This window comes from Micromonospora sp. WMMD1120 (assembly GCF_029626235.1).
In the GTDB taxonomy this organism is placed as follows: Bacteria; Actinomycetota; Actinomycetes; order Mycobacteriales; family Micromonosporaceae; genus Micromonospora.
Genome location: NZ_JARUBO010000005.1, coordinates 1,051,501 through 1,107,923 on the forward strand (window position 1 = coordinate 1,051,501; position 56,423 = coordinate 1,107,923).

The following is a 56,423-nucleotide window of genomic DNA, read 5'->3' on the forward strand; positions in this document are numbered from 1 at the left end:
ACAGCGCGCAACTTGACGACCGCCATCGTGCGGGCGGCGGGCCGCAGACGCCCGGACCCGTCGGTGATCTCCTGGCCCCGCCACAGCCCGAAGGTGATGTCGGACCGGTACGCCTTGATCAGGCAGACCGGACGACGGCCGGGCCGGTCACCCAGACCCCATACCGGGTGCCCGTGCCACATCGCCCCCGTCGCCTCGGGCAGGGCGGCGGCGATGATCGGTGTCAGCCTCTCCCCGATCTCGCGTAGCGGGTCGGGCAGACCGACCAGGTAGTCGTCAACGCGCATCTCGCGTCCTCTCGGTCGAGCGGTGTTTCTGTCGACCTCACGATTCCCTGACCGGAGACGCCGACCAAGATCTCATGACGCTACGATCGTTGCGCAGCGGTCAACGATGGGGGTCGTGGTGCTGGAACGGTACGAGATCGAGGCGTTCCTGACCCTCGCCGAGGAGTCGCACTTCGGCCGGACCGGCGAGCGACTCGGGATCAGCACCGGTCGGGTCAGCCACATCATCAAGAAGCTGGAACGGCAGATCGGCGCGGCGCTGTTCGCCCGTACCAGTCGGGTCGTCCGGCTCACGCCGATCGGCCGGCAGCTCGCCGACGACCTCGCCCCGCTGGTGGCCGAGATGGAGGAGGCGCTTCGCCGCGCCGTCGACGCCGGTCGTGGCGTCACCGGGACGCTGCGGGTGGCCTTCCTCGGTGAGTGGACCGCGCCGGTGCTGCTGCGGGCGGTGGCCCTGTTCAATGAACGGCACCCCGACTGCCGGGTGGAGGTGCGTGAGGCACAGCTGTCCAACACCCGGTCAGGGCTGCTCGACGGCTCGACTGACGTGTTGATCGCCGCGTACCCCTTCGACGGGATGGCGACCGGGCCGGCGCTGCTCACCGAGAAGCGGGAGCTGGCGGTGGCGGCGGGTCACCCGCTCGCCCGGGAACGCTCGGTGTCGCTGGAGGTGCTCGCCGACCATCCGGTGGTGCAGTACCCCGCGGTGACCTCGACGGAGTTCAAGCGGGACCGCACCCCGGAGCGCACCCCGGCCGGTCGGCCGGTCCCGAAGGGCCCGGCCGGGAACACCTTCTCCGAGATGCTCTCGCTGGTCGCGCTGGGCCGGGGCATCCTGCCGGTGGGCGAGCACACGCGGCACTACTACCCCCGCCCCGACGTGGCGTACGTGCCCATCCACGACGCACCACCGATCGAACGTGGACCGGTCTGGCTGCCCAGCAACACCACCAATCGGGTACGCGAGTTCGTCCGCGCCGCGACCGACAGCGCCCAGACCTGAGGGTGGCGCCGGTTTCCTAACCTGATACGCATGGCGAACATCGCGTACGACCGCAAGGAGCAGGTCCAGCAGATCCAGAGCGGCCTCCTCGACGGTGAGCAGATCATCGCCGTCTACGACGCCGTCGGCACCGGCACCGGGTTCATCGGGTTGACCGACCGCCGCGTGATCATCCAGGACCGCTCCTTCGTCGGAAAGCGGTTCGCGATCACCAGCATCCCGTACTCGAAGGTCACCAGCGTGAGCGTGGTCAGCAACAAGTCCTGGGGTGGGTCGTTCTTCTCGACCGGCGCCATCGCCATCCACGTCGGCACGCACACCTACGAGGTGGAGTTCCGCGGCGCGCAGAAGAGCCACCACGTACACAACGTGATCCTGCACCACATCTCCTGACCGCACCGTCCGCTGCGGGCCCGGCCGGCGTAATTGCCTTGCCGGGCCCGCGGCGTTTCTGGTGTCCTCGGCCGACAGCCGAGCCGACAGCCGACAGCCGACGTCAGCGGTCGGCGGCCGCCCGAGAGAGGAGCGCCGCCATGCCCAACTCGACGAAGTCCCCCGAACCCCACGTCATCCGACCCGAGGAATCGAGGCTTCGTGAGCAGGACCATTCCCCCGGCGCTGCCGAGCGCCACTGATCCCCGTCCCGGAGGCCGCTGATGTCGGTCTTCGACGATCCCGGCCTCTTCGGCCGGCTCTGGGCCGCCGAGTACGACGACGGCGACACCAATCCCGACCCGGCCCCGGCCGTGGACTTCCTGGCCGACCTGGCCGCCGGCGGTCCCGTCCTCGAACTGGCGATCGGCACCGGCCGGGTCGCGCTACCGCTGGCCGAACGCGGCCTCGCCGTGCACGGCGTCGAGGCGTCCGAGGAGATGCTCGCGCACCTGCGGGCCAAGCCCGGCGGTGACCAGATCCCGGTGGTCGTCGCCGACATGGCGGACGTGCCGGTGTCCGGTGAGTTCCGACTCGCGTACCTGGTCTTCAACACGCTGTTCAACCTGGTCCACGCCGAGCGGCAGGCGGACTGCTTCCGCAACGTCGCCCGGGTGCTGTCGCCGGGCGGCGCGTTCGTCATCGAGACGTTCGTGCCCGACCCGCGCAGCTTCGACAGGGACGAGCAGGTGCAGGTGCGTGCCGTCACGGAGGACTCCGCGACGATCCGGCTGCATCAGTACGACCGGCCGGCGCAGCGGTTCATCCGGCAGACCATCACCTTCGACAGTGCTGGTGTGCACCTGAAGCCGTTCGCCATGCGGTACGCCTGGCCACACCAGATCGACGAGATGGCGCGGCAGGCCGGGCTCCGGCTCACCGAGCGGTACGCCGACTGGCACCGGCGACCGTTCCAGGCCGACAGCCCGTCGCACATCTCCGTCTACCGTAAGGAGTAGCCGCGGTTGATCGACTCCGGCTCCCGGGAACCGGGGCTATCAGGTGGCCCTGACACCCCACCTTCACGGAGCCGGAGTCGATCACCCTCCGTCGTCGAGGTCAGTGCGCGACTCAGGCGTCGGTAGCTGTCATTCTCCTTCCGTGTTGTGGCGGCTGCGTTCGATCGCCTCGGCGATGCGCTTGATCCGGCGGAGGCGGGCGTCCCAGGTGGCGCCGACCGCCGACAGCTGCGCGACGGCTCGGGCGAGCTGCGCCTCGTCGACCTGGTAGTGGCGCTCGCGACCGGCCGGCGACCCGTGGATCAGGCCGACCCGGTCCAGCACAGCCAGGTGCTTCGAGACGGCCTGCCTGGTGACGGGCAACCGCTTGCTCAGCGACGTCGCGGTGCCCGGCCCGTCGGACAGGAGAAGGTCGATCATCGTACGCCGGGTGGGGTCGCCGATCGCCGACCACAGCTCGTCGTCGACGGCCGTACTCATGCGGTGGCGAGCAGTCGTGCGACGTACGCGCCCAGCCGGGGGATGTAGAGGTCCCAGCCGTTCTGGTGGTCGCGGTACTGCTCCTCCAGCACGGCGATCTCCCAGCCCATCTCCCGGAACCCGGTTTCGGTCATCCGGACCCGCGTTCCCGCGCCGCTCGGGGTCAGGTCGAAGGTGACGAGCAGCGCCTGTCCAGCACGGTCCGCCTCGGTGAAACACCAGCGGAAGGAGAAACGCCTCGGCGGGTCGACATCGACGACAGCGAGGTCGACGGTGCTCGTCTCGCCGGTGTCGGCGTTGCGCCACACCAGCTCCCCGGGCGCGCCCGGGATCGACTCGAACCGCGCGTCGTCGGGCCACCACTCCCGCATGTGCTCCGGCTGGCTGACCACCTCGAAGACGACCTCGGGCGACGCGTCGACGTGGATGTCCCGCTCGATGATTCCCTGTTCCATGACCCAACCTTTCGCAACATTTGGTTGCACAAACCGTACGCCACCACGGACGTGTGATGCAACCTTTGGTTGCACTTCATGACATCGCGATGGTTGATCAACTCCGGTTCCTTGAACTCGGGCTATCGATGAGCTGCGGACACCCCGAGTTCAAGGAAGTCGGGGTGTCACCAGAGTCGGGGTGTCATCAGAGTTGGGGTGTCACCAGAGTCGGGATGTCACCGCCGCCGGGCGCGTAGCACGCCGGTCAACATCGGTAGCTCGAACTCGCCGTCGGCGGTCTCCGGCACCTTCTCGGCGCTACCGGCCAGGGCGCGGACGGCCGGCAGCGCGCCGCGCAACTCGGCCAGCATCGCCGGGTCGGGTTCGACAGCGACGACGTCCAGACCCAGCCCGACAAGCGTGGCGGACAGCTTGCCGGTGCCAGCGCCCAGGTCCAGCGCGCGCATGCCGGGCGCGACCTCGATCGCCCAGCGCACCGCGTCCCGCGCGTAGTCCGGACGGTGCTCGGCGTACGCGGCAGCCGCCGCCCCGAACGACGAGCGGAGCAGTTTCTCCGTCATCCGGTCAACCTACCGCCGCGCAACGCGACGGAGCGTCGGCGAAATCAGTGGACTACAGGCAGACCCAGCAGTACAACCGGTGGCCCCGATCCTGCGCATGGCGGGCGAGCAGCGCCAGCTCACCCAGGAAGTCGGCCAGCACCGCCGGGTCACACTGGCCCCGGAACTCCTCGGTCCGCGACCACGGCACGGCAACCTCGGCCAGCCGCTCGGGCTCCCGTTCGACGAGCGCCTGCGTCAACTCGTCGGTGAGCGACAGGACCAGCCCTTCGCCTCCGTCCCGCACCGCCACGTCCAGCCCGCAGCGAGGGCGATCGACGATGACATCGGCGCTGACACCGGTGAGCAACTCTTCGAGAGCCACCAGCTCTGCCGTCGGGTCGACGCCCTTGGCGGACAACACCGGCAGATCCTGCTCGGCGAATCGGACGCGTGGCCGCATGAGTCGACCCAGCGCCGTGCGATCACCGGCACAGGACGGCCGCGAACAGCTCGGGTGACACGGGTTCGGCGCCGGCCGGGCCACCCGGCACGTCGACGGTTGCGGCGGCCTCGTCATCCGATGCGGCCGAGAAGTACTGGTAGAGGACGCCCACCCGAGCACCATCCCCTAAGCGGTCGGTCTCGCCGAGCACACTTCCAAATGTTGCACGGAGCGTCCGACTACACCTCACACCTCAGGCAGCCGCGAATATCGTTGCAGGGGAAAGGGGACCCGACGACTGGCCCAGGAGCTTTGTTGGCCGGCGCACTACCCCGAAGTGCTGGAGCTGCGAGCGGTGGGCGAATCGATTCGCGGAGCCGCACGGTAGTCTCATCGAGACTCACGAGGAGGCTTCAATGTCGCACGAAAAATCGCGCCCACCGCAAGCGAGCCTCGATCCGAAAGATCCGCAGCTTCCTGGCGGCACCCTCAGTGAACGGCAGGCAGTCACCGTTCTGTCTCCAGCCGACGCGCACCCCAGAGATGACGACGGTGACGATGCGGAAAAATCGAACACGAAGGACCAGCGCACTCGCCCAGCCCTCGCACCCAACTCCAGGGGCGCAAGGCTCGCCCAGTCGACAGGATCCTTCACCCTAGGGCTATTCGCCAACCAGTTAGCCAACGACCTGGAATGGCCGCCGGCTTTTACCGTCATTTTGGTAAGTGCGTTCTTCGGTGCGGCGTACCTAATTCAGCGCCCTATCCAGAGAATGTCAGACAGCCTGGCGGGCGCTCACACCGGTTCCAGGCATAGCAAATTCAACCGCTTCGTCGAGCGCATTTTCGGTAGCGTAGCCGCCGCCACTCTTGCTGCAATGGCGCTCGGTTTCCTTAGCGCTGCGATCGCCGTCCTGCCAGTATTCCCCTCACGCATCATCGGCCCGAGCGCACATATTGCCGAGCAATATCTCGGAGGGTACACAGGGTTCTACAACTATGAGCTACTGGCCTTTGCCATGTGCACAGTAATACAACTCTTGGTCTTTCGAGTGAAGACCGACGTATCCATCAGGATCGCACAGTCCTTGGGCCTCGGCACGGGTGGCGGGCTGACCATAGTGCTACTACGACCGGAAAACCCGCTAATCCTAACCGTCGGCAGCTGGACGGCCGGCGCACTTCTCTCAGCGTGTGTGATTCACCTTCTCGACAATACCGTCCCGACCAATGCTCTTCGCGCGGCCCGGCGGTTCTTCCTCAGCCCACGTGACTAGCATTTCGCATTCGTACACCGGAACAGGCCGGACTCAGACGTTGAAGCGGAACTCCACGACGTCACCGTCCTGCATGACGTACTCCTTGCCCTCGATGCGGACCTTGCCCGCCGCCTTGGCCGCCGCCACCGATCCGGCCGCGACCAGGTCGTGGTAGGAGACCACCTCGGCCTTGATGAAGCCGCGCTGGAAGTCGCTGTGGATGACCCCCGCGGCCTCCGGCGCGGTGGCGCCGATCGGGACGGTCCAGGCGCGCGCTTCCTTCGGGCCGGCGGTGAGGTACGTCTGGAGGCCGAGGGTGCGGAAGCCGACCCGGACGAGCTGGTCGAGGCCCGGCTCGTTCTGGCCGATCGACTCCAGCAGCTCGCGGGCCTCCTCCTCGGGCAGGTCCACCAGCTCAGATTCGATCTTGGCATCCATGAAGACGGCCTCGGCGGGGGCGACCAGGGCGCGCAGTTCGTCGAGGAACGCCTCGTTGGCGAGTTCGGCCTCGTCGACGTTGAAGACGTACAGGAAGGGCTTGGTGGTGAGCAGGTGCAGCTCGCGCAGGTGCTCCAGCTCGATCTTGGCGGCGGCGGCGCCGGAGTAGAGGGTGGTGCCGCCGTCGAGCACCTCGATCGCGGCCTTCGCGGCGGCCACCGCGGCGGCCCGGTCCTTGCGGAGCTTGGCTTCCTTCTCCAACCGGGGCAGCGCCTTGTCCAGGGTCTGCAGGTCGGCGAGGATCAGCTCGGTGTTGATCGTCTCGATGTCGTCGGCCGGGGAGACCTTGCCGTCGACGTGCACCACGTTCGGGTCGGAGAAGGCCCGGACCACCTGGCAGATCGCCGAGGCGTCGCGGATGTTGGCCAGGAAGGCGTTGCCCCGGCCCTGCCCCTTGGACGCGCCGCGCACCAGGCCGGCGATGTCGACGAACGACACCGGGGCCGGCAGCACCTTCTGCGAGGAGAAGATCTCGGCCAGCTTGTCCAGCCGCTCGTCGGGCAGCCCGACCACGCCGACGTTGGGCTCGATGGTGGCGAACGGGTAGTTCGCCGCCAGCACGTCGTTCTTGGTCAACGCGTTGAACAGCGTGCTCTTGCCGACGTTGGGCAGGCCGACGATGCCGATGGTGAGACTCACGACGGGCCAGCTTACGCCGATCCCGGGCGGGCCGTCTCAGCGAGCCCCGGACGGGCCGTCTCGGCCGAGCAGACGGGGAGCAATGACCGCTTCCCGGACACTGCCGTCCGCCGCGCGGGTCACCTCGTACGCCGAGACGCCCTCGCGGTCCGCGACGGCCTCGACCAGCTCGGTGCCCCGGTAGACCAGGCCCACCCCGTCGTCGGTGCAGTGGCTGGTCGGCAGCGTCCCGTCGGCCACCAGCTCGTGCATGAGCGGCCGGCGCTGGCCCTCGCTGTCGTAGTGCACCCCGTTGCCGTACGGCAGCCACCCCAACCCGTTGGTGAAGCCGCGCAGCCGGGGCCCGAAGCTGTCGGTGGCGCCGCCGACGTGCCAGCAGATCGAGCCGGCCGAGACGCCCGCCAGCACCACGCCGGCCTGCCAGCACTCGTGCAGGATCTCGTCGAGCCCGTGCACCCGCCAGACGGCGACGAGGTTGGCCACGCTGCCGCCGCCGACCCAGATCACGTCCTGGTCGAGCAGGTGGGCGCGGATGTCCTCGATGTTGGGCATGGGGAACAGGGCGAGGTGCGACAGCCGGAACCGGGTGTCGGCGAACGCTCCGTAGACAGCGGTCAGCGAGGTGGGCTGGTCACCGACCGCCTGACCGAGGTAGCACACCCGCGGCTGCGGACCGGCCTCGGCCAACTCCGCCGCCAGCTCGAAGACCGGGCTGGGGCGCATGTCGTAGGGTCCCCGGTCGCCCCGGAAGAAGCCCATGCTGGTGGCGAGGATCGTCGGGTCGCTGGCGGGCATCGGGGCGTCCTTCCATCGGACCGGGTGGGGCGATGTCCATCCTGCCGCAGCCGGCCCCCCGACGATCATTGGGAGGCGTGCGCCGCTTATTCGGGGCGGCGTTGGCGGGGCACCTCGACCTCGGGCCAGTCGGCCAGCGCCGGCCGGTCGGCCGGGGGCAGTTGCGCGGCGGCGGCGCGGGGCAGCGTGAACCGGTCGGCCGCGGCCGGGCCGGCGGCGACCGTCTCGCGCAGCATCCACCGCACCTCGTCGGCGGTCCAGCCGAGGCCCTGGCGGGTGGCGATCTCGCGGATCAACCGTCGCCCGACAGTGGTGTCGTCGTCGTAGAAGCGCATGCACCAGTGGTGCGTCCACATGCCGAGCGCCCGCACTGCCGCGTCGTCGAGCGAACGGACCAGCCGCCCACAGGCGGTGTCCGGGAAGGGCGACTCGGCGCCGCCCGCCCGGTCCCGTTCGATGGCGCCCACGGCGGCCGGCGCGACGGCCCGCATCCGGCGGTAGAAGGACTGCACCACCGCCCGGGGCAACGGCGGGTAGGCGCCCGATGTCGATGCCGCCGCCCAATTCGCCACGCTCGTCATCCCGCCCCACCCCTTCTTCAGTTGGTGGCCGGACGGTACCCGGCAGGACCGACACTTCCGGAACGACTGACGCCGACGGCCAGGTCCGATTCCCGCCAGCCGCCGCCCGACGTCGCGGGGCATCATCGGTGGCATGGACCTGGACTTCGAGCGGTGCTACCGGGCCGTGGACAGCCGTGACCAGCGGTTCGACGGCTGGTTCTACACCGGCGTGACGTCCACCGGCATCTACTGCCGGCCGTCCTGTCCGGCGATCACCCCGAAGCGGAAGAACGTCCGGTTCTTTCCGTCCGCCGCCGCCGCCCAGGGTGCCGGGCTGCGCGCCTGCCGCCGCTGCCGGCCGGACGCCGCGCCCGGCTCCCCGCTGTGGGACGTCCGCGCGGACGTGGTCGGCCGGGCGATGCGGCTGATCGCCGACGGGGTGGTCGACCGGGGCGGCGTACCGGGCCTGGCCGCCCGCCTGGGCTACACCGAGCGACACCTGCACCGGATGCTGAGCGCGGAAATGGGCGCGGGGCCACTGGCGCTGGCCCGGGCCCAGCGGGCGCAGACCGCCCGGATTCTGATCGAGACCACCGACCTGGCGATGGCCGAGATCGCGTTCGCCGCCGGCTTCGGCAGCGTGCGGCAGTTCAACGACACGCTCCGCGAGGTGTACGCGAGCGCGCCGTCGGAGTTGCGCGCGGCCCGGGTTCGCCGGCGGGCTCCGGCCGGGGCGGGGACCATCGCGCTCCGGTTGGCGTACCGGCCGCCGTTGCACGCACGGGCGCTGCTGGACTTCCTCGCGCTGCGGGCGTTGCCGGGCGTCGAGGAGGTCCGCGACGGGACGTACCGTCGGGGTCTGCGGTTGCCGCACGGCGTCGGCCAGGTGGCGCTGACCCCTGCGGACGGGCATGTGGCGGCGACGCTGCGCCTGGCCGACCTGCGCGACCTGGCGCCCGCGGTGGCCCGCTGCCGCCGCCTGCTCGACCTGGACGCGGACCCGGCGGCCATCGACGGCACGCTCGCCGCCGATCCGGCGCTCGCCCCGGCGGTCGCCGCCGAGCCCGGCATCCGGGTCCCCCGCGCGGTGGACGGCTTCGAGCTGGCCGTCCGCGCGGTGATCGGTCAACAGGTCTCAATCCGTTCGGCCAAGACAACCCTGACGCGCCTGCTGACCACCGCCCACCCTCCGGTTGATCATGAAGTTATGACCATCGACGCCGGCGTGTCGAGGTCACAACTTCATGATCAACCGGAGAGGGCGGGGGTGTTGCGGGGGTTTCTGACTCCGGAGGAGGTCTTGGGGGTGCCGGACTCTGGTTTCGGGATGCCGTCGGCGCGGCGGGAATCCTTGCGCCATCTCGCGGCGGCCGTGTCGGACAGGTTTGTGGATCTCGCGCCGGGCGGGGATCGGGCGGAGACCGTCCGGCGGCTGGTCACGCTGCCCGGCATCGGCCCGTGGACCGCCAACTACCTGGCCATGCGCGCCCTGGGCGACCCGGACGTGCTGCTCGGCACCGACCTCGCTGTCCGGCGCGGCGCCGCCGCGCTCGGCCTCCCCGACAACCCCAGGACCCTTCAGGAGTACGCCGAACGGTGGCGGCCCTGGCGGTCCTACGCCACGATCAGACTCTGGAGAGCGGCATGAGCATCGACAGCACCGTGCTGAGCACACCGACCGGCCCACTGAGCATCCTCGCCGGCCCCGACGGTGCCGTACGGGCGGCCGGCTTCACGCCGGACCCGGCGGCGCTGCTGCCCCTGATCCACCCGACGCTACGGGCGCCGGTGCGCCAACGCGCCGACCTCGGGCCGGTCAGCGCGGCGGTCCGCTCCTACCTGGACGGAGACCTCGCCGCCATCGACACGGTGCCGGTCCGGCAACACACCGGTGGAGAGTTCATGGCGTACGCCTGGCAGGTGCTGCGCGAGGTGCCACCGGGCGCCCCGGTCACCTACACCGGGTACGCGACGCTGGCCGGCCGGCCACCCGCGGTACGGGCGGCCGCGGCCGCCTGCGCCCGCAACGCGGCGGCGTTGTTCGTGCCCTGTCACCGGGTCCTGCGCACCGACGGCACGCTCGGCGGCTACCGCTGGGGCCTGGACGTGAAGAAGTGGCTTCTCGGTCATGAGCGACGGTTGACAACAAGCTGACATAAGCATCAAGACGCATTGACGCTACCGTCTGGTAGTGCCTGTGGAGAGCGACGGCGACCCGGCCGCCCGGGCCGCCACGGGCCGTCACCCCGTGCACAACCTCTGGCGGCTGCGCTCCTACCTGCGCCCGTACGCCGCCGAGTTCACCTGGCTGCTCGTCGCGGGGCTCGCCGGCACCGCGGCCGGGATCGCCGTACCCCTCGTGGTGCAGCGGGTGGTCGACGGGCCGGTGGCCCGGCACGAGCCGGCCGGGCTGCTCCAGCTCGGCGGCCTGGCGCTGCTGCTCGGCGTGGTCGAGGCGGTGCTCATCTTCATCCGACGCTGGGTGCAGTCGTCCTCGGCGGTGGGCATGGAGGCGGCGCTGCGCGCCGACGTCTACGCCCACCTGCAACGGCTGCCGACGAGCTTCCACGACCGCTGGCAGTCCGGGCAACTGCTCTCCCGGATCACCAGCGACCTGTCGGTGATCCGCCGGTTCCTCTCCTTCGGCGTGTTCTTCCTGGTGCTCAACCTGACCACGTACGTCGTCGTGGTCGTCCTGCTGATCAGGCTGCACCCGGCGCTCGGCGTGCTGGTCGCGGCCAGCGCGGTGCCGCTGCTGCTGATCAGCCGCCGGTTCGGCCGCCACTACCACGCCGCGTCCCGGCGCATGCAGGACCAGCAGGGCGACGTGGCGACGCTGGTCGAGGAGACCGCGCAGGGCCTGCGGACCATGAAGGCGTACGGCCGGGGGCCCGAGCTGGCCGCGCGCTTCGCCGGCGCGGCGAGGCGGCTGCACGAGACGGGCGTCGGCAAGGGGCGGCTGCTGGCGAACACCGCCGCGCTGCTCGACCTGGTGCCGAACGTGACGCTGGGTGTGGTGCTGGTGGCGGGCGCGGCCGCCGCCGCGGCCGGCGCGCTCACCATCGGCGAGTTGGTCGCCTTCGTCAGCCTGCAACTGATGCTCATCTGGCCGGTGCAGTCGCTGGGCTGGATCATCGCCAACGGTCAGGAGGCCGCGACCGCCGCCGACCGCATCCAGGAGGTGTTGGACACTCCGCCGCAGATCGAGGACGCGCCGGGCGCCCTCGCGCTGCCCCGGGACGCGGTGCACGGGCGGCTCCGCTTCGAGCGGGTCGCGTTCCGCTACCCGGGCGCCGCCGCCCCGGTGCTGTGCGAGATCGACCTGTGTGTCGAGCCGGGCGAGACGCTGGCCCTGGTCGGCGCCACCGGCTGCGGCAAGAGCACGCTGCTCTCCCTGGTGCCCCGGCTGCACGACGTCACCGCCGGCCGGATCACCCTGGACGGGCACGACCTGCGGGACCTGCGGCTGGCCGCGCTGCGCCGGCTGGTCGGGGTGGCGTTCGAGGAGCCGACCCTGTTCTCGATGTCGGTGCGGGAGAACCTCACGCTGGGACGCCCCGACGCCGGTGAGGACGAGGTACGCGCGGCGCTCGCGCTGGCCCAGGCCGACTTCGCGTACGACCTGCCCTGGGGGTTGGCCACCCGGGTGGGCGAGCAGGGGCTGTCCCTGTCCGGCGGGCAACGGCAGCGGCTCGCGTTGGCGCGGGCGGTGCTCGGCCGCCCGGCCGTGCTGGTGTTGGACGATCCGCTGTCCGCGCTCGACGTGCACACCGAGGCGTTGGTCGAGGCCGCCCTGCGCCAGGTGCTGCGGGACAGCACCGCGCTGCTGGTGGTGCACCGGCCGTCGACGATCGCGCTGGCCGACCGGGTCGCCCTGCTCCAGGACGGGCGGATCACCGCGGCCGGGCGGCACTCCGACCTGCTGGCCACGGTGCCCGCGTACCGGGCGCTGCTCGCCGCCGAGCCGCCAACCGGACATCCACCGGCGGCCGGAGCCGGCGGGTCGAGGCCGTCCCCTTCGGACGGGTGGGGGTTGGTGCACTCGTGACAGTGCCGCAGCAGGCCGATCCGCCACCGGATGACGAGCCGGAGCTGGCCCGCTGGCGCGGCACCGCCACCGACCCGGAGGCCGACCGCAGTCACGCCGAGGACACCAGTCCCGAGGCGGTGGCCCGGCTGCGTCGGCTCAGCCGGGCCCTGCTCGCCGACCTGCTCCGCCCGCACCGGGGGCGGCTCACCGTCGCCGTCGGCCTGCTGCTGGCCCAGAACGCCGCAGCGATGGCCGGCCCGTACCTGGTGATGATCGGCATCGACCGGGCGATCACGCCGCTGCGCGCGGGCGACCCCGGCCCGCTGATCGCCGTCGCCGGGGCGTTCGCCGGGGCCTCGGTGACCGAGTACGCGGCCCGCCGCGGGTTCCTCACCCTCTCCGCCCGGATCGGCCAGGCCGTCCTGCTCGACCTGCGGCAGCGGGTGTTCGGGCACTTCCTGCGGCTGTCGGTGGGCTTCCACGAGCGGTACACGTCCGGGCGGATGGTCTCCCGGCTCACCAGCGACCTGGACTCGATCGCCGAACTCGTCGACGGCGGGATCGACAGCCTGGTGCTGGCCGGGCTGAGCATCCTGTCGGTGGCCGCCATCCTGCTCTGGCTGGACCTGCCCCTGGCCGCCGTGACGCTGTTCGCCTTCCCCTTCCTGTTCTGGCTCTCCCGGTGGTTCGCCAGGGCGTCGGCCAGCGCGTACCGGCGCACCCGGGACGCCGTCGCGCTGGTCATCGTGCACTTCGTCGAGTCGATGCGGGGCATCCGGGCGGTGCAGGCGTTCCGCCGGGAGCCACGCAACCAGCGGATCTTCGTGGCGCTCGGCGACGACTACCGGCGGTCGAGCCTGCACGCGTTCCGGCTGATCGCCACCTACTCCCCCGCGATCAAGCTGATCGGCAACGTCACGGTGGCGGCGGTGCTCTGCTACGGCGGGTGGCGGGTGCTCGGTGGGCAGACCGAGATCGGGGTGCTCGCCGCGTTCCTGCTCTACCTGCGCCGCTTCTTCGAGCCGATGCAGGAGTTGAGCCAGTTCTACAACTCGTTGCAGTCGGCGACCGCCGCGCTGGAAAAGTTGGCCGGGGTGCTCGACGAGCGGCCGGGCGTCGCCGAACCGGCCCGGCCCACACCGCTGCCGACCGGGCCCGGCCGCGGCGCGCTGGCCTTCCGGGCGGTCACCTTCGGCTACCGGACGGGCACCCCGATCCTCGGCGGACTGGACCTGACGGTTCCGGCCGGGCAGACGGTGGCGCTGATCGGGCCGACCGGGGCGGGCAAGTCGACGATCGCCAAGCTTGTCGCGCGGTTCCACGACCCGGACGCCGGCACGGTCCGGCTGGACGGCGTCGACCTGCGCGAGATCGCCGACGCCGACCTCCGCCGCGCGGTGGTGCTGGTGACACAGGAGAACCACCTGTTCAGCGGGACCATCGCGGAGAACATCCGGTTCGGCCGCCCGGGGGCGGACGACGCCGCCGTCCAGGCCGCCGCGCGGGCGATCGGCGCGCACGACTTCATCGCCGCCCTACCCGAGGGGTACGCCACCCAGGTGCACCGACGCGGCGGCCGTCTCTCCGCCGGACAGCGGCAACTCGTCGCGTTCGCCCGGGCGTTCCTGGCCGACCCGGCCGTGCTGATCCTGGACGAGGCGACGTCGTCGCTGGACGTGCCGACCGAACGGCTGGTGCAACGGGCGCTCGGCACCATCCTGCGCGACCGTACCGCCCTGGTGATCGCGCACCGGCTCTCCACCGTGGAGACCGCCGACCGGGTGCTCGTCCTGGACGGCGGGACCGTCGTCGAGGACGGCCCACCCGCCGTGCTGGCCGAGGCCGGCGGCCGGTACGCGGCGCTGCACCGGCAGTGGCGCGACTCGCTGGTCTAGCGCCCGGGGCGGGTGCGGCCGGCGGTGTGTTCGGCGGCCAACCACGTCGCCCGGCACCCCGCGGGTGCCTACGATCGCAGGATGACCGATACGGCGAGGACCGCCCGCGCCGGCGTCCCCGAGCGTCCGACACTGGACGGGCTCGAGGAGAGCTGGGCGCGCCGCTGGCAGGAGGAGGGCACGTACGCGTTCGACCGCTCCAAGGAGCGCAAGGACGTGTACTCCATCGACACCCCGCCGCCGACCGTATCGGGCGAGCTGCACATGGGGCACGTCTTCTCGTACACGCACACCGACACCGTCGCCCGCTACCAGCGGATGCGTGGCAGGGCGGTCTTCTACCCGATGGGCTGGGACGACAACGGCCTGCCCACCGAGCGGCGGGCGCAGAACGTGTACGGGGTGCGCTGCGACCCGGCGCTGCCGTACGACCCGGTGTGGCGGCCACCGGCGGGGCCGGTCGACGACGCGGCCCGTCGCGACCCCACCCCGATCTCCCGACGCAACTTCATCGAGCTGTGCGAACGGCTGACGGTCACCGACGAGCAGGCGTTCGAGGCGCTGTGGCGACGCCTCGGCCTCTCCGTCGACTGGTCGCTGACCTACACCACGATCGGCCGGATGGCTCGGGCCACCAGTCAGCGGGCGTTCCTGCGCAACCTGCTGCGCGGCGAGGCGTACCAGTCGGAGGCGCCGACCCTCTGGGACGTCGGCTTCGCCACCGCCGTGGCGCAGGCGGAGCTGGAGGACCGGGAGCGGCAGGGCGCCTACCACCGGTTGCGGTTCGTCGCGTCCGACGGACGGGAGCTGCTCATCGACACCACCCGCCCCGAGCTGTTGCCGGCCTGCGTGGCGCTGGTCTGCCACCCCGACGACGAGCGGTACGCGGACCTGGTGGGCGGGACGGCGCGCAGCCCGTTGTTCGACGTCGAGGTCCCGGTGCACGCCCACCCGCTCGCCGACCCGGGCAAGGGCACCGGGCTCGTGATGGTCTGCACCTTCGGTGACCTCACCGATGTGACCTGGTGGCGTGAGCTGGGGCTGGCCACCCGGGTGGTGATCGGGCGGGACGGCCGGCTGCTCCCCGAGCCACCGGCCGACGTGCCGGCGCAGCCGTACGCGGCGCTGGCCGGGCAGACCGTCAACGCCGCCCGCCGGGAGATCGTCGCGCTGCTGGCCGACGCCGGTGACCTGGTCGGCGAGCCGCGCCCGATCACCCACCCGGTCAAGTTCTACGAGCGTGGCGACCGGCCACTGGAGATCGTCTCCACCCGACAGTGGTATCTGCGCAACGGTGGGCGGGACCCGGAGCTGCGGGCGACGCTGCTGGCCCGGGGTGGGGACCTGCACTGGGTGCCGGCGCACATGAAGCACCGCTACGACAACTGGGTGGGCGGCCTCAACGGCGACTGGCTGGTCAGTCGCCAGCGCTTCTTCGGGGTGCCGGTGCCGGTGTGGTACCGGCTCGACGACACTGGCGAGCCGGACTGGTCCCACCCTCTCACGCCGGACGAGTCGGCGCTGCCGGTCGACCCGTCCAGCGATCCGGCGCCCGGCTACGACGAGTCGCAGCGCGGCTATCCGGGCGGTTTCATCGGCGACCCGGACGTGCTGGACACCTGGGCCACCTCGTCGTTGACCCCGCAGATCGTCGGCGGCTGGGAGACGGACGTCGACCTGTTCGCCAAGGTCTTTCCGATGGACCTCCGCCCGCAGGGGCAGGAGATCATCCGGACCTGGCTCTTCGACACCGTGGTCCGTTCGCACTTCGAGCACGGCGTGCTGCCCTGGAGGGACACCGTGCTCTCGGGTTGGATCCTCGACCCCGACCACAAGAAGATGGCCAAGTCCAAGGGGAACGTGGTCACCCCGCTGGCGCTGCTGGAGCAGCACGGCTCGGACGCGGTGCGCTACTGGGCGGCCAGCGGCAAACCCGGCATGGACCTGGCCTTCGATCCGGCACAGATCAAGGTCGGCCGACGGCTGGCCACCAAACTGCTCAACGCGTCCAAGTTCGTCCTCGGTCTCGGTGCGGCGGACGCGCTGCGCGCCCCGGCCACTTCGCCACTGGACCGGGCCATGCTGGCCGAGCTGGCCACCGTGGTCACCGCCGCGAGCGCCGCCTTCGACGCGTACGACCACACGGCGGCGTTGCAGGCGACTGAGGCGTTCTTCTGGCGGTTCTGCGACGACTACATCGAGCTGGTCAAGGAGCGCGCCTACGGCACCGACGCGGCGGCCGACTCGGCGCGGGCCGCGCTCGCCTCGGCACTCTCGGTGCAGCTGCGGTTGTTCGCCCCGGTGCTGCCGTACGTGACCGAGGAAATCTGGTCGTGGTGGCGGTACGGCTCGGTGCACCGCGCGCCGTGGCCGACCACCTACGAGGTGGCCCGGACCATCGAGGGGTCGGGGGATCCGGCGTTGCTGCGTCTCGCGGCTGACGCGTTGAGCCAGGTCCGCCGGGCCAAGTCGGAGCGGAAACTGTCGATGAGGGCGGAGGTTCCGTTGGCCGAGGCGCTCGGCCCGGCGGCGCTGCTGGAACAGCTCACACTGGTCGCCGACGACCTACGGGCGGCCGGGCGGATCGGCAAACTCGACCTGCTGCCCGACCGCACCCCGGAACTCGTCATCGCCTGCGCCTTCTGACCCCGGTCCGCCGCCGTCCCCCCGGGCGGCGGCGGACCGGCGTCACCAGCCGCGCAGGAAGCGAAGCCCGAGCAGGAACGCGACAACGGCCGGCCCCACCAGCAGGGTGATCGCCTGGAGCCGGTACGGCATCCGGTGCCGGGTCAGCTCGCCCGCGTTGCCGAGGACGATGACCCCGGCGAGCATCAGGAACGCACCCCACCAGCCGGTCTTCAGGTGGATCAGGTCGAGCCGGAGCAGTTGCAGGGTGAGGCCGAGCAGCGCGCCGGTCAACGCCAGCAGCGCCACCGCCCGGTGCAGCCCCCGGGCCAGCGGGTGGGCCGCCCGCCAGGCGTACGTGCCGGCGACCGCCAGGCAGGGCAGCACCACCATCAGCGGCCAGCCCCGCCCCATGACACCGAACATCAGCAGCGCGCCCACCGCGAACCCCAGCGCGCCGACGCAGGCGAGCAGGTACCCGGCGAAGGCCCGACCGCCGCCCCGGGCCAGCAACGGCCCCCCGCTGGCCGCGAGCAACGCGGTCGGGATCAGGATGAACACGGCCCACCAGTGGAACCGGCCGCTTCCCTGCGCCGCCGTGGCGACCGAGGCGCAGGCCAGCCCGGCGACCGCCAGGCTGGTCAGCCACGGCCGGCTGCTCCGGGAGTACGGTTCAGCCAACGACGTCCGCTCCACTTCGACGCTCACGCCCACCAGCCTGGCCCGACCGGGCCCACCGGTCCATCCGGCCAGCCCTACCGTGGGGCGGGGGCTGGCCGGACCACCGACGGAACCGCTCTCAGCTCGTCTCCCCGGCCACGCTGAACGACCGCAGGCGGTCGATGGCCAGCACCGTGAAGCCGACGCTGACCAGCGCGGTCATCACCGACGCCACCGGCACCGAGACGCTGGCCTCCAACAGCCCGGTGGGGGCCAGCCGGTCGGCGAGGGCGATCACGTACTGCTGGATGGAGAGCACCTTGGTGCCGTCGACGAAGTTGCCCAGCAGCCCCTCCCAGATCAGCACGTACACCAGCCCGAGCAGCACCGGCCGCCGGGTGACCAGGCTGAGCGCGAGGAACAGCGCCGAGTACGCCAGCGCGCCGAGCGCCGCCGCGACCGCCAGCGCCAGACCGAGGCGTACCGAATCGGCGAGCACGCCCGCGACGTAGATCGGCAGAGCGACGGTGGCCGCGGTGACCCCGGTGGCCACCGCGAGCTTCGGCAGCACGATCTGCCAACGCGGCAACGGCTTGGTCAGGATGTGCACAACGGTGCCGTCGTCGATCTCCGCGCCCAGCACGCCGGTGCCGATGATCAACGCGACGACCGGCAGCACCACGGCCAGCCCGAGACCGACGAGCACCGGCGGGCCCCACTGGCGCGGGTCCACCCCCAGCGACCGGCACAGCACGGCCAGCCCCAGCAGCACCAACGGCAGCGGAAGCAGCAGCAGGAACCGGCGGCGGCCGAACAACCCCCGCGCGGTGATCCAGGTGATTGTCGACATGTCAGGCCTCCACCAGGTAGGAGAAGACGCTCTCCAGGGACTCGTCGGACGGCACCAGCTGGCGTACCCGGATGCCCTTGCTCAGCGCGATCCGCGGTAGCGCGCGGGTGAAGGCGCCGTAGTCGCCGGCGCGCACGGTCAGGCCCGTCGGGTCCAACTCGACGCCGCTCACCGACGCCTCGCCGATCAGCGCGACGGCCAGCGCGCGGTCGTCGGTGGAGCGCACCGCGAAGACGTGCGGGCGGTTGGTCATCAACCGGCGGATGGTCCGGAAATCGCCGGAGGCGGCCAGCCGGCCGGCCACCATCACCTGCACCGTCCCGGAGACCTGCTCGACCTCCTCGAGGATGTGCGAGCTGAACAGGATCGTCCGGCCGGCGTCACCCAGGGTGTGCAGGAGTTGCATCATGTGCAGCCGCTGGCGCGGGTCCATCCCGTTGAACGGCTCGTCGAGCAGGAGCACCTGCGGGTCGTGCACCAACGCGGCGGCCACCCGGGCCCGCTGACGCATGCCCTTCGAGTACGTGCTGATCCGGCGGTCCTGCGCCGACTCCAGCTCCACCAGGTCGATCGCCCGTCGGGTTGCCGCCGCCGGATCGGGCAGCCGGTGCAGTTTCGCGCTGGCCAGCACGAACTCGTACGCGGTGAGGAAACCCTGCACCGCCTCCCGCTCACTGACCAGACCCAGCCGCCGGTAGACCTCCGGGTTGCGCCAGGTCGGCTGCTCGTCGAGGGTGACGGTGCCCCGCGACGGGGCGAGGAACCCGGCCATCATGTGCAGCAGCGTGGTCTTGCCGGCGCCGTTCGGGCCGAGCAGCCCGGTGACGCCCGACCCCAGCGCCATGCTGATGTCGTTGACCGCGACCACGTTGCCGTACCACCGGGACACCCCGGTCAGGCTCAGCGTGCTCATCAGGAGGCGACCTTCCGGTAGCGGGCCAGCAGGAGGGCGGTCGCGCCGGCGACCAGCAGCACCGCGACCAGGGCGTAGACCGGGCCGAACCGGCCAATCGTCATCTCGCCCGGATCGCCCTCGACCAGCAGGTCGCCCAACGACCAGATGCCGACCCCCTGCACGAGGGTGGACGGCGAGGCGAGCCCGGCCAGTTCGTTGGCGGTCCGCGACGGCAGGATGCTCAGCACCCCCACGATCGGGGTGGTCATCAGGAAGACCGCCACCACGCCGCCGGCGGCGAAGGCCCGCTTGCCGGTCAGCGACGCGATCAGCAGCCCGATCGAGGCGAAGACCACCGCCCACAGCCCGGCGTAGAGCAGGCCGGGCAACAGGTCGAGCAGTTCGTTCCAGACCCCGCGCATGCCGTCCTTGGTGGTGAACGCGGCGCCGAGGAACATCACCAGTTGCGGGGCGCCGAGCAGCAACCAGAGCGCGGTGGCCAGCGCCAGCAGCTTGGCCACCGCGTAGTCGGCGCGCGGCAGCGGGCGGGAGAAGTACAGCGGCAGGACGCCGCTGCGCAGGTCCCGGGAGACCAGCTCGGGCGCGGCCACGGCGACGAAGAAGAGCACCAGCCAGCTCATCGAGTCGGCGAACTGGGCGTAGGTGGCGACCGCCTCGCCGATCTGGCTGCGGATCGCGGCCAGGCCCGCCGCGACAAGGGTGACCAGGCTGACCACGAGCCACGGGAAGATCTTGGCCTTGGCGCTGCGCCCGAACCCGAAGGTGGTCCGCAGCCCGTGCAGGTACAGCGCGCCGAAGACGTGCCGTCGACCCAGCCTCGGGCCTTCGTAGCGCTGGTAGCCGATGTCGTGGATGACGCCGGTCGGCGCGGTACGCACGGCGGCGGAAGACGGCTCAGGCATGGGTGAGCTCCCTCGTGGCGAAGAGTTCGGCCACCCGGTGCCGGCGCTGGTCCAGTCGGTGCAGTGGCAGGTCCAGGTCGGCCACCGCGCCGAGAATCAGATCGTAGGTGGCGTCGTCGGCGAGCGGGACGAGGAGCAGTCGACCGTCCCGCGCCACCGGCAGCTTCAGCTCGGCGAGCCGGGCGGCCAGCTCCTCGGTGCCCTCGCTCACCTCCACGGCGAGCACGTCGGTCGCCGAGGTCATCGCGGAGATGTTGTCGGCGCGCAGCAGCCGGCCGCCGTCGATGGCGATCAGCGTGTCGCAGATCCGCTCCACCTCGCCGAGCAGGTGCGAGCAGACCAGCACCGAGATGCCGAACTCGGTGCCGATCCGGTGCACGAGGGCGAGCATGGCGTCCCGGCCGGCCGGGTCCAGGCCGTTGGTCGGCTCGTCGAGCAGCAGCAGGTCGGGGTCGTGCACCAACGCCTGGGCCAGCTTGACGCGCTGCTTCATGCCCGTCGAGTAGCCGCCGACCGGGCGGTAGCGCTCCTCGTAGAGCCCGACGTGCCGCAGCGCCTCCGACGCCCGTTCCCGGGCGGCGGTGCGCGGCAGGCCGCTCATCCGGCCGAGGTGGGTGACCAGCTCGGCGGCGGACAGGTCGGGCGGGAGGCAGTCGTGCTCGGGCATGTAGCCGACCCGGGCGCGGACGGCCGCCGGGTCCGCGGCCGGGTCGATGCCGAGCACCGACACCTGACCGCTGGTCGGTGGGATCAGGCCGAGCAGAATCTTGATCAACGTGGATTTACCGGCGCCGTTCGCGCCCACCAGGCCGATGATCCCGGGCTCGACGGCGACGGTGAGGTCGGCCAGCGCGGTGACCCGACCTCCGTACGTCTTGGTGAGCGACTGGGTCGCGATCAGTGTCACGCGCCCAGCGTAGGGAGCCGACGCCCGCAGGGACACCGGCCACGCCCCCGGCGCTCCCCTGATCCTGCGCGCGACGGACCCCTAAGGCTCACCTGGCGGGGGTCGTGGGGCGTTTCCGCCGGTCCCGGCGTCGGCGCGACCCCGCCTCGGGAAAGCCGTATCGAAGGTGACACCATTCACCTCCCGTTCACCGGGCATCGACCGTCCGGTGATCGACAGACGACGCGGGAGGGATCCTGATGGCCGAGGTGGGCATCCTGAAGGTCAGCGTCGTGGTGCCGGCGTACAACTCCGGCCCGCACATCGAGAAGCTGGCCGAGTCGCTGTTACGCCAGTCGATGCCGACCGACGAGTTCGAGGCGATCTTCGTCGACGACGGGTCGACCGACGACACCGGCAGGCGTCTGGACCGGCTGGCCGCCGAGCACCCGCACATCCGGGTGCTGCACATCGAGAACTCCGGCTGGCCGTCGCGCCCGCGCAACCTCGGTATCGAACACGCCCGCGGGGAGTACGTCTTCTTCGCCGACGATGACGACTGGTTCGCCGACGAGGCGCTGGAGCGGCTGCACGCCTGCGCGAAGGCGAACGACGCGGACATCGTCGTCGGCAAGATGGCCGGGTACGGACGCCCGGTGCCGCGGGAGCTGTTCCGCAAGAACCGCTTCGACGCGACCCTGGAGAACTCCCCGCTGATCGACAGCCTGACCTGCCACAAGCTGTTTCGGCGGGCGTTCCTCAACGAGCACGACCTGCGGTTCCCGGAGGGCGGCAAACGCCGGCTGGAGGACCACTCGGTGGTGGTTCGGGCCTACTTCCTGTCCCGGCGCACCTCGGTGCTGTCCGACTACACCTGCTACCACCACGTGCAGCGGCGGGACGCGCGCAACGTGACAGCGACCCGGTTCGAGCCGTCGAGCTACTTCGCCAGCGTGCGGGACGCGTTGGACATCGTCGACGCCAACACCGAGCCGGGTCCGCTGCGCGACCGGCTGCACCGGCGTTGGCTGCGCAACGAGATGCTCAGCCGGCTGCGGGGCAAGCGGCTGCTGAACGCCCCGGCGGACTGGCTGGACCAGCTGGCGCTGGAGACCCAGAAGATCATTCAGGACCGGTTCGCCCCCGGGGTCGCCGGCGGGCTGCCGCCCCTGCTGCGGGCCGTGGCGTACCTGGCGGAGCGGGGTCGGGTCGAGGATCTGCGCCGACTCGCCCGATGGGAGGCGGGCATCGCCGCCCACGGCGCCCTCGACCACCTCCGCAGATCCGGCCACACGGTGACGGTGGCCGTCTGCGCCGAGTTGCGCTCCGGAGACCAGCCGGTCGCCTTCCGGGTCGACGACGGCCGGGACGTGTTGGTGCTGCCGATGGAGGACATCGCGCCCGAGGTGCTCGACTCCACCGCGCAGGTCCGCAAGGCCCGCCTGGACCTGGTCGCCCGACGCCGGGAGACCGGCGACGAGATATTCCTCCCGGTCGCCTTCGAGACCGAGCGGGTTTCCGAAGGGGCCGCGGCGGACACCGTCCACCTGGTGCACCGGGGCACCGCCACCATCGACTTCGCGACGCTCAACGGGGGCCTGACCCGGGGCAGCTGGCTGCTCAAGGCTCGGATCAGCAACGTGGGGTGGACCGAGGACGGACGGCTGCCACTGGTGTTCGTCTGCCCGACCGACGGCGCCGCGCCGCGGATCCGCGACGAGCGCAAGGTGTGGAACCGGGTGCGGGCGGCGATCGGCCGTCGGGTCAAGCGCTGACCGACCCGCGCGGGTCGTGGAGTGGCGCCCTCGACCGATCGGCGGTCGGCTGCGAAACTGTGTGCCGGTCAGCGAGTGGGGGGTGTGGATGAGCAACGGCTGGGTGCTGCCCGACGAGGTGCTGCGGGACGCGCCGGCGTACACGCCGCGGCCCGGTGAGCTCGCCGATCTGGAGCTGCTGCTGACCGGCGCGTACGCGCCGCTGACCGGCTTCATGACCCGCGCCGACCTGGTCTCGGTCAGCCGACGTGGCCGGCTGGCCGACGGCTCGCCGTGGCAGGTCGCCGTCACCCTCCAGGTGCCGGCCGCGCTGGCCCAGAGCTTCGACCCGCGCGACCCGGCCCGCCGGGCGTTGGTGTTGACCGATGGTGAGGGCGCGCCGGCGGCGGCCCTGGACGTGGTCGACGTCTGGCCGGTACGCGAGGGCGTGGCCGGCGTCGGTGGCCAGGTCCGGCGGCTCGGCGACGGCGGGCACGGTCCGTTCCAGCGGCTGCGCCGCAGCCCGGAGGAGATCCGGGCGCTGCTGCCGCCGGGCCGGGTGCTCGGTGTGATCGCCGACCGGCCGCTGCACCGTCCACAGCTCGCGCAGATCGCGCACGCCGCTCGCACCCTGGCCGCGCACCTGCTGGTGATGATCCCGGTCGGTGAGGGCGGCGCCGACGGGCTACCGCCGGAGGCGCTGGTCCGCGCCATCTTCGCCGCGCGGGACCGGATGCCGCCCGCGACGCTCGTCGCGGTGCCGCTCTCGCACCGCCGCGAGGAGATCAGCGACGCGCTGCTGCGCGCCCGCGTCTCCGCCGCGTACGGGGTGACCCACCTGCTCTCCACCGGAGAGATGCTGTCCGGCGCCGGGCTGCGGGTACTGGTGCCCCGTGAGCTCGCGTACGACAACCGGGACGGGCAGTGGCGCTGGCGGGAGGACATCCCACCGCGCAACCGGCGGCTCGCGTTGACCCAGCCCGAGATCGAGGACCTGCTCGACAGGGGTTTCCCGCTGCCGGAGTGGCACACCCCGCCGGCCGTGGCGCGGGAGCTGACCCGGGCCCGGCCACCGCGTCGGCACCGGGGTCTGGTGGTCTTCCTGACCGGCCTCTCCGGCTCCGGCAAGTCGACGATCGCCCGAGGGCTGGCCGACGCCCTGCGGGAGAGCGGTGACCGCACCGTGACGCTGCTCGACGGCGACGTGGTGCGCCGGGAGCTCTCCGCCGGGCTGGGCTTCAGCAAGGCCGACCGGGACCTCAACGTCCGGCGGATCGGCTGGGTGGCCGCCGAGATCGCCCGGCACCGTGGGGTGGGGATCTGCTGCCCGATCGCCCCGTACGCGGCGGCTCGCGCCACCGCGCGGGAGATGGCTCTCGCCGCCGGGGCAGGTTTCGTGCTGGTCCACGTGGCCACCCCGCTAGAGGTGTGCGAGCAGCGGGACCGCAAGGGCCTGTACGCGCGGGCGCGCGCCGGGCTGCTCACCGGGATGACCGGCATCGACGACCCGTACGAGGAGCCGACCGACGCCGACCTGGTGCTCGACACCACCGATCTCAGCGTGGCGGACGCGGTGCAGGCGGTGCTGCACCACCTGACCGAGACCGGCTGGGTGGAGCTGAAGATCGCGACGGCCTGAGGGACGCCGCCCCTTCCTATCGCCACCGCCCCCTTCGCGCTAGTGTTCATCTTTGTTGGAACACGTTTGACCGCGTGAGGGTGCGCGGATCCCCGGGAGGCACGGCGAATGCTCGCTCCGCAGCGGCAGGCGGCCATCCTGGAGCGGGTCCGGTCCACCGGCGGCGTCCGGGTCACCGAGTTGGCCGGCGAGTTCGGCGTCTCCGACATGACCATCCGGCGCGACCTGGAGGCGCTGCACGAGCGCGGCCTGCTGGCCAAGGTGCACGGCGGCGCCACGACGGCCGGGCCGGGTTCGACGGACGAGCCGGGCTTCCACGCCAAGTCGGTCCGGCAACTGCCGGAGAAGGCCGCCATCGCCGACCGGGCGGCCCAACTGGTCCGGCCCGGCGCGGCGGTCGCGCTCTCCGCCGGCACCACCACCGCCGAGCTGGCCCGCAGGCTCGTCGACGTGCCCGGCCTGACAGTGGTGACCAACTCGCTGCCGGTGGCCGAGATCCTGCACGCCGGCGGCCGACCGGACCAGACGGTGGTGCTCACCGGCGGCGTCCGCACCCCGTCGGACGCGCTGGTCGGCCCCCTCGCGGTGGGCGCCGTCCGGTCGCTGCACCTGGATCTGCTCTTCCTCGGCGTGCACGGCATCACCGAGCGGGCCGGTTTCACCACGCCGAACCTGATGGAGGCGGAGACCGATCGCGCGCTCGTGGCGGCGGCCGACCGGCTGGTGGTGCTCGCCGACCACACCAAGTGGGGCACCGTGGGCATCTCCTCGATCGTCGGGCTGGCGGCGGCGCACGTACTGGTGAGTGACGACCGGTTGCCTCCGCCCGCCCGACGGGTACTCGGTGAGCGGGTGGGCGAATTGATCATGGTTGGGGCGACAGGGGGCGGGCCGCGTGACGCGCACGCCGAAGACTGAGGGGACGGCGACGTGAAGCGCACCGCGATCAACCTGGCCGACGGCCGGGAGCTGATCTACTTCGACGAGCGCGACGACGCCGTCCGTGACCAGCCGGACCGCCGCGACCTGCCCCCGCCTCCCCCCGCGTCGCAGCTGCGCTACGACCCGCTGACCGACGAGTGGGTGGCCGTCGCGGTGCACCGGCAGACCCGCACCTTCCTCCCGCCGGCGAACGAGTGCCCGCTCGACCCCTCGGTGGGTGACCGGCTGACCGAGATCCCCGCGCCCGACTACGACGTGGTCGTCTTCGAGAACCGGTTCCCGTCACTGAGCGGCCGGGTGGCCGACGAGCCCGCGGAGATCACCCCGTTCACTGCGGTCCGGCCCGGTCTCGGCCGATGTGAGGTGGTCTGCTTCACCTCCGACCACAACGCCTCCTTCACCAGCCTGCCCCCGCGCCGGGTGCGCACCGTGCTGGACGCGCTCGCCGACCGCACCGAGGTGCTGAGCGAGCTTCCCGGCGTCGAGCAGATCTTCTGCTTCGAGAACCGGGGTGTCGAGATCGGCGTCACGCTGCACCACCCGCACGGGCAGATCTACGCGTACCCCTTCGTGACGCCGCGCACCCGCGCGCTGCTCGCCGCGGCGCGCCGGCACGCCGAGCGGACCGGCGGCGGCAACCTGTACGCGGACGTGCTGGCCGCCGAGCGCGCCACCGGCGACCGGGTGGTCGCCGAGAACGAACACTGGACGGCCTTCGTCCCGGCGGCTGCCCGCTGGCCGTTCGAGGTGCACCTCGCGCCGCACCGCGTGGTGCCGGACATCCCGGCGCTCACCGACGACGAGCGGGACGCCTTCGGGCCGCTCTACCTGGATCTGCTGCGTCGCTTCGACGGCCTGTTCGACATGCCGATGCCGTACATCTCGGCCTGGCACCAGGCGCCGGTACGCGTCGACCGCGAACTGGGTCACCTGCACCTGCAGCTGTTCAGCATCCGGCGGGCCGCCGACAAGCTGAAATATCTGGCGGGCTCCGAGTCCGGCATGGGGGTGTTCATCAACGACATCGCCCCGGAACACGCGGCCGACCTGCTGCGCGCCGCCTGAACGGGCGGAACGACGTCCCGCGGCGGCCCTGAGCGGGCGGGGAACAGGGCGCGGGGGGCCCGGGACAGGGCCCCCCGCAGGGAAGGGACGGCTGGCTGTGCCCGGCACAGCCGGGAAGGCTGGCTGATCGGCGCACGGATGCCGCAGGTCGACCGTGGTCAACCTTCCTGGACTCGACTGGCATCTTGTCCGCCCTGGTCAACGAGGCGCGCCGGCCGGAGTGACGCCGGGCGGCGTGGCGGCCGCGGACACGCCGAAGCCCGCCGGCGACGTGCCGACGGGCTTCGAACTGACGCGGTACGCCCGGATCAGGCGGCGAGGCGGCGGGCCAGGTTCTCGTCGAGCGCGTTCATGAACTCGTCGGTGGTCAGCCACGGGGCGTCGCGCGAGATCAGCAGCGCGAGGTCCTTGGTCATCTGGCCGCCCTCGACGGTGTCGACGATGACCTGCTCCAGGGTGTTGGCGAACTCGGTGACCGCCGGGGTGCCGTCCAGCTTGCCCCGGTGGGCGAGACCACGGGTCCAGGCGTAGATCGACGCGATCGGGTTGGTCGAGGTCTTCTCACCCTTCTGGTACTGCCGGTAGTGCCGGGTGACGGTGCCGTGGGCGGCCTCCGCCTCGACGGTGCGGCCGTCCGGGGAGAGCAGGACGGAGGTCATCAGACCCAGCGAGCCGAAGCCCTGCGCGACGGTGTCGGACTGCACGTCACCGTCGTAGTTCTTGCAGGCCCAGACGTAGCCGCCCTCCCACTTGAGCGCGGCGGCGACCATGTCGTCGATCAGCCGGTGCTCGTAGGTGAGGCCGGCGGCGTCGAACTCGGCCTTGAACTCGGTCTCGAACACCTCGGCGAAGATGTCCTTGAACCGGCCGTCGTACGCCTTGAGGATGGTGTTCTTGGTCGACATGTAGACCGGGTAGTTGCGGTCCAGGCCGTAGCGGAACGAGGCGCGGGCGAAGTCCCGGATCGACTCGTCGTAGTTGTACATGCCCATGGCGATGCCGCCGCCGGGGAAGTTGGCGACCTCCATCTCCATCGGCGCGCCGCCGTCGGCCGGCGTGTAGGTGATGGTCACCGTGCCCGGGCCGGGAACGACGAAGTCGGTGGCCTTGTACTGGTCACCGTGGGCGTGCCGGCCGATGATGATCGGCTTGGTCCAGCCGGGCACCAGCCGCGGCACGTTGGACATGATGATCGGCTCGCGGAAGACGACACCGCCGAGGATGTTGCGGATGGTGCCGTTCGGCGACCGCCACATCTTCTTCAGGCCGAACTCCTCCACCCGGGCCTCGTCCGGGGTGATGGTCGCGCACTTGACGCCGACGCCGTGCTCCTTGATGGCGTTGGCGGCGTCGATGGTGACCTGGTCGTCGGTCTCGTCGCGGTACTGGATCGACAGGTCGTAGTAGTGCAGGTCGACGTCGAGGTAGGGCAGGATCAGCTGCTCCCGGATCTGCTTCCAGATGATCCGGGTCATCTCGTCGCCGTCGAGCTCCACGACCGGGTTGTTTACCTTGATCTTCGCCATCGGCCGGCGCTCCTCTCGGGGGACACGTGCTCAAGCAGTACGAGCGTACTGCAATTGGGCCGGCGGCCCCCAGCCGGCCTCGACCGACCGGCGGAAACCGGGCTGCGCGGCGCAGACGCGCTCTGGCATCATCGCCCGATGCCACTGAGCCGCACCCTCGGGTCTATCACGGTGACCGCCCTGAGCGACGGCGAGGGTGTCTTCTTCCAACCGCGCGACGAGGCGTTTCCGCTCGCCACGGCGGCGGACTGGCAGGAGGCCGACAGGCGCGACCCCGGCTCGGTGACCGACGACGGGCAGTGGTGGCTGTCGTTCCGCAGCTTCGCGATCCGCGTCGACGACGGGCCGGTCACCCTCGTCGACGCCGGGATCGGCCCGGCCGACGCGCCAGCGGCGAGCTGGGCGCCGGTGCCCGGTCGGCTGCCCGCCGAACTGGCCGCCGCCGGCATCGACCCGGCGGACGTCGACACCGTCGTCCTGACCCACCTGCACAGCGACCACATCGGCTGGGCGGTCACCGGCACGCCCGGCCGACCGTACTTCCCGAACGCGAGCTACCTGGTGCAGCGCGCCGACCTGGACGCCGCGGGAGCGCTCAATCCCGGATTCCCGGCCGGCCTTATCGCGCCGTTGCGCGCCGCCGGCCAGCTGCGGGTGCTCGACGGCGCGACGACCCTCACCCCGGCGGTACGCCTGCTACCCACCCCCGGGCACACACCCGGTCACCAGTCGGTGCTCGTGACCGCCGCTGACCAACGGCTGCTGCTCACCGGCGACCTGCTGGTGCACGCTGTGCAACTGGTCGACCCCACCCTGGCGTACGCCCACGAGGAAGACCCGGAAACAGCACGCATCTCCCGCCTGACCGCCCTGAAGTCCCTGAACCCAACCCTCCTGGCAACCCCCCACCTAGCAACCCCCTTCACCCCCCTGGCGCGCCCCCGCCCGGTCCCCGGCCCCGGCTCGCCCCGTTGATCATGAAGTTATTGCCCTGACACGCCGATGGAAGTGGCAATAACTTCATGATCAACGGGGCCAGAGGAGGCGGGACGGGGCCAGAGGGGGCGGGGCGGGGCCAGAGGGGGCGGGGCAGGGCCAGAGGGGGCGGGGCGGGGCCAGAGGGGGCGCCGGGGACAGTGAGAAGGGGCGCGCCGGCGAAGCCGGTGCGCCCCTTCTCTGGTTCGGGCCTTACATGCTGGAGATGTCGCCCTGCTTGGCGCGGACGGCTTCGGCGGCCTCCAGGAGGCTGGCGCGCTCGTCGGCGTCCAGGTCGGTCTCGACGACCCGCCTGACACCCTCGGCGCCGATCTCGGCCTCGACGCCCAGGTAGACGCCGGAGATGCCGTACTCGCCGTCGACCCAGGCGCAGACCGGCATGACCTCGCCAGAGTCCTCCGCGACGGCCTTGGCCATCCGGGCGGCGGCGGCGGACGGGGCGTAGTACGCCGAGCCGGTCTTGAGCAGCGCGACCACCTCGGCGCCACCGTTGCGGGTCTTGACGACCAGCTCCTCGATCTGCTCGGCCGGCATCGAGTCACGCAGCGGCTTGCCGTTGACGGTGCTCTTCGAGGGGACCGGGACCATGGTGTCGCCGTGCGAGCCCAGGGTCAGCGTGCGTACCGACGCCACCGGCACGTTCAGCGCCTCGGCGACGAAGTTGCTGAACCGCGCGGTGTCCAGCATGCCGGCCTGACCGAGCACCCGGTTCTTGGGGAACTGGGTGGCGATCTGCGCCAGCGCGGTCATCTCGTCGAGCGGGTTGGAGACGACGATGACGACGGCGTTAGGGGCGTACTTGGCGACGTTCTCGGCGACCTGGCGGACGATCTTGGCGTTGGTCTCCAGCAGGTCCATCCGGCTCATGCCGGGCTTGCGGGGCAGACCAGCGGTGATCACGACGACGTCGGAGCCCTCGATGGCCTCGTAGCCCTCACCGTTCGGGCCGGTCGTCACGCCGACCACCTTGGTCTCGAAGCCCTCGATGGCCCGGGACTGGTTGAGGTCGAGCGCGAGACCCGCGGGCTTGCCCTCCACGATGTCGGTGATCACTACGGTGTCGAAGACGTCGTACTCGGCCAGGCGCTGTGCGGTGGTGGAGCCGTAGAAGCCAGCCCCGACGACAGTGACCTTCTTACCCATGGTCGTCCCACTCCCTGATACCAGTCGGTTTTCCGGACCGTATCAGTCATCTTGGCACCGAACGGGCCAGGGGCGGCGGCCGTCGCCGGGATGGGGTGAACGTCACCGGCGTCACCGGCGCGCGAGTCAGCCGCGCTCGGCGCGCTCCACCACGTTGGTGAGCAGCATCGCCCGGGTCATCGGACCCACGCCGCCGGGCATCGGGACCAGCGCGCCCGCCGTCTCGGCCACCCCCGGGTCCACGTCGCCGGTGTAGCGACCCTTGCCGTCCGCGCCGATCACCCGGGTGATGCCGACGTCCACGACGACCGCGCCCGGATTGATCATGTCAGCGGTGAGCAGGCCCGGTACGCCGGCCGCGACGATGACGATGTCGGCGGCCCTGGTGTGCGAGGCGAGGTCGAGGGTGCCCGTGTGGCAGAGCGTGACGGTGGCGTTCTCGCTGCGCCGGGTGAGCAGCAGGCCCAGCGGCCGGCCGACGGTGTTGCCCCGGCCGACCACGGCGACGGTGGCGCCGCGCAGAGCGACGTCGTGCCGGCGGAGCAGCTCGACGATGCCGCGCGGGGTGCAGGGCAGCGGGCCGTCGTAGCCGAGGACGAGGCGACCCAGGTTGACCGGGTGCAGGCCGTCGGCGTCCTTGTCCGGGTCGATCAGCTCCAGCACCCGCTGGGTGTCGAGGTGGGCGGGCAGCGGCAGCTGGACGATGTAGCCGTGGCACGCGGGGTCGGCGTTCAGCTCCGCCAGCACGTCGTCGACCTGCTGCTGGGTGGCGTCCGCCGGCAGCTCGCGCCGGATCGAGGCGATGCCCACCTCGGCGCAGTCGCGGTGCTTGCCGTTGACGTACGCCTGACTGCCCGGGTCCGAGCCGACCAGCACGGTGCCGAGACCGGGGGTGATGCCGCGTTCCGCGAGCGCCTTCACCCGTGTCCGCAGCTCGTCCTTGATCTCCGCCGCGGTTGCCTTGCCGTCCAGAAGCGTCGCCGTCACGACCCGATCGTCTCACGACCACCACTCGCGCCTGCGGCGACCTCGTGCCGGCCACCCGGGAACGCCGGGAACCTCCACGCCCGTCGGGCAGCCGCACCGGCGGCCGGCACCTGTCCACGCAGTCACCATGCGTGACGTGTTGCTCGTCACTCTCGGTGACTATTTGTAGATTCGATCACCGCCGAACCGGACAACACGGTGCGGGAAGGCGGAGAGCGGAGCTGCGCCTCAGAGACCGCCAGGGCACCCCAACGCCGCTCAGTCACCTCAGCAGGATATGACAAACCCACAGGCCGCAGCACCAATGTCCGATTCTACCTAGCAGGTCTCGTGCGCCCCGACAACGACGGCGACGCCGGACCGTTACCCACCCGCAACCGCGCCGTTGTCGAAGCCCCGCCCTCGACCTACCGTTACCGGTTGTTGCGCAGCGTAACCCAGCGTCGGGCCTGACTGCGCAGCGTGAGGAGATGAGGAGGCTCAATGCGAGTTCGTAGACTCGCCGCCTGGACCGCCCTCCCGCTCGCGGTGACGCTGGGCCTCGCGGCCTGCGGCAGCGGCGGCGACGGTGGCTCCGGCGGCAGCAACGGTTCGGCGGTCAGCATCCAGATCGGCGAGCCGAAGCACCTGGTTCCCACAAACACCACCGAGACGTCCGGCTCGCAGGTCATCGCCGGCCTGTTCAGCCCGCTGGTGGACTACGACGCCCAGAACAAGCCGTACGAGGTCGCCGCAGAGTCGATCACCTCGTCCGACAACAAGGTCTGGACGATCAAGCTCAAGGACGGCTACACCTTCCACAACGGTGAGAAGGTCACGTCCGAGGACTACATCAACGCCTGGAACTACGGCGCGTACGCCCCCAACGGCCAGGACAGCAACTACTTCTTCGAGAAGATCGCTGGCTACGCCGACCTGCAGGGCAAGGCGCCCAAGGCCAAGGAGATGTCCGGGCTGAAGAAGGTCGACGACCTCACCTTCACCGTGACGCTGTCCGAGCCGTACATCGACTTCAGGACCACGTTGGGCTACAACGCGTTCTACCCGATGCCGGACGCCGCGTTCTCGGCCCCGGGCGTGCTCAAGGACTCCTACGAGCAGGCGCCGATCGGGCAGGGCCCGTTCAAGATGAAGGGCACCTGGCAGCACGACAGCAAGATCGAGGTGGAGCGGTACGACGCGTTCCCGGGCGAGAAGCCAAAGGTGAAGGACATCGAGTTCCGGATCTACCAGCAGCTCACCGCCGCGTACGCGGACGTCCTGGCGGACAACCTGGACGTGCTGCCGACGATCCCGACCGAGAGCCTGAGCAACGCGCCGACCGACCTGGGCGACCGTTACAAGACCAGCCCGATGTCGTCGTTCCAGTTCCTGGCGTTCCCGACGTTCGACAAGGACTACAGCAACCCGGACGTGCGTAAGGCCATCTCGATGGCGATCGACCGGGACGAGATCACCAAGTCGGTCTTCAAGGGCTCGCAGACGCCGGCGCGCTCCTTCGTATCGCCGGTCCTGCCGGGCTACCGCGAGGACACCGCCGGCAAGGCCGGCGAGTTCAACCCGACCGAGGCCAAGAAGCTCTACCAGGCCGCCGGTGGCCCGTCGAAGATCGTCATCTCGTACAACGGCGACGGCGGCCACAAGGACTGGGTCGACGCCACCGTCAACCAGCTCAAGGCCAACCTGGGCGTGGACGCCGTCGGCTCGGCCGAGCCGAAGTTCGCCGACCTGCTGACCAAGGTCGAGAAGAAGACCCCGGTGGGCGCCTTCCGGATGGGTTGGGTCATGGACTACCCGACCATGGAGGACTACCTCGGCCCGCTGTACAGCACGAACGGCTCGTCGAACTACTACGGCTACAGCAACCCGGAGTTCGACAGGCTGGTGAAGGAGGGTTCCGCCGCCAAGACGCAGGACGAGGCGATCGCCAAGTACCAGCAGGCGGAGGACATCCTGGCCAAGGACATGCCGGTGATCCCGCTCCGCTTCGGCGAGAACGTGTTCGGCCACTCGTCCAAGGTCAAGAACGTGGAGATGGACCTGTTCCAGCGGGTCAACCTCGTCAAGATCGAAGCAGCCAGCTGAGCTGACCGTGGTGCGGGCCACCCGGGCGACGACGCCCGGGTGGCCCCCGCCGCACCACCGGGTCCGGGCCGCTGAGGCGACCCCGGCACCGCCGGTGGCGGCGGCTCCCCCCGGGCCGGACGGCACGTCTCGGATATTTCGGGTACGACCAGAGATGCCGTCCTGCGACCCTTGCGCCCATTTCCGGAGAGACTGCTAAGCATGTTCCGCTACATCCTGCGGCGCCTACTGCAGATGGTCCTGGCCTTCTTCGGGACCACCCTGATCGTCTACGCGCTGACATTCGCCGGCCAGGGCGACCCCATCCAGGCGCTCGCGGGAGAGCGGCCGGTGACACCAGCCCAACGGGCCTACCTGACCGAGAAGTACCACCTGGACGCGACGGGCGTCGGCGGATTCTTCTACCGCTACTTCGACTACGTGAAGAACCTGCTCCAGGGCAACCTGGGGGAATCGCTCACCGGCCGCAACATCGGTGACATCCTCCAGCAGGCCTGGCCGGTCACCGTACGCCTCGCGCTCATCGCGCTCGCCGTGGCGATCATCTTCGGGGTCAGCGCGGGCGTGATCGCCGGCATCCGCCGGGCCAGCATCTTCGACAACTCGACGCTGGTGCTGACGCTGCTGGTGCTGGGCATCCCGACCATCGTGCTGGCCCCGCTGGCGCAGTTCTTCCTGGGCGTCAAGTGGCAGCTCTTCCCGCCCACCGCCGGCTCCGACCCGTCGTTCTACGCGCTGCTGCTGCCGGGTATCGTGCTCGGCTCGCTGTCGCTGGCCACCGCGCTGCGACTCACCCGCGCCTCGGTGGCGGAGAACCTGCGCGCCGACTACGTCCGGACCGCCCGGTCCAAGGGCCTGGTCAAGCGCCGCATCGTCATCGTCCACGTGCTGCGTAACTCGCTGATCCCGGTGGTCACCTTCCTCGGTGTGGAACTGGGCAACCTGATGAGCGGCGCGATCATCACCGAGGGCGTCTTCAACATCCCCGGCGTGGGCTTCAACCTCTTCCGCGGCATCCGCACCGAGGACGGCCCCCTGGTGGTGGGCATCGTCAGCGTGCTCGTCGTGGTCTACCTGGTCTCGAACCTGGTGGTGGACGTCCTGTACGCCGTACTCGACCCGAGGATCCGCTATGAGTGAGCGCAGCGAACGAATCATCAGCGCAGCGTGCTTGGGCTCTCATGCCGGCGCCGAGCGCAGCGAGGTGGCGGCATGAGTGACTTCGAGACCGTGGCGGCCACCGAGAACCAGGCCGCTCGACGCGGCCCCTCGGGCGAGCCGGGCACACCCAACCAGGTCGGCGCCCCGCAGAAGCCGCGCAGCCTGGCCGGCGACGCCTGGCGCGACCTGCGCCGCAACCCGATCTTCTGGATCTCCCTGGCGCTGGTGGTCGTCTTCACCCTGATGGCCCTGCTCCCGGGCGTCTTCACCGCCAACAACCCGAACGACTGCCAGCTCTCCCGGCAGCACGCCGGGCCGTCCGGCGGAGCCATCTTCGGGTACGACTTCCAGGGCTGCGACACGTACTCCCGGGCCGTCTACGGCACCCGGGCCTCGCTCCTGGTCGGCGCGCTCGCCGCGCTCGGCACCGGGATCATCGCGCTGGTGGTCGGCATGTTGGCCGGCTACTTCGGCCGCTGGGTCGACGCGGTGCTCTCCCGGGTGATCGACGTGGTGCTCGGCATCCCGCTGCTGCTGGCCGCGATCGTGCTGCTCAAGCGGGTGTCCAGCGACAGCCAGTGGGCCCGGATCGGCGCTGTCGTCTTCGTGTTGGCGCTGCTCGGCTGGACCACCGCCGCCCGGGTGGTCCGCTCCTCGGTGATCACCGCCAAGGAGCAGGACTACGTCGCGGCGGCCCGGATGCTCGGCGCCGGCAACGGCCGGATCATGTGGCGGCACATCCTGCCCAACTCGTTGGCGCCGGCGATCGTCGTGCTGACCATCGCGCTCGGCTCGTTCATCGCGGCCGAGGCGACGCTCTCCTTCCTGGGCATCGGCCTGAAGGCGCCGACGATCTCCTGGGGTCAGGACATCGACACCGGCCGAATCCACATGCGGGAGGCCGCCCTGCCGCTGATCGTGCCGTCGACGTTCCTCGCCCTGACCGTGCTGGCGTTCATCATGCTCGGCGACGCGATCCGTGACGCCTTCGACCCGAAGCTGCGGTGAATCTCTCATGACCCACTCCACCGTCGAACCCACCCCCGCCTCCGCCACCCCGGAGGGCGGCCACCTGCTGGAGCTGCGGGACCTGCACGTCGAGTTCCGCACCAACGAGGGCGTCGCCCGGGTGATCAACGGCGTGTCGTACCACCTGGACGCCGGGGAGACCCTCGCGGTGCTCGGCGAGTCCGGCTCGGGCAAGTCGGTGACCGCCCAGGCGATCATGGGCATCCTGGACACCCCGCCGGCGTTCGTCCGCTCCGGGCAGATTCTCTACCAGGGCCGGGACCTGCTCACCCAGTCCGAGGAGCAGCGCCGGCAGGTGCGCGGCAAGGAGATCGCAATGATCTTCCAGGACGCGCTCTCCGCCCTCAACCCGGTCTTCCCGGTGGGTTGGCAGATCGGCGAGACGCTGCGCCAGCGGGCCGGCATGTCCCGGGCCGACGCCCGACGTCGCGCGATCGAACTGATGGACCTGGTCAAGATCCCGGGCGCGGCGCGACGGATCGGCGACTACCCGCACCAGTTCTCCGGCGGCATGCGGCAGCGCGTCATGATCGCCATGGCGCTGGCGCTGGACCCGAAGGTGCTGATCGCCGACGAGCCCACCACGGCGCTCGACGTGACGGTGCAGGCCCAGATCATGGACCTGCTGGCCGACCTGCGCCGGGACCTCAACATGGCGATGATCCTGATCACGCACGACCTGGGCGTGGTGGCCGGGGTCGCGGACCGGATCGCGGTGATGTACGCCGGCCGGATCGTCGAGCACGCCGACGTCCGTTCGCTCTACAAGGCGCCCGCCCACCCGTACACCAAGGGGTTGCTGGAGTCGATTCCGCGCCTGGACGTCCGCGGCCAGGAACTGTCGACGATCAGGGGGTTGCCGCCCAACCTGATGCGCATCCCGTCCGGTTGCCCGTTCCACCCCCGGTGCCCGTACGTCCAGCAGGTCTGCCTGGACGTGGTGCCGCACGACCTGGTCCTCGGCGACGGCCGGACCAGTGCTTGCCACTTCGCGCAGGAGGTCCGTGATGACAGCGCCCGCTAACTCGACGAAGGTCCGCGGCGAAACCATCCTCGCCGTCGACAACCTGGTGAAGCACTTCCCGATCACCCAGGGCGTGCTGTTCCAGCGGCAGGTCGGCGCGGTGAAGGCCGTCGACGGGGTGAGCTTCGAGCTGCGCCGGGGCGAGACGCTGGGCGTGGTCGGCGAGTCCGGCTGCGGTAAGTCCACCCTCGCCCGGCTGCTGATGCGGCTGGAGACGCCCACCTCCGGCGGGGCGACCCTGGAGGGCCGGGACCTGTTCAGGGCGTCCGGGGGCGAGCTGCGCCGACTGCGCCGCAACATGCAGATGGTGATGCAGGACCCGTACACCTCGCTGAACCCGCGGATGACGGTCGGCGACATCATCGGCGAGCCGTTCGACATCCACCCGGACGCCGCTCCGAAGGGCAGCAAGTCGAAGCGGGTCCAGGAGCTGCTGGACCTGGTCGGGCTCAACCCGGAGCACATCAACAGGTACCCGCACCAGTTCTCCGGCGGTCAGCGCCAGCGCATCGGCATCGCCCGTGCGCTCGCGCTGCGGCCCGAGATCATCGTCTGCGACGAGCCGGTGTCGGCGCTGGACGTCTCCATCCAGGCCCAGGTGATCAACCTGCTCAAGCAGCTCCAGAGCGAGCTGGGCCTGTCCTACATCTTCATCGCGCACGACCTGTCGGTGGTCCGGCACATCGCCGACCGGGTCGCGGTGATGTACCTCGGCCGGATCGTCGAGATCGGCACCGAGAACGAGATCTACGAGCGGGCCACCCACCCGTACACCCAGGCTCTGCTCTCGGCCGTGCCGGTGCCGGACCCGGAGGCCCGCGACCAGCGCAACATGATCCGGTTGGTCGGTGACGTACCCAGCCCGGCGGACCCGCCGAGCGGCTGCCACTTCCGGACCCGCTGCTGGAAGGCCCAGGACATCTGCGCCGTGGAGGACCCGGCAACGGTCCCGAGGGCCGCAGACCCCCACCCCTCCGCCTGCCACTTCGCCGAACTCCGCCCCACCACCCCAGCCTGACCGTCCCGGGCCCTGCCCGGCCCGGCCCCGCCCCCGCCCCGGCCCGCCCCGTTGATCATGAAGTTATGGCCCTGCACGTCGGCGTGTCAGGGCCATAACTTCATGATCAACGAGGGCGAGGGGCGAGGGCGGGGGGGCGAGGGCGGGGGGCGGGGGGCGGGCGGGGCGGGTTAGTGGAAGAAGTGGCGGGTTGCCGTCAGGTACATCGTGACGTTGGCCTTTCGGGCCGCTTCGATGACTTCTTCGTCGCGGATGGAGCCGCCGGGCTGGACGATGGCGCGGACGCCGGCATTGATGAGGATCTGCGGGCCGTCGGCGAACGGGAAGAACGCGTCGGACGCGGCCACCGAGCCCCGGGCCCGGTCGGCGCCGGCGCGGCTGACCGCGAGTTGCGCCGAGTCGACCCGGTTGACCTGGCCCATGCCGACCCCGACGGTGGCACCGTCCTTGGCGAGCAGGATCGCGTTGCTCTTCACCGCCCGCACCGCGCGCCAGGCGAACGCCAGGTCGCGCAGCAGCTCCTCGTCGGCGGGCTCGCCGGTGGCCAGCTGCCAGTTCGACGGGTCGTCACCGGGGGCGTCCACCCGGTCCGCCACCTGGGTCAGCACCCCACCGGTCACCGGCCGCCACTCGACCGGCGCGGGGGTCCACGCCGGGGCGCGCAGCAGCCGGATGTTCTTCTTGCCCTGCAACACCTCGACCGCGCCCTCGTCGAAGCCGGGGGCGACGACCACCTCGGTGAAGATGTCCGCGACCTGCCGGGCCAGCTCCACCGAGACCGGGCGGTTCACCGCGATGACCCCGCCGAACGCCGACACCGGGTCGCAGGCGTGCGCCCGGCGGTGTGCCTCGGCGACGTCCGCGCCGACCGCGATGCCGCACGGGTTGGCGTGCTTGATGATCGCCACCGCCGGCTGGTCGGCGAAGTCGTTGGCGGCCCGCCAGGCGGCGTCCGCGTCGACGTAGTTGTTGTACGACATCTCCTTGCCGTGCAACTGCTCGGCCTGGGCCAGCCCCGCCGGGGCGTCCGGGTCGGTGTAGAGCGCCGCCGGCTGGTGCGGGTTCTCTCCGTAGCGCAGCACCGTCGACTTGCGCAGCGCCGAACCGGCGAACGCCGGCCAGGAGTCGTCGGACGGGGCCAGCTCCCGGGCGCACCACTGCGCCACGGCCACGTCGTACTCGGCGATGTCGGCGAACGCGCGGGCGGCCAGCGCACGACGCTGGGCCAGCGTGAACCCGCCCTCGTCGAGCGCGCCGAGCAGCGCCGGGTAGGCGTCCGGGTCGGTGAGCACCGCCACCGAGGCGTGGTTCTTGGCGGCGGCCCGCACCATGGCCGGCCCGCCGATGTCGATCTGCTCCACGCACTCCTCGACGCCCGCGCCGGACGCGACAGTCGCCTGGAACGGGTAGAGGTTGGAAACCAGCAGGTCGAACGCGGCCACGCCCAGCTCGTCGAGCTGCGCCACGTGGGTGTCCTTGCGCAGGTCGGCGAGGAGGCCCGCGTGTACCTTCGGGTGCAGGGTCTTCACCCGGCCGTCGAGCACCTCGGGAAACCCGGTCACCGTCTCCACCGGCGTCACCGGCACCCCGGCGGCGGCGATGGCGCCCGCCGTGCTGCCGGTGGAGACGATCTCCACGCCGGCCGCGTGCAGGGCCTGGGCCAGCTCGGCCAGCCCGGTCTTGTCGTAGACGCTGACCAGCGCCCGCCTGATCGGGCGGCGCCCGTCCTGAGTGGAACTCACGGAACCGTGACCTTCCTTCCGGTGATGGTCCAGCCTTCGCGGACCAGCCGACCGACCTGCTCGACGAGCTGCCGCCGCTCGGCTTCCTTGATGCGTTCGGTGAGGGTGTCGACGTCGTCGTCGTCGAGGACCGGCACCGCCACCTGCGCGACGATCGGCCCGGTGTCCATGCCGGCGTCGACGAAGAAGAGGGTCGCCCCGGTGAGCTTCACGCCGTAGGCGAGGGCGTCGCGCGGGCCGTGGATGCCGGGGAAAGCCGGCAGCAGGGTGTTGTGGGTGTTCAGGTAGCGGTCCCCGAAGGCCGCCAGGAAGTGCGGACCGACCAGCTTGAGGAAACCGGCGGAGATGACCAGGTCGGGTTGGTGCTTCGCGACGTGCGCGGTGAGCGCGCGGTCCCACGCCTCCCGGGTGTCGTGGTCACGGACCCGTTCGACGAAGGTGGGCACCCCGGCCGCCTCGGCCCGGTCCAGGCCCGCGATGCCGTCGCGGTCCGCGCCGACGGCGACGACCTGCGCGCCGTACGCGGGATCGGCGCTGGCGTCCAGCAGCGCCTGGAGGTTGCTTCCGGAGCCGGAGACAAGGACGACGATGCGGGCGACGGAAGCGGGCTCGGTCACCGGACCACCCTATCGGGCAGGTCAGGGACGCCCTTCGACCGGGCGGCGCGCCGATCGTGGGCAGTGCCGAGGTGCATCGACCCGGTACGCTGCCGCTCGCCCGGGTCGAACGCCGCGTCGACCCGCACTCCGCCACTGATCCGGCACACGGGAGTGATCATTTGCCCGGGGAGCATGTCGCCCTGTTGCTCTGGGCATCGGGAGGACTGACCGCGATCATGGATGGAAACAAGCAGTGTTAACTGACGGAACCAGTCCAAGGAGCTTCTCGAATGCAGCCCGGTAACCCCGGTCAGGACCCGTACGGCCAGCAGCCCAACCAGGACCCGACCGCGCCCCAGCCGCCGGCCGCCCCGTACGGCCAGCAGCCGCAGTCCCCGTACGGCCAGCAGCCTCCGTACGGCCAGCAGCCCACCTCGGGGCAGCCCTACGGTCAGCAGCAGCCCTATCAGGACCCGTACGGCCAGCAGCAGCAGCCGTATGGTGGCGCCCCGACGTACCCGAACGCCGGGTACCCGCAGGCGCAGGGGCAGAACAACACCCTCGGCCTGGTGTCGATGATCCTCGGCATCGCGTCGATCCCGCTGGTCTGCTGCCTTTACCTGGGTATCCCGGTGGGCATCGCGGGCGTGGTGACCGGTTACCTCGCCAAGCAGAAGGTGGCCCAGGGTCAGGCCTCCAACGCCGGGCAGGCCAAGGCCGGTCTGATCTGCGGCGCGGTCGGCGTCGGCCTGGGCATCCTGCTGCTCATCCTGAGCATCGTCGCGCAGGTCAACCTGCCCACCCAGCCCTGACGGGCCGGTTTCGACGGGGCGCTCCGGCTCGTCCGGGGCGCCCCGCGCGCGTCCATCCGTCGCCCCGCGCTTCCGCCGTCGCCCCGCGCTTCCGCCGTCGCCCCGCGCTTCCGCCGTCGCTCGCGCGCGCACTCCCCTGCGCGCTGACGCGGATCAGCGCGGATTCGTCTGCGGGGCCGGTGTCCGGGTGAGCACCCGGGTGGCGGCGGCGCCGATGAGCGCGCCGACCGCGATGACGGCCGCCGCCACCGCGCCGACCTGCCACCCCACCGGCCCGACCTGGGCCAGTCGTCCCGCGCCGAGCGGCCCCCCGGAGACCACCGCGGCCACGCCGAGCAACGCCCCGGCGACCGGCCCGGCCAGCGCCGCCGGCGCCAGCAGTTCGGCCCACCGGCGCGGGGACCGCTCCGGCCCGGCGAGTCGGGCCATCCGGCGGGCCAGCAGCCAGCCGGCGACCATCCCGGCGAGCACCGGCACCGCGAGCAGCAGGGCGCCGGGGCCGTCGACCGGGCCACGCGGCAGGCCGGCGAGCAGTGGTACGGCCGGCAACGCGCCGACCGACACCTCGCTGGTGCGGACGGCGGTGTCGGTGCCCACCGCGAAGCCCGGCCCGAGCAGGTAACTCGTCGACCAGATCGCGGCGTTCGGCGCGTACGCGGCGCTGACCAGCGTGATCCCTGCCTGCCCGGCGACCCCCGTCCGGTACGCCCCGATCATGTCCGCGGCGTCGCCCCCTCCGGTGGCCACCGCCAGGCCGGCCGCACCGGCGCCGGCGGCGAGCAGCAGCAGCCCGGCCACCAGACCGGTGCGGACGCCGTCGCGCACCGGCTCGGGCAGCCAGGCCACCAGCAACCGGGTCACAGCGGTGATCCGGGTCGCGCCGACCAGCGCGGCGAGCGTGCCGACCACGGCGAACGTGACGCCCGCCCGGATCACTGACGCCTCCGTCGCGCCGGTGCCGACGAGCACCGCCGCCAGCAGGCCGAGCAGCGCGTACGCGATGCCGACAGCGCTCGCGGCGAGCAGCGCGCGGCGCGGTGAGCGGCTGTCGCGGGCGCCGATCGCGCGGCTGACGTGCACGCCCGCGCGGGTCAACCGCCAGAGCGCGAGCACTGTCAGCGCGAGCGGGGCGAGCCCGAGCGGGCCGCCGTCGGTGCGCAGCGGCACCCCGTGCCCGAGCAACCAACCTGCCAACGCGGTGCGCAGGGTGCCGGTCAGCGTGCTGGAGTCGGTGCCGAGCTGGACCAGGCCGAGCACGACGGCGACCGGCAGGTAGGAGGTGAGCGCTGCCCACCCGGCGGCCACCCCGGCCGCGACGGGCAGCGGCGCGCGCCCGCGCGGTGATCCGCCCGCACGGGGCGCGGGCACCCGCCGGGCCCGCGTGGCACTGTCGACCGGCCGGTCGTCGGCGCTGACTGCGCCCTGACGGCGGGGACGGTCCGGGGTGACGGGGGACATCCGCTCTACTTTGGCACGTCGCGCGGGCGGCGGCAGTCCGTTAACCCCTCCTGAGGTCGGCGAGTTCACCGAACCGGGCTCCAGGTCACCCGGTGCGGTCTAGCCTCGGCCCAGGAGGGCGCGCGTCGCCGCCCGGGCCGCTGGCAGGGCCCGCGTCGGTACGCCGCCCACGACCGCCCGGAGGACGCTGTGACGACCGCATACCCACCGCCCCCGCCGCCACCGGCCCGGGGACGGGACCGGACGACCTTCTGGGGCGTGCTGGGCATCGTGCTGGGCCTGATCTGCTGCGGCATCCTCGGCATCGTCTTCGGCTACCTGTCCATCCGCGACGCCCGGCGCTACGGCCAGTCGCCGGTGCTCGGCTACCTCGCCATCGTGTTCGGCGTGATCAACATCATCGGCGGCTCGATCCTGCGGCTCACCGGAAACTACCCGTTCTGGAACAACGACTGACCGGCAGACGTACGCCGAAGGGGGTCGACCGCGGGCGGTCGACCCCCTTCTGCTGTGGCTGGGCCGGCTCAGCTGCCGGACATGATCTCCCGCATCAGGTTCGCGGTCTCGGTCGGCGTCTTGCCGACCTTGACGCCGACCGCCTCCAGCGCCGCCTGCTTCGCCTCGGCGGTGCCGGCCGAGCCGGAGATGATCGCCCCGGCGTGGCCCATGGTCTTGCCGGGCGGCGCGGTGAAGCCGGCGATGTAGCCGACCACCGGCTTGGTGACGTTGGCCTTGATGAACTCGGCGGCCCGCTCCTCGGCGTCGCCACCGATCTCACCGATCATGACGATGGCGTCGGTCTCCGGGTCGGCCTCGAACGCGGCCAGCGCGTCGATGTGGGTGGTCCCGATGATCGGGTCACCGCCGATGCCGACACAGGTGGAGAAGCCGATGTCGCGCAGCTCGTACATCATCTGGTAGGTCAGCGTGCCGCTCTTGCTGACCAGGCCGATCCGGCCCGAGCCGGTGATGTCGGCGGGGATGATGCCGGCGTTGGACGCGCCGGGCGAGGCGATGCCCGGGCAGTTCGGCCCGATGATCCGGGTCCGCTCGCCCTGCGCCACGTTGTACGCCCAGAACGACGCGGTGTCGTGCACCGGAACGCCCTCGGTGATCACCACGGCCAGGTCGATGGCGGCGTCGATCGCCTCGACCACGGCGGCCTTGGTGAACTGCGGCGGCACGAAGATGACTGTGACGTCGGCCCCGGTCTGGGCCATCGCGTCCGCGACGGACGCGAAGACCGGCAGCTCGGTGCCGTCGAAGTCGACGGTCTGGCCCGCCTTGCGCGGGTTGACGCCGCCCACCACGTTGGTGCCGGCGGCGAGCATCCGCCGGGTGTGCTTGGAGCCCTCGGAACCGGTCATCCCCTGGACGATGACCTTCGAGTCCTTGGTCAGCCAGATAGCCATTGCTCAGACCCCCGCAGCTGCCAGCTCGGCGGCCCGCTCGGCCGCACCGTCCATGGTGTCCACCCGCTGTACGAGCGGGTTGTTCGCGCCGTCCAGGATCGCCCGGCCGGCCTCGGCGTTGTTGCCGTCGAGACGGACGACGAGCGGCTTGGTGACCTGCTCGCCGCGCTGCTCCAGCAGGGCCAGCGCCTGGATGATGCCGTTGGCGACCTCGTCGCAGGCGGTGATGCCGCCGAAGACGTTGACGAAGACGCTCTTCACGGCCGGGTCGGAGAGCACGATCTCCAGCCCGTTCGCCATCACCGCGGCGCTCGCGCCACCGCCGATGTCGAGGAAGTTGGCCGGCTTGACGTTGCCGTGCCGCTCACCGGCGTACGCGACCACGTCGAGGGTCGACATGACCAGACCCGCGCCGTTGCCGATGATGCCGACCTCGCCGTCCAGCTTGACGTAGTTGAGGTCCTTGGCCTTGGCGGCCTGCTCCAGCGGGTCCACAGCGGCCTGGTCGACGAGCGCCTCGTGGTCCGGGTGCCGGAACGCCGCGTTCTCGTCCAGGCTGATCTTGGCGTCGAGCAGCAGCAGCCGGCCGTCGCCGTTCTTGGCGAGCGGGTTGACCTCGACCAGGGTGGCGTCCTCGGCGACGAACGCCTGCCACAGGCCGACCGCGATGTCGACCACCTGGTCGGCGACCTCGGCCGGGAAGCCGGCGGCGCTGACGATCTCGCGCGCCTTCGCCTCGTCCACGCCCTCGACCGCGTCGATCGGGGCCTTCACGACACGGTCCGGGGTCTCGGCGGCGACCTGCTCGATGTCCATGCCGCCGGCGACGCTGGCGATGCAGAGGAAGGTGCGGTTCGCCCGGTCGAGCAGGTACGAGAAGTAGTACTCCTCGGTCACGTCAGCGGTCACCGTGATCATGACCTTGTGGACGGTGTGACCCTTGATGTCCATGCCGAGGATGTCGGTGGCCCGCGCCACCGCCTCATCCGGGCCCTCGGCGAGCTTGACGCCGCCGGCCTTACCTCGGCCGCCGACCTTCACCTGCGCCTTGACGACCACACGACCGCCGAGGCGTTCGGCGATCGCGCGGGCCTCTTCCGGGGTAGTGGCGACGCCGCCGGCCAGCACGGGCAAGCCGTGCCGCTCGAACAGGTCCCGCCCCTGGTACTCGTACAGGTCCACGATTGCGCGTCCCGTCCCGTCTCCGCGGCGCGCCGTCGCGCCGCCACCAGCGTTCAGAAAACAGTTTGACGCCTGTCATCAGTTGAAACAGGCCATTGGCCGCAGCCTAGCGAGGTCGGCACCACCGGCAACCGAGCGGGTGCGTGGTGTGCGGTAATGCACAACCGGACATCCGGCGGGGCTGTTTTCCGGCCGGGACGCGGGCGAGATCCACCATCCGGGGGATGTTGTGCAAGATGCGTAACCCGCTGGTGAGGGCGTCGTTGAGTCAGGTGTCGGAGCGCTGCACAGCGCAATGACGGGAGACGGCCGATGCCCTGTCGGTCGAGGGGTGGCGGCGGGGCATCGTGCATAGAGGGGCCGGACGTGTGAGGGGTGCGTCCGGCCCCTCCCCCGTGCCCCGATCCGGTGACCGCGTTCAGGAAACCGGCTGCGCCACGTTCTCGCGGACCCACTCGACGATCGCCGCGGTGGTGGCGCCCGGCGTGAAAATCTTGGCGACGCCGAGCTTCTCCAGCTCCGGGATGTCGTCGTTGGGAATGATGCCGCCGCCGAACACGACGATGTCCCGGGCGTCCCGCTCGCCCAGCAACTCCAGCACCCGCCGGAAGAGCGTCATGTGCGCGCCGGAGAGGACGGACAGGCCGACAGCGTCGGCGTCCTCCTGGATCGCCGTCTCCACGATCTGCTCGGGGGTCTGGTGCAGGCCGGTGTAGACGACCTCCATCCCGGCGTCCCGCAGGGCACGCGCGACGACCTTCGCGCCCCGGTCATGGCCGTCCAGGCCGGGCTTGGCGACGACGACCCGGATACGAGAGCTCATCAGCGCACACCTTTCACCGGCTCCACGGCCTTCACCTTAACGAACGGTAACCCGGCGGACCGGACCCCGGACACCCGGGCCCGGTCGCTGACCGTTGCCCGACGCGCCCGAAGGGTAGCCCGCTGTTGGCCTCCGGGATGCCCCGGGAGCAGTACGGACGCCACCACTCGTCAAGCTGGACGACTCCGCCGGATCGGTCACGCTCGGCGACGAACGGACAGCAACAGGGGCACCGTTCAGCGTTACGATGCATGACATTAGTGGACGCAAACGGACAGAACGACACGCCAATTTTCCGCTCTAGCTTGTGACCGGCCTGGCGGTTGGCTAACGTGTCCACGGTTGTCATCAGGTCCATGGACGGGTGACGACGCGGCCAGCGGATGTTCACCGAACGTCCACCGGTCGCCTCGGAACCCCGACAACGGAGGGTGTGCGTGCGCCAGCGCCTGTCGTCTGAGCCCGATAGATATCGCGGCCGTCGCCGCGTACCCACTCCACCCCGCAGCCGTTACGCCGCTGTCGTCACCACCGCTTTCGTCGGGGCCGGCATCGTGGCCCTCGGCGCGAGCGCGCTGCCGGACGCCAAGGACGTCAGCCCGACCGTCCTCGACGAGCTGAAGCAGGCGTCGGTCACCAGTCAGGACGCCGCGGCCCGCGCCGACAACGCCGACCGCGCCTCCCGGGACAGCCGCCCCACCGACAGCGCCGAGCCCGAGGTCTGGCTGCTGCCGCTACAGGGCTACGACTTCAACTCCCCCTACGGCATGCGCTGGGGCAAGCTGCACACCGGCGTGGACCTGGTCGCCGCCGAGGGCACTCCCTACGTGGCGATCCACGACGGCCTGGTCACCAAGGCCGGCTGGTTCGGCGGCTACGGCAACGCGGTGATCGTCCAACACGCCGACGGCAGCGAGGCCATCTACGGTCACTCCTCCGCGGTCAGCGTGAAGGAGGGCCAGCAGATCAAGGCGGGCGACCAGTTGGGCCTGGTGGGCCAGACCGGCCACGCGTACGGCACCCACCTGCACCTGGAGATCCATGTCAAGGGGCAGCCCGTCGACCCGGTTCCGTACCTCCAGGAGCGCGGAGTGGACATCAAGCTCCAAGTCGAGGCACTTTACAACGAGGTAGCCGCGTCCTGACGCTGCGTACCGACCGTTGACCGCCCGGATCTGTCGATCCGGGCGGTTTTTTGTGATCGACTCGGGATGGATGTGTGCTGGGTCACCAGCGCAAGAGTGATCGAGAACACGGCGAGCCATGATCACTTTTCGGGATTTAACGCTTCAGGGCATGTCATAACGGGACAACGAACCTCTCCGCAGCCTCCGGTGATCCGGTCCCGGTAGCTGCCGGCGCTCGGTCCGACACCAGTATTTCGAGGTCAAGTGCCCCTCGACTGCGAAGGTTCGCCGTGCAGGAAGACAGCCCCGTCCAGAACGAGAACACCCCCGACACCCCCCAGACCGTCCAGCCACGGCACAGCGGCCGTCGCAACCGCCTCGTCGTGCTCGGGGCCGCCGCTCTGGTGGCGCTGGGCATCGGCGGCGTCGCCGTGGCCACCGCCGGCGCCGACGAGCCGACGCCAGCCGCCGTCTCGCTGGACGCGCAGTCGCGGTCCGAGGCCGCCAGCCGGGCGGACCGCTCAGCCCGCGAGTCGAGCGCGCCGATCGCACCTTCTGCCAGCCCGACGCCGAGCCCCACGGTGGCCAGCGCCAGCCCCACGCCCACGAAGACGGCCTCCGCGAAGCCGAAGCCAAAGCCAAAGAAGACCACCAGGCCGACACCCGCCTGGGTCGACCCGATGCCGGGCGCGGCCGTCACCTCCTGCTACGGACAGCGCTGGGGCACGCTGCACGCCGGCATCGACCTCGCACTGCCCTCCGGCACGCCGATCCGCGCTGCCGCCGCCGGCACCGTGACCCAGGCCGGTGACGCCTCCGACGGGTACGGCAACTCCGTATTCATCGACCACGGCAATGGGTACCTGAACCACTACGCCCACCAGAGCCGGATCGCTGTCACCGTCGGCCAGAAGGTCAAGGCCGGCCAGGTCATCGGTTACGAGGGCGCCACCGGCGACGCCACAGGCCCGCACCTGCACTTCGAGGTGCACCAGGGCATGTGGAACCAGATCGACCCCGCCCCGTTCATGCGCGCCCGAGGCGTAAACCTGGGCTGCTAACCCCCGCCCCCGGCCCCGCCCCCGCCCCACCTCGCCGATCTTGCACTTTCTGTGTCGACATAACGGGCATAAATTCCCATTATGACAACCGAAACTGCAAGATCGGCGGGGACGGGGACGCGGGCGGGGGCGGCGCGGTGCGGCGCGGCGGGTTACAGCTTGTCGACCGGGGCGTGCCGGAGCACCAGCCACATGACCTGGTCGCCGAAGTCGATCTGCGCTCGGGCACCCGGCCCGTGCCCCTCGACGGCGAGCACCCGGCCCAGCCCGTACCGCTGGTGGTTGACCCGGTCCCCGGCGGCCACCTTCGGCCCCTGCGGCAGCTCACTGGCGGTGCTCAGCCGGCTGGCGTCCACGCCGAGCCGCTGGGCAAGCTGGGCCGCCTTCGGCGTACCCCCGGTGAAGGTGCCACGGCCGCCGGGCGTGCGGTCGGCACGCCCGCCGACGCCGCCCCCACCGCCGGCCCACGAGGTGTACGACCCCTCGGTGCGCTCCCAGCGCGTCGACTCGGTCGGCAGCTCCTCCAGGAACCGCGACGGCGGGTTGTAGGACGGCTGCCCCCAGGCCGAACGGGTCACCGCCCGGGACAGGTAGAGCCGCTGCCGGGCGCGGGTGATGCCCACGTACGCGAGCCGGCGCTCCTCCTCCAGCTCGCGGGTGTCGCCGAGCGCGCGCAGGTGCGGGAAGACGCCGTCCTCCAGCCCGGTGAGGAACACCACCGGGAACTCCAGCCCCTTGGCGGTGTGCAACGTCATCAGGGTGACCACACCCTGGTGGTCGGGGTCGTCGGAGGGGATCTGGTCGGCGTCGGCGACGAGCGCGACCTGCTCCAGGAAGCCGGCCAGGGTGGCCCGCTCCCCCTCCTCGCCCAGCGCCTCGATCCGCTCGGTGTACTCCCGGGCGACGCTCACCAGTTCCTGGAGGTTGTCGACCCGGCCGGCGTCCTGCGGATCCAGGCTCTCTTCCAGCTCGGTGAGGTAGCCCGAGCGGGTCAGCACGGCCTCCAGCACCTCCTCCGGGGTGCCGGTCCGCGCCAACTCCCGGGCGTCGTCGAGCAACGCCACGAAGTCGGCGATGCCGTTGGCCGCACGGCTGGAGATGCCGGGGGCCTCGCGGGCCCGGCGCAGCGCCGCGCCGAACGAGATCCGGTCCCGGCTGGAGAGTGCCTCGACACACGCCTCCGCGCGCTCGCCGATGCCCCGACGCGGGGTGTTGAGCACCCGCCGCAGGCTCACCGTGTCGTCGTCGTTGACCACCGACCGCAGGTACGCGAGCGCGTCGCGGACCTCCTTGCGCTCGTAGAAGCGCACCCCACCGACCACCTTGTAGGGCAGGCCGACGCGGATGAACACCTCTTCGAAGACCCGGGACTGGGCGTTGGTGCGGTAGAAGACCGCGACGTCGCCGGGGCGGGTCTCGTCGGCGTCGACCAGCCGGTCGATCTCCCGGGCCACCCAGTCGGCCTCGGCGTGCTCGGTGTCGGCCACGTAGCCGACGATCTGCTCGCCTGCGCCGGCCTCGCTCCACAGCCGCTTGGGCTTGCGGGAGGTGTTGCGGTCGATCACCGCGTTGGCCGCGTTGAGGATGGTCTGGGTGGAGCGGTAGTTCTGCTCCAACAGGATCGTCCGCGCGTCGGTGAAGTCCCGTTCGAACTCCAGGATGTTGCGGATCGTCGCGCCCCGGAACGCGTAGATCGACTGGTCGGCGTCGCCGACCACGCACAGCTCGGCGGGCTCCACCCCGTCGGTGCCGGAGACCAGCTCCTTGATCAGGACGTACTGGGCGTGGTTGGTGTCCTGGTACTCGTCCACCAGCACGTGCCGGAACCGCCGCCGGTAGCTCTCCGCGACGTGCGGGTGCGACTGGAGCAGGTGCACCGTGGTCATGATCAGGTCGTCGAAGTCCAGGGCGTGCGCCTCGCGCAGCCGGCGCTGGTAGAGCGTGTACGCCTCGGCCAACGCCCGCTCGTTGGGCCCGCTGGCCCGCGCCGCGAACTGCTCCGGGTCGACCAGCTCGTTCTTGAGGTTGGACACCTGGGCGGCCAACCCGCGCGCCGGATAGCGCTTCGGGTCGAGATCCAGCTCGCGGGTCACCAGTTGCATCAGCCGGCGGGAGTCGTCGGCGTCGTAGATCGAGAACGTCGATTTCAGGCCCGCGTGCTCGTGCTCGGCACGCAGAATCCGGACACAGGCCGAGTGGAACGTCGACACCCACATCAGCCGGGCCCGGGGGCCGACCAGGGCGGCGACGCGCTCCTTCATCTCACCGGCCGCCTTGTTGGTGAAGGTGATGGCGATGATCTCACCGGGATGCACGTCCCGTGCGGCGAGCAGGTAGGCGATCCGGTGGGTGAGCACCCGGGTCTTGCCGGAGCCGGCGCCGGCCACGATCAGCAGCGGCGAGCCGGCGTGACTGACGGCGTCGCGCTGCGGCCCGTTCAGCCCGGCGAGGAGCTGCTGCGGGTCGAGGCGCACGGCGGTCGCCCCGGGTCGGTGCGGGCGGGCCGGCGCGGACTCCGGCGCAGGCGGGGACGCGGGGATGTCGAAGAGAGGATGCATCGCCCGCCAAGTCTATGCCGCCGGCCGGACACTTCCCGACCGCGTACGACGCCGCGCTGCCCGAACGGCGTCGGGAAAGGCGCCCGTCTCGACGCCGAATGCTTGCGCGGGCGGCGTCGACGTGGGCATACTCGTCGGCGTGTTCGCTCAGCGCTACTACTTTTACTACGGCACCGGGAGTCCGGCTGCCGTAGGTCGCGCCTGATCGAATCAGACCTGCGAAAGCCCCGGGCTCCTGGAGTCCGGGGCTTTTTCCGTCCCGGGTTCCGGGCACCGGGGCACCACCATGCGAGAGGTACCCGATGATGACAGACGTGATGGAGCAGAACGGCGGTCCGGTCCGACCGGAGGCCGAGCAGGGTGGGCACGAGGCGGCGCTGCCGCCGGGCAGCCGGGGCGCCGAGCCGGCCGAGGCGCAGACCGGCACGCTGGAGCCGTCCGCCGCGGCGCGGATCGTGCAGATCCGGGAGCGGATCGACGAGATCGACCACGCCCTGATCACTCTGTGGCAGGAGCGGGCCGCGCTGTCCCGGGAGGTCGGCGCGACCCGGATGGCGTCCGGCGGGACCCGGCTGGTGCTCTCCCGGGAGCGGGACATCCTGGAGCGGTTCCGCTCGGCGCTCGGCGCCGACGGCACCCAGCTGGCCCTGCTGCTGCTCCGGGCGGGCCGCGGCCCGCTCTGAGGTCGTCAGACAGACGGAACCGCCTGCCAACGTCCGGGGACGGCGGCAGGCGGTTCCGGTTGACTACGCCTCGTGCGTGGCGACGATCTCGCGCCGCTCCGCGAAGTGGCAGGCGCTCGGGTGGTCCGAGCCCTGCCGGATCTCCAGCAGCGGAACCTGCTCGGCGCAGACGTCCTGCGCCTTCCAGCAACGGGTCCGGAACCGGCAGCCCGAGGGCGGGCTGATCGGCGACGGCACGTCACCCGTGAGCCGGATGATCGCCTTGTTGTTCCGCTGGGTCGGGTCGGGCACCGGCACCGCGGAGAGCAGCGCCTGGGTGTACGGGTGCGTCGGGCGCTCGTAGATCTCGTCCTCGGTGCCGATCTCGACGATCTTGCCGAGGTACATCACCGCGACCCGGTCCGAGAGGTGCCGGACCACCGACAGGTCGTGGGCGATGAAGATGTACGACAGGCCGAACTCGCCCTGCAACTTCTCCAGCAGGTTCATCACCTGGGCCTGGATCGACACGTCCAGCGCCGACACCGGCTCGTCGCAGACGATGATCTCGGGCCGCAGCGCGAGCGCCCGGGCGATGCCGATGCGCTGGCGCTGACCGCCGGAGAACTGGTGCGGGTACCTGTTGATGTGCTCCGGGTTGAGCCCGACCAGGTCCAGCAGCTCGCGGACCTTGGCCCGGCGGCTGCCCTTCGGCGCCACCTCGGGGTGGATCTCGAACGGCTCGCCGAGCAGGTCACCGACTGTCATCCGCGGGTTCAGCGAGGTGTACGGGTCCTGCATCACCAGCTGGATCTGCCGGCGCAGGCGGCGCAGCGCCGTACCGGACAGCTTGGAGATGTCCTGGCCCTTGTAGTTCACGCTGCCGGCGGTCGGCTTCTCCAGGTTCATCAGCACCCGGGCGAGGGTCGACTTGCCGCAGCCGGACTCGCCGACGACGCCGAGCGTCTCCCCGCTCCGCAGCGCGAACGAGACCCCGTCGACGGCCTTGACCTGGCCGACGGTCTTCTTGAACACCACGCCCTGCGTGACGGGGTAGTGCTTGACCAGGTCACGGACCTCGAGGATGTTCTCAGACACGGTTCACCAGCTCCTCGGCGAAGTGGCAGGCGCTGGCCCGGGCGGTGCCCACCTGCAGCAGCGGCGGGACCTTTTCCCGGCACACCGGCTGAGCCATGGGGCAGCGCGGGTTGAACGGGCAGCCCGGCGGGATGTTCATCAGGTTCGGCGGGAGGCCCTTGATCGTCCGGAGCTGCTGCCCCTTCTCGTCCAGACGCGGGATCGAGTCGATCAGACCGATGGTGTACGGGTGCGCCGGCTTGGCGTACAGGTCGTACACGTCGGCTTCCTCGACGATCCGGCCCGCGTACATGACCGCGATCCGGTCCGCGACGTCGGCGACCACGCCGAGGTCGTGGGTGATCAGGATCATGCCCATCTGCCGCTCACGCTGGAGCTCGGCGAGCAGGTCCATGATCTGGGCCTGCACCGTCACGTCCAGGGCGGTGGTCGGCTCGTCCGCGATCAGCACCTCCGGGTCGAGCGCCAGCGACATCGCGATCATCGCGCGCTGCCGCATACCGCCGGAGAACTGGTGCGGGTAGTTGTTGAACCGGCCCTTGGCGTTCGGGATCTTGACCTGGTCGAGCATCTCGATCGCGCGCTTCTTGGCCTCGGCGCGACCCATGCCGCGCCGGACCCGGAACTGCTCGGCGATCTGGAACCCGACGGTGAAGACGGGGTTCAGCGCGGAGAGCGCGTCCTGGAAGATCATCGCGATGCCCTCGCCGCGGATGCGACGGCGCTCCTCGGCGGACATGCGGAGCATGTCCTTGCCGTGGAAGCGGACCTGCCCACCGGTGACGAAGCCGGGCGGGGTGTCGAGGATGCCCATGATGGTCTGCGCCGTGACGCTCTTACCGGAGCCGGACTCGCCGAGCACGGCGAGGGTCTCCCCCGCGTCGACGTGGTAGGTGACCCCGTTGATGACCTTGGCGACGCCGTCCCGGGTGCGGAACTCCACCCGCAGGTCGTCGACCTCGAGCAGTCGGCCGGAGGGACGTCCGGACCCGCCGGGTCCCGGCGCGGACTGCTCGGACACGAGAATGTCGGACACTGGATCTCCCCTAGCGGAGTTTCGGATCGAGGGCCTCGCGGACCGCCTCACCGAGCATCACGAAGCTCAGCACTGCGGTGACGAGGAACGCGGCGGGGAAGAAGACCAGCCCGGGCGCGACCCGGATGAAGTCCTTACCGTCGCTGATCATGATGCCCCAGGAGACCACCGGCGACTTCAGGCCGACACCCAGGAACGACAGCGTGGCCTCGGCGCCGATGAACGAGCCGACCATGATCGTGCCGTAGACGAGCAGCGGGGCCAGGCAGTTCGGCAGCAGGTGCTTGAGGATGATCCGGCCGGTGCCGGCGCCCAGCGCGCGGGCCGCGACGATGTAGTCGGCCTCCTTGGTGGCGAGCACCGAGGAACGCATCAGGCGCATCACGACCGGCCAGCTCAGCACGATCAGGGAGACGATCACCAGGCCCATGATCTTGGCCTTGCTGTTGCTGGTGCCCGAGCCGTTGAACGTGGTCAGGATGACGATCGCGCCGAGCACGAACGGCAGGCCGAAGAAGACGTCGGCGATCCGGCTCAGCAGCCCGTCCACCCAACCGCCGCGGTAGCCGGAGATGATGCCCATCGCACCACCCACGAGCAGGGTGCCGATCACCGAGAGCACGGCCACGATGACCGACGCCCGCGCGCCGTAGATCACTCGCGCGTAGACGTCACGGCCCTGCACGTCGTAGCCGAACCAGCCGTTGGCGGACGGCTTGTCGAGGCTGCGGGACAGCGACCCGTTGACCGCGTCGCCCGGGGCGAACAGCGCCGGGAAGGCCGCCATCAGCAGGAAGATCACGATCAGGACGCTGGCGATCCAGAACAACGGCTTGCGCCGGAGGTCGCGCCAGGCGTCGCCGAGCAGGCCACGGGGCTTCTCGTTGCTCTGCGGCTGGCCTGCGGTGGCAGGGGCGGCGGAGTCGGCAGGCGCGCCAGGGGTGCTGACGATCGATGCGGTGCTTGGGTCACTCATAACGGATCCTCGGGTCCAGGGCGGCGTAGAGCAGGTCAACCAGCAGGTTCATCACGAGATAGACCAGCACCAGGACGACCACGATGCCCACGACTGTGGCGCTTTCCTTGGTCACGATCGCGCGGTACACCGCGCGGCCGATCCCGTTGATGCCGAAGATCCCCTCGGTGACGATCGCGCCGCCCATCAGGGCGCCGAGGTCGGTGCCGAGCAGGGTGACCACCGGGATGAGCGAGTTACGCAGCAGGTGCACGCCCACCACCCGGCGCATCGGCAGACCCTTGGCGATCGCGGTGCGCACGTAGTCGGCGCGGCGGTTCTCCGCGATGCTCGTGCGGGCCACCCGGGCGATGTACGCCACCGACGCGCTACCGAGCACGAAGCCCGGCACGATCAGCTCGGACCACCGCATCTCGGAGGAGACGGTCGGCTTGACGATGCCCCACTGCACGCCCAGCAGCCACTGGAGCACGAAGCCGACGACGAAGACCGGCAGCGCGATCAGGAAGAGCGTGGAGATCAGGACAAGGTTGTCCAGGAAACCGTTACGACGCAGACCGGTCAGCACGCCGGCGCCGAGGCCGATCACGGCCTCGATGGCGAGCGCCACCAGGGCCAGCTTGAGGGTGTTCGGGTACGCCGTCGCGATGATGTCGCCGATTTCCCGTTGCGAGAACGTCTGACCGAAGTCACCCTGAAGCAGGTTCTTCATGTAGTTGCCGTACTGCACGAAGACGTTTTGATCCAGGTGGTACTTCTCGGTCATGAAGGCGATGTACTGGTCCGGGCAGCGGCGCTCACCGCACTTGCCGGCGAAGGGGTCGCCCGGCACGGCCCAGACGAGCCAGTAGATCAGGAACGTCGTGCCGATGAAGACCGGCACGAGTTGGAGCAGCCGTCTCAACAGATAACGGCCCATGGGGTGGTCCTCCAGACAGGGGGCGCGTCGGACGGCCGACACGGTGGTGACAACGTGCGAATGGAGTGTTGTAACACCCACTCGCGGAACGGCCCCGGGTCGGGCTCACCTGATGTGGCGAGCCCGACCCGGGGTCAGACCGTTCGGATCAGAGCTCGACCGAGGTGATGTCGAGTTCGCCGACGTTGTTCAGCTCGAGCTTCTTGATCTTCTCCGAGTGGCCGGACTGCTGGCCGTAGAAGTAGATCGGGATGCTCGGGACGTCCTGGTCGACCTTCTCGACGGCCTTGGCGAACGCCTCGTGCGAGGCCTCCAGGCTCGGCGCGGCGCTGGCCTGCTTGGCCAGAGCGTCGACCTCGGGGTTGCTGTACAGACCGTCGTTCGAGGAGCCACCGGTGACGTAGAGCGGGTTGACCCAGTTCTCGACGTCCGGGTAGTCCTGCTGCCAGGCGGCGCGGTACGGGCCCTTCATCTTGTGGGCGTTGATGTTCTGGCGGAAGACCGCGAAGGTGGGCACGCCCTCGGCCCGGGCGTTGATGCCGAGGTTGGTCTTGACCTGCTGCGCGACCGCGTCCATCCAGTCCTTGTGGCTGGAGTCGGCGTTGTAGTAGAAGACCATCTCACCGGTGAAGCCACCGGCCTCGGTCAGCAGCTGCTTGGCCGTGGCCACGTCGAACTTGCAGGCGGTGCAGTTGCCCGGCTTGGCGCCCGGGGTCAGCGGGTTCGCCCAGCTGTCGGCCGGCTTACGGGTACCGAAGAAGATCTTGTCGGAGATCTCCTGCCGGTTGATCGCGAGCGAGATGGCACGACGCAGCTTCGGGTCCTTGAAGCGCGCGTCGTAGGTCGGGAACGCGATGAGCGCGGTCGACGGGGTGACGGTGTTCAGGCCCCGGTCACCGAGGTCGGTCTTCCACTTGTCACCGGCGAGCGCCGAGGTGGGAACGACCTCCATGAAGTCGAGGTTGTTCGCCAGCAGGTCGGCGTAGGCGGCCGTCTCGTCCTGGTACAGCTTGACGTCGACGTCCTTGATCTTCATCTTGTCGCGCAGGTTGTAGTCGTCGAAGCGCGTCAGCTTGATGAGGACGTTGTCCTCCCACGACACGAACTTCACCGGGCCGTTGCCGATCGGCTTCTTGCCGAACTCCTCGGGCTTCTGGGTGAAGAACACGTCCGGCAGCGGCATGAAGGCGCTGTAGCCGAGCTTGGTCGGGAAGACCGCGGTCGGCGCCGCCAGGGTCACCTCGAAGGTCTGCTCGTCGACGACCTTCAGGCCGGACATCTTCTCGGCCTTCGGCGCCGGGGCCTTCTGCGGGCCGTCCGGGCCGTCCGGGTCGGTGGTGTAGGTCTCGTCGAAGCCCTGGATGTCGGAGAAGAAGCTGCCGTTCTGCGCGCCGTTCGGCGAGTAGGCGGCCCAGTTCCAGGCGTCGACGAAGTTCTTCGCCTTCACCTCGGTACCGTCGTGGAACTT

The 56,423-nt window shown here is 70.8% G+C and carries 53 protein-coding genes (2 of these 53 only partly in view); 24 read left to right on the top strand and 29 right to left on the bottom strand.

Going from position 1 to position 56,423, the window contains the following annotated elements:
• Positions 1-287, bottom strand: partial view of a DUF1801 domain-containing protein gene (locus O7634_RS05005; RefSeq protein WP_278148989.1) — the 5' portion only. 67 nt of this gene lie to the left of the window's left edge; only the first 287 of its 354 coding nucleotides appear in the window; its start codon is at positions 285-287; its stop codon lies beyond the left edge, outside the window.
• Positions 288-405: 118 nt separating this feature from the next.
• Between O7634_RS05005 and O7634_RS05010 the strand changes: the two genes are divergently transcribed.
• From O7634_RS05010 to O7634_RS05020, 3 genes are all read left to right on the top strand, one after another.
• A complete protein-coding gene (locus O7634_RS05010; RefSeq protein WP_278153877.1) occupies positions 406-1,290 on the top strand; it encodes a LysR family transcriptional regulator in 885 nt (294 codons plus the stop codon).
• A 30-nt stretch (positions 1,291-1,320) separates the two neighbouring features.
• A complete protein-coding gene (locus O7634_RS05015) occupies positions 1,321-1,683 on the top strand; it encodes a PH domain-containing protein (protein WP_278148990.1) in 363 nt (120 codons plus the stop codon).
• A gap of 263 nt (positions 1,684-1,946) precedes the next feature.
• Positions 1,947-2,681 carry a class I SAM-dependent methyltransferase gene (locus O7634_RS05020; RefSeq protein ID WP_278148991.1) on the top strand — a complete coding sequence of 245 codons (735 nt, stop codon included), beginning with the start codon at positions 1,947-1,949 and terminating at the stop codon, positions 2,679-2,681.
• Positions 2,682-2,810: 129 nt separating this feature from the next.
• Here O7634_RS05020 and O7634_RS05025 read toward each other — a convergent pair whose 3' ends face one another.
• From O7634_RS05025 to O7634_RS05045, 5 genes are all read right to left on the bottom strand, one after another.
• Positions 2,811-3,161, bottom strand: a complete 351-nt coding sequence (locus tag O7634_RS05025) for a metalloregulator ArsR/SmtB family transcription factor (RefSeq protein ID WP_278148992.1) — start codon at positions 3,159-3,161, stop codon at positions 2,811-2,813.
• Positions 3,158-3,616 carry an SRPBCC domain-containing protein gene (locus O7634_RS05030; protein ID WP_278148993.1) on the bottom strand — a complete coding sequence of 153 codons (459 nt, stop codon included), beginning with the start codon at positions 3,614-3,616 and terminating at the stop codon, positions 3,158-3,160. Before O7634_RS05030 ends, O7634_RS05025 begins: the two co-directional genes overlap by 4 nt.
• Positions 3,617-3,834: 218 nt before the next feature.
• Entirely contained in the window at positions 3,835-4,179 is a 345-nt protein-coding gene (locus tag O7634_RS05035; protein ID WP_278148994.1) for a methyltransferase domain-containing protein, read from the bottom strand.
• Between the two features lie 52 nt (positions 4,180-4,231).
• Complete coding sequence (locus tag O7634_RS05040) at positions 4,232-4,621, bottom strand: hypothetical protein (protein ID WP_278148995.1); 390 nt, start codon at positions 4,619-4,621, stop codon at positions 4,232-4,234.
• Between the two features lie 22 nt (positions 4,622-4,643).
• A complete protein-coding gene (locus O7634_RS05045) occupies positions 4,644-4,775 on the bottom strand; it encodes a hypothetical protein (RefSeq protein ID WP_278148996.1) in 132 nt (43 codons plus the stop codon).
• A 244-nt stretch (positions 4,776-5,019) separates the two neighbouring features.
• Between O7634_RS05045 and O7634_RS05050 the strand changes: the two genes are divergently transcribed.
• On the top strand, positions 5,020-5,880 hold the full coding sequence (locus O7634_RS05050; protein WP_278148997.1) for a hypothetical protein: 861 nt from the start codon (positions 5,020-5,022) through the stop codon (positions 5,878-5,880).
• Positions 5,881-5,913: 33 nt separating this feature from the next.
• Here the strand turns inward: O7634_RS05050 and ychF are convergent, their stop codons facing one another.
• From ychF to O7634_RS05065, 3 genes are all read right to left on the bottom strand, one after another.
• Positions 5,914-6,999 (bottom strand): redox-regulated ATPase YchF, encoded by a 1,086-nt coding sequence (ychF, locus tag O7634_RS05055; RefSeq protein WP_278148998.1) that lies wholly within the window; start codon positions 6,997-6,999, stop codon positions 5,914-5,916.
• Positions 7,000-7,035: 36 nt separating this feature from the next.
• On the bottom strand, positions 7,036-7,794 hold the full coding sequence (locus O7634_RS05060; protein WP_278148999.1) for a peptidase E: 759 nt from the start codon (positions 7,792-7,794) through the stop codon (positions 7,036-7,038).
• An 86-nt stretch (positions 7,795-7,880) separates the two neighbouring features.
• Positions 7,881-8,375, bottom strand: coding sequence for a hypothetical protein (locus O7634_RS05065; protein WP_278149000.1), 495 nt, complete (start codon positions 8,373-8,375; stop codon positions 7,881-7,883).
• 133 nt (positions 8,376-8,508) lie between these two features.
• Between O7634_RS05065 and O7634_RS05070 the strand changes: the two genes are divergently transcribed.
• From O7634_RS05070 to valS, 5 genes are all read left to right on the top strand, one after another.
• Positions 8,509-10,005 carry an AlkA N-terminal domain-containing protein gene (locus tag O7634_RS05070; RefSeq protein WP_278149001.1) on the top strand — a complete coding sequence of 499 codons (1,497 nt, stop codon included), beginning with the start codon at positions 8,509-8,511 and terminating at the stop codon, positions 10,003-10,005.
• On the top strand, positions 10,002-10,511 hold the full coding sequence (locus O7634_RS05075; protein WP_278149002.1) for a methylated-DNA--[protein]-cysteine S-methyltransferase: 510 nt from the start codon (positions 10,002-10,004) through the stop codon (positions 10,509-10,511). The genes O7634_RS05070 and O7634_RS05075 overlap by 4 nt, the downstream gene beginning before the upstream one ends.
• A 37-nt stretch (positions 10,512-10,548) precedes the next feature.
• Positions 10,549-12,405, top strand: coding sequence for an ABC transporter ATP-binding protein (locus O7634_RS05080; protein ID WP_278149003.1), 1,857 nt, complete (start codon positions 10,549-10,551; stop codon positions 12,403-12,405).
• Positions 12,402-14,282 carry an ABC transporter ATP-binding protein gene (locus O7634_RS05085; protein WP_278149004.1) on the top strand — a complete coding sequence of 627 codons (1,881 nt, stop codon included), beginning with the start codon at positions 12,402-12,404 and terminating at the stop codon, positions 14,280-14,282. The genes O7634_RS05080 and O7634_RS05085 overlap by 4 nt, the downstream gene beginning before the upstream one ends.
• An 81-nt stretch (positions 14,283-14,363) precedes the next feature.
• Positions 14,364-16,928 carry a valine--tRNA ligase gene (valS, locus tag O7634_RS05090; protein WP_278149005.1) on the top strand — a complete coding sequence of 855 codons (2,565 nt, stop codon included), beginning with the start codon at positions 14,364-14,366 and terminating at the stop codon, positions 16,926-16,928.
• Positions 16,929-16,970: 42 nt separating this feature from the next.
• On the opposite strand, the gene O7634_RS05095 is transcribed toward valS, so the two are convergent.
• The 5 genes from O7634_RS05095 to O7634_RS05115 all read right to left on the bottom strand — a co-directional run bounded on the left by O7634_RS05095 (position 16,971) and on the right by O7634_RS05115 (position 21,142).
• Positions 16,971-17,615 (bottom strand): hypothetical protein, encoded by a 645-nt coding sequence (locus O7634_RS05095; protein WP_278149006.1) that lies wholly within the window; start codon positions 17,613-17,615, stop codon positions 16,971-16,973.
• A 91-nt stretch (positions 17,616-17,706) separates the two neighbouring features.
• On the bottom strand, positions 17,707-18,417 hold the full coding sequence (locus O7634_RS05100) for an ABC transporter permease subunit (protein WP_278149007.1): 711 nt from the start codon (positions 18,415-18,417) through the stop codon (positions 17,707-17,709).
• Between the two features lies 1 nt (position 18,418).
• On the bottom strand, positions 18,419-19,330 hold the full coding sequence (locus tag O7634_RS05105; protein ID WP_278149008.1) for an ABC transporter ATP-binding protein: 912 nt from the start codon (positions 19,328-19,330) through the stop codon (positions 18,419-18,421).
• On the bottom strand, positions 19,330-20,235 hold the full coding sequence (locus O7634_RS05110; RefSeq protein ID WP_278149009.1) for an ABC transporter permease subunit: 906 nt from the start codon (positions 20,233-20,235) through the stop codon (positions 19,330-19,332). The genes O7634_RS05105 and O7634_RS05110 overlap by 1 nt, the downstream gene beginning before the upstream one ends.
• Entirely contained in the window at positions 20,228-21,142 is a 915-nt protein-coding gene (locus tag O7634_RS05115; protein ID WP_278149010.1) for an ABC transporter ATP-binding protein, read from the bottom strand. Before O7634_RS05115 ends, O7634_RS05110 begins: the two co-directional genes overlap by 8 nt.
• Before the next feature lie 239 nt (positions 21,143-21,381).
• On the opposite strand from O7634_RS05115, the gene O7634_RS05120 reads away from it, so the two are divergent.
• The 4 genes from O7634_RS05120 (at position 21,382) to galT (ending at position 26,521) form a co-directional block, all read left to right on the top strand.
• Complete coding sequence (locus O7634_RS05120) at positions 21,382-22,896, top strand: glycosyltransferase (RefSeq protein ID WP_278149011.1); 1,515 nt, start codon at positions 21,382-21,384, stop codon at positions 22,894-22,896.
• A gap of 88 nt (positions 22,897-22,984) precedes the next feature.
• Positions 22,985-24,514, top strand: a complete 1,530-nt coding sequence (cysC, locus tag O7634_RS05125; protein WP_278149012.1) for an adenylyl-sulfate kinase — start codon at positions 22,985-22,987, stop codon at positions 24,512-24,514.
• 108 nt (positions 24,515-24,622) lie between these two features.
• Positions 24,623-25,432: a DeoR/GlpR family DNA-binding transcription regulator gene (locus O7634_RS05130; RefSeq protein ID WP_278149013.1), complete on the top strand. Its 810-nt coding sequence runs from the start codon at positions 24,623-24,625 to the stop codon at positions 25,430-25,432.
• Positions 25,433-25,444: 12 nt separating this feature from the next.
• Positions 25,445-26,521 carry a galactose-1-phosphate uridylyltransferase gene (galT, locus tag O7634_RS05135; RefSeq protein ID WP_278149014.1) on the top strand — a complete coding sequence of 359 codons (1,077 nt, stop codon included), beginning with the start codon at positions 25,445-25,447 and terminating at the stop codon, positions 26,519-26,521.
• 308 nt (positions 26,522-26,829) lie between these two features.
• On the opposite strand, the gene O7634_RS05140 is transcribed toward galT, so the two are convergent.
• Positions 26,830-28,047, bottom strand: coding sequence for an NADP-dependent isocitrate dehydrogenase (locus O7634_RS05140; protein ID WP_278149015.1), 1,218 nt, complete (start codon positions 28,045-28,047; stop codon positions 26,830-26,832).
• Between the two features lie 138 nt (positions 28,048-28,185).
• Here O7634_RS05140 and O7634_RS05145 point away from each other — a divergent pair, with 138 nt between their 5' ends.
• The gene (locus O7634_RS05145; RefSeq protein WP_278149016.1) at positions 28,186-29,022 is read left to right on the top strand and encodes an MBL fold metallo-hydrolase; all 837 of its coding nucleotides are present in this window, start codon (positions 28,186-28,188) and stop codon (positions 29,020-29,022) included.
• A gap of 213 nt (positions 29,023-29,235) precedes the next feature.
• Here the strand turns inward: O7634_RS05145 and O7634_RS05150 are convergent, their stop codons facing one another.
• Together O7634_RS05150 and O7634_RS05155 are read right to left on the bottom strand one after the other, a co-directional pair.
• On the bottom strand, positions 29,236-30,186 hold the full coding sequence (locus O7634_RS05150; protein WP_278149017.1) for a malate dehydrogenase: 951 nt from the start codon (positions 30,184-30,186) through the stop codon (positions 29,236-29,238).
• 126 nt (positions 30,187-30,312) lie between these two features.
• Entirely contained in the window at positions 30,313-31,173 is an 861-nt protein-coding gene (locus tag O7634_RS05155; protein WP_278149018.1) for a bifunctional methylenetetrahydrofolate dehydrogenase/methenyltetrahydrofolate cyclohydrolase, read from the bottom strand.
• Between the two features lie 483 nt (positions 31,174-31,656).
• Between O7634_RS05155 and O7634_RS05160 the strand changes: the two genes are divergently transcribed.
• From O7634_RS05160 to O7634_RS05180, 5 genes are all read left to right on the top strand, one after another.
• A complete protein-coding gene (locus O7634_RS05160; protein ID WP_278149019.1) occupies positions 31,657-33,258 on the top strand; it encodes an ABC transporter substrate-binding protein in 1,602 nt (533 codons plus the stop codon).
• 201 nt (positions 33,259-33,459) lie between these two features.
• Positions 33,460-34,398: an ABC transporter permease gene (locus O7634_RS05165; RefSeq protein WP_278149020.1), complete on the top strand. Its 939-nt coding sequence runs from the start codon at positions 33,460-33,462 to the stop codon at positions 34,396-34,398.
• A 72-nt stretch (positions 34,399-34,470) separates the two neighbouring features.
• The gene (locus tag O7634_RS05170) at positions 34,471-35,427 is read left to right on the top strand and encodes an ABC transporter permease (RefSeq protein WP_278149021.1); all 957 of its coding nucleotides are present in this window, start codon (positions 34,471-34,473) and stop codon (positions 35,425-35,427) included.
• Between the two features lie 7 nt (positions 35,428-35,434).
• Positions 35,435-36,472: an ABC transporter ATP-binding protein gene (locus tag O7634_RS05175; protein ID WP_278149022.1), complete on the top strand. Its 1,038-nt coding sequence runs from the start codon at positions 35,435-35,437 to the stop codon at positions 36,470-36,472.
• The gene (locus O7634_RS05180; protein WP_278149023.1) at positions 36,456-37,490 is read left to right on the top strand and encodes a dipeptide ABC transporter ATP-binding protein; all 1,035 of its coding nucleotides are present in this window, start codon (positions 36,456-36,458) and stop codon (positions 37,488-37,490) included. Before O7634_RS05175 ends, O7634_RS05180 begins: the two co-directional genes overlap by 17 nt.
• Positions 37,491-37,660: 170 nt before the next feature.
• On the opposite strand, the gene purH is transcribed toward O7634_RS05180, so the two are convergent.
• Both purH and purN read right to left on the bottom strand, forming a co-directional pair.
• Positions 37,661-39,232, bottom strand: coding sequence for a bifunctional phosphoribosylaminoimidazolecarboxamide formyltransferase/IMP cyclohydrolase (purH, locus tag O7634_RS05185; RefSeq protein WP_278149024.1), 1,572 nt, complete (start codon positions 39,230-39,232; stop codon positions 37,661-37,663).
• Positions 39,229-39,849 (bottom strand): phosphoribosylglycinamide formyltransferase, encoded by a 621-nt coding sequence (gene purN, locus O7634_RS05190; RefSeq protein WP_278149025.1) that lies wholly within the window; start codon positions 39,847-39,849, stop codon positions 39,229-39,231. The genes purH and purN overlap by 4 nt, the downstream gene beginning before the upstream one ends.
• 272 nt (positions 39,850-40,121) lie before the next feature.
• Here purN and O7634_RS05195 point away from each other — a divergent pair, with 272 nt between their 5' ends.
• Positions 40,122-40,643, top strand: coding sequence for a DUF4190 domain-containing protein (locus O7634_RS05195; RefSeq protein WP_278149026.1), 522 nt, complete (start codon positions 40,122-40,124; stop codon positions 40,641-40,643).
• A 153-nt stretch (positions 40,644-40,796) separates the two neighbouring features.
• Here O7634_RS05195 and O7634_RS05200 read toward each other — a convergent pair whose 3' ends face one another.
• Complete coding sequence (locus O7634_RS05200) at positions 40,797-42,101, bottom strand: DUF6350 family protein (protein ID WP_278149027.1); 1,305 nt, start codon at positions 42,099-42,101, stop codon at positions 40,797-40,799.
• 189 nt (positions 42,102-42,290) lie between these two features.
• Between O7634_RS05200 and O7634_RS05205 the strand changes: the two genes are divergently transcribed.
• Positions 42,291-42,557 carry a DUF4190 domain-containing protein gene (locus O7634_RS05205; RefSeq protein WP_278149028.1) on the top strand — a complete coding sequence of 89 codons (267 nt, stop codon included), beginning with the start codon at positions 42,291-42,293 and terminating at the stop codon, positions 42,555-42,557.
• 68 nt (positions 42,558-42,625) lie between these two features.
• On the opposite strand, the gene sucD is transcribed toward O7634_RS05205, so the two are convergent.
• From sucD to O7634_RS05220, 3 genes are all read right to left on the bottom strand, one after another.
• The gene (gene sucD, locus O7634_RS05210; protein WP_278149029.1) at positions 42,626-43,513 is read right to left on the bottom strand and encodes a succinate--CoA ligase subunit alpha; all 888 of its coding nucleotides are present in this window, start codon (positions 43,511-43,513) and stop codon (positions 42,626-42,628) included.
• 3 nt (positions 43,514-43,516) lie between these two features.
• Positions 43,517-44,695, bottom strand: coding sequence for an ADP-forming succinate--CoA ligase subunit beta (sucC, locus tag O7634_RS05215; RefSeq protein ID WP_278149030.1), 1,179 nt, complete (start codon positions 44,693-44,695; stop codon positions 43,517-43,519).
• A 418-nt stretch (positions 44,696-45,113) separates the two neighbouring features.
• Positions 45,114-45,518, bottom strand: a complete 405-nt coding sequence (locus tag O7634_RS05220; RefSeq protein ID WP_278149031.1) for a cobalamin B12-binding domain-containing protein — start codon at positions 45,516-45,518, stop codon at positions 45,114-45,116.
• Positions 45,519-45,955: 437 nt separating this feature from the next.
• Between O7634_RS05220 and O7634_RS05225 the strand changes: the two genes are divergently transcribed.
• Positions 45,956-46,663, top strand: a complete 708-nt coding sequence (locus tag O7634_RS05225; RefSeq protein ID WP_278149032.1) for a M23 family metallopeptidase — start codon at positions 45,956-45,958, stop codon at positions 46,661-46,663.
• A 272-nt stretch (positions 46,664-46,935) separates the two neighbouring features.
• On the top strand, positions 46,936-47,706 hold the full coding sequence (locus tag O7634_RS05230) for a M23 family metallopeptidase (protein ID WP_278149033.1): 771 nt from the start codon (positions 46,936-46,938) through the stop codon (positions 47,704-47,706).
• Between the two features lie 152 nt (positions 47,707-47,858).
• Here O7634_RS05230 and pcrA read toward each other — a convergent pair whose 3' ends face one another.
• Entirely contained in the window at positions 47,859-50,264 is a 2,406-nt protein-coding gene (gene pcrA / locus O7634_RS05235; RefSeq protein WP_278149034.1) for a DNA helicase PcrA, read from the bottom strand.
• 302 nt (positions 50,265-50,566) lie between these two features.
• On the opposite strand from pcrA, the gene O7634_RS05240 reads away from it, so the two are divergent.
• The gene (locus O7634_RS05240; protein WP_278149035.1) at positions 50,567-50,947 is read left to right on the top strand and encodes a chorismate mutase; all 381 of its coding nucleotides are present in this window, start codon (positions 50,567-50,569) and stop codon (positions 50,945-50,947) included.
• Between the two features lie 63 nt (positions 50,948-51,010).
• On the opposite strand, the gene O7634_RS05245 is transcribed toward O7634_RS05240, so the two are convergent.
• The 5 genes from O7634_RS05245 to O7634_RS05265 all read right to left on the bottom strand — a co-directional run.
• Positions 51,011-52,024 carry a dipeptide ABC transporter ATP-binding protein gene (locus tag O7634_RS05245; RefSeq protein ID WP_278149036.1) on the bottom strand — a complete coding sequence of 338 codons (1,014 nt, stop codon included), beginning with the start codon at positions 52,022-52,024 and terminating at the stop codon, positions 51,011-51,013.
• A complete protein-coding gene (locus O7634_RS05250; RefSeq protein WP_278153878.1) occupies positions 52,017-53,045 on the bottom strand; it encodes an ABC transporter ATP-binding protein in 1,029 nt (342 codons plus the stop codon). The genes O7634_RS05245 and O7634_RS05250 overlap by 8 nt, the downstream gene beginning before the upstream one ends.
• 25 nt (positions 53,046-53,070) lie before the next feature.
• Positions 53,071-54,036 carry an ABC transporter permease gene (locus tag O7634_RS05255; RefSeq protein WP_278149037.1) on the bottom strand — a complete coding sequence of 322 codons (966 nt, stop codon included), beginning with the start codon at positions 54,034-54,036 and terminating at the stop codon, positions 53,071-53,073.
• Positions 54,029-54,955, bottom strand: a complete 927-nt coding sequence (locus tag O7634_RS05260) for an ABC transporter permease (RefSeq protein ID WP_278149038.1) — start codon at positions 54,953-54,955, stop codon at positions 54,029-54,031. Before O7634_RS05260 ends, O7634_RS05255 begins: the two co-directional genes overlap by 8 nt.
• Before the next feature lie 148 nt (positions 54,956-55,103).
• On the bottom strand, positions 55,104-56,423 hold the 3' portion of the coding sequence (locus tag O7634_RS05265; RefSeq protein WP_278149039.1) for an ABC transporter substrate-binding protein. Its footprint extends 321 nt past the window's final position; the window shows 1,320 of its 1,641 coding nt (coding positions 322-1,641); its start codon lies beyond the right edge, outside the window — the gene reads right to left on this strand; its stop codon occupies positions 55,104-55,106.

Excerpts from the sequence above, each read along its gene's own strand:
- O7634_RS05160 (WP_278149019.1), top strand. The coding sequence starts at position 31,657 with ATGCGAGTTCGTAGACTCGCCGCCTGGACCGCCCTCCCGCTCGCGGTG.
- O7634_RS05140 (WP_278149015.1), bottom strand. The coding sequence starts at position 28,047 with ATGGCGAAGATCAAGGTAAACAACCCGGTCGTGGAGCTCGACGGCGAC.
- valS (WP_278149005.1), top strand. The coding sequence starts at position 14,364 with ATGACCGATACGGCGAGGACCGCCCGCGCCGGCGTCCCCGAGCGTCCG.
- O7634_RS05020 (WP_278148991.1), top strand. The coding sequence starts at position 1,947 with ATGTCGGTCTTCGACGATCCCGGCCTCTTCGGCCGGCTCTGGGCCGCC.
- O7634_RS05180 (WP_278149023.1), top strand. The coding sequence starts at position 36,456 with ATGACAGCGCCCGCTAACTCGACGAAGGTCCGCGGCGAAACCATCCTC.
- sucD (WP_278149029.1), bottom strand. The coding sequence starts at position 43,513 with ATGGCTATCTGGCTGACCAAGGACTCGAAGGTCATCGTCCAGGGGATG.
- O7634_RS05260 (WP_278149038.1), bottom strand. The coding sequence starts at position 54,955 with ATGGGCCGTTATCTGTTGAGACGGCTGCTCCAACTCGTGCCGGTCTTC.
- O7634_RS05255 (WP_278149037.1), bottom strand. The coding sequence starts at position 54,036 with ATGAGTGACCCAAGCACCGCATCGATCGTCAGCACCCCTGGCGCGCCT.
- O7634_RS05100 (WP_278149007.1), bottom strand. The coding sequence starts at position 18,417 with ATGTCGACAATCACCTGGATCACCGCGCGGGGGTTGTTCGGCCGCCGC.
- O7634_RS05035 (WP_278148994.1), bottom strand. The coding sequence starts at position 4,179 with ATGACGGAGAAACTGCTCCGCTCGTCGTTCGGGGCGGCGGCTGCCGCG.
- O7634_RS05030 (WP_278148993.1), bottom strand. The coding sequence starts at position 3,616 with ATGGAACAGGGAATCATCGAGCGGGACATCCACGTCGACGCGTCGCCC.
- O7634_RS05065 (WP_278149000.1), bottom strand. The coding sequence starts at position 8,375 with ATGACGAGCGTGGCGAATTGGGCGGCGGCATCGACATCGGGCGCCTAC.
- O7634_RS05050 (WP_278148997.1), top strand. The coding sequence starts at position 5,020 with ATGTCGCACGAAAAATCGCGCCCACCGCAAGCGAGCCTCGATCCGAAA.
- O7634_RS05040 (WP_278148995.1), bottom strand. The coding sequence starts at position 4,621 with ATGCGGCCACGCGTCCGATTCGCCGAGCAGGATCTGCCGGTGTTGTCC.
- O7634_RS05075 (WP_278149002.1), top strand. The coding sequence starts at position 10,002 with ATGAGCATCGACAGCACCGTGCTGAGCACACCGACCGGCCCACTGAGC.
- O7634_RS05105 (WP_278149008.1), bottom strand. The coding sequence starts at position 19,330 with ATGAGCACGCTGAGCCTGACCGGGGTGTCCCGGTGGTACGGCAACGTG.
- O7634_RS05130 (WP_278149013.1), top strand. The coding sequence starts at position 24,623 with ATGCTCGCTCCGCAGCGGCAGGCGGCCATCCTGGAGCGGGTCCGGTCC.
- O7634_RS05110 (WP_278149009.1), bottom strand. The coding sequence starts at position 20,235 with ATGCCTGAGCCGTCTTCCGCCGCCGTGCGTACCGCGCCGACCGGCGTC.
- O7634_RS05070 (WP_278149001.1), top strand. The coding sequence starts at position 8,509 with ATGGACCTGGACTTCGAGCGGTGCTACCGGGCCGTGGACAGCCGTGAC.
- O7634_RS05145 (WP_278149016.1), top strand. The coding sequence starts at position 28,186 with ATGCCACTGAGCCGCACCCTCGGGTCTATCACGGTGACCGCCCTGAGC.
- O7634_RS05175 (WP_278149022.1), top strand. The coding sequence starts at position 35,435 with ATGACCCACTCCACCGTCGAACCCACCCCCGCCTCCGCCACCCCGGAG.
- O7634_RS05060 (WP_278148999.1), bottom strand. The coding sequence starts at position 7,794 with ATGCCCGCCAGCGACCCGACGATCCTCGCCACCAGCATGGGCTTCTTC.
- O7634_RS05120 (WP_278149011.1), top strand. The coding sequence starts at position 21,382 with ATGGCCGAGGTGGGCATCCTGAAGGTCAGCGTCGTGGTGCCGGCGTAC.
- O7634_RS05170 (WP_278149021.1), top strand. The coding sequence starts at position 34,471 with ATGAGTGACTTCGAGACCGTGGCGGCCACCGAGAACCAGGCCGCTCGA.
- O7634_RS05025 (WP_278148992.1), bottom strand. The coding sequence starts at position 3,161 with ATGAGTACGGCCGTCGACGACGAGCTGTGGTCGGCGATCGGCGACCCC.
- cysC (WP_278149012.1), top strand. The coding sequence starts at position 22,985 with ATGAGCAACGGCTGGGTGCTGCCCGACGAGGTGCTGCGGGACGCGCCG.
- O7634_RS05015 (WP_278148990.1), top strand. The coding sequence starts at position 1,321 with ATGGCGAACATCGCGTACGACCGCAAGGAGCAGGTCCAGCAGATCCAG.
- O7634_RS05200 (WP_278149027.1), bottom strand. The coding sequence starts at position 42,101 with ATGTCCCCCGTCACCCCGGACCGTCCCCGCCGTCAGGGCGCAGTCAGC.
- O7634_RS05195 (WP_278149026.1), top strand. The coding sequence starts at position 40,122 with ATGCAGCCCGGTAACCCCGGTCAGGACCCGTACGGCCAGCAGCCCAAC.
- pcrA (WP_278149034.1), bottom strand. The coding sequence starts at position 50,264 with ATGCATCCTCTCTTCGACATCCCCGCGTCCCCGCCTGCGCCGGAGTCC.
- O7634_RS05165 (WP_278149020.1), top strand. The coding sequence starts at position 33,460 with ATGTTCCGCTACATCCTGCGGCGCCTACTGCAGATGGTCCTGGCCTTC.
- O7634_RS05240 (WP_278149035.1), top strand. The coding sequence starts at position 50,567 with ATGATGACAGACGTGATGGAGCAGAACGGCGGTCCGGTCCGACCGGAG.
- O7634_RS05150 (WP_278149017.1), bottom strand. The coding sequence starts at position 30,186 with ATGGGTAAGAAGGTCACTGTCGTCGGGGCTGGCTTCTACGGCTCCACC.
- O7634_RS05220 (WP_278149031.1), bottom strand. The coding sequence starts at position 45,518 with ATGAGCTCTCGTATCCGGGTCGTCGTCGCCAAGCCCGGCCTGGACGGC.